We start from the raw sequence: 56,633 nt of genomic DNA on the forward strand, positions 1-56,633 counted from the left end.
CCCAATGCAAAGACCAGCACATATCCCGCCACGACCCATTCGATCTCACTCGACGTCGCCCCCAGGCCCGACTGCAGGCTCGGCAGCGCCACATTGACGATGGTGACATCCAGCAGGTTCATGAAATTCGCCAGCATCATCACGGCAAGCGCCGTCCAGCGCTTCGGATAGGCCTGCGCGGATCCGGCAGCGCCGGGCTTGTCTGATGGGCTCATAAACGTCTCCGGCGGTTCTGCGCATTGCGTATCCTGGATGTACCGCGCGGCGGCAAAAGCGCAAATGTTTTTGCGGGCCTCTCCGCAGGTGCCCCTCATCCGCCCCCTGAGCCTGTCGAAGGGCGGCACCTTCTCCCCGCCTGCGGGGAGAAGGCCACGACGGCCACCGCTTGCGCCTCCCTCTCCCCGCCTGCGGGGAGAGGGTAGGGTGAGGGGCAAAGGGCCAGGTACTCGACGCCAGCGGCGCACCACCTGCCCCATGCGGGGGAGGACGGAAAATCGAAGGCTTAGGCGCGCGCAAGCCGCCTAACTTTCAGATTTTCCAGGAGAGGGGCACAGTTCCGTTGGCTCTCCCCTCACCGAGCCCCCTCTCGCGAAATCTCAAGCTTTGGCCCTGATCGGGCCAATTCATCTCTCAGCCTTCGCGCGGCGTCGCGCTCAGGCCTCCGTTCGCTGAAATCGATTCACTGGATCGATTTCTGGCCTTCTGCCGCCGCTCCGAAGTCTCCCCCACCAAGGGGGGAGATGGAGCCCGAGATTGGCTTGTGTCTGGATCCTCGGGTCAAGCCCGAGGATGACGACCTCTCGGGGAGATAGGGGTATCCTCCGCAGACGTTATCCGCAGACGTATCCGGTGAAGACAGCAGCGGAGGATACCAGTCGCTCGCCCACACTCCGTCATCCTCGGGCTTGACCCGAGGATCCAGACACAAGCCTTCCGAGGCCAGACGGTCACGCCAGACAGCGCCATTTCCCAAAAAAAAGGGGGATGAATTCCGAACATTTCCCAACAAAATCAAACCCCGACACATTTTTTCATCCCCCACCCTTTTTCCTCCCGTAGAATCATCGCCGTCCCGCCCTCGGATACACCTGACGATGCGATGTCAGGCGAGGCGGGGCCGGCGCCGGGGGCGAGTGCTGTCGCAGGCACAAATCCCCGGCCCGCTGCAACGGTCTCCCTCCGGACGAAGGGCTTGACGAGGGTGATGGGGTCGGATGCCCCAAAGCCTGGATACCCTGATCGGAAGGACGTGCCTCAGAGGCACACAGACAAGGCGCCCGCGCTGTCGCGAACATCCAGACAGCGGGGCGGAGAAAACGGCGGGGATGGTGGCCGAGGTCGGAAATGACCAAGGCTCCATCCCCCGGGCGAGGGTCCCGGTCGGAATGGTGCACCATCCGGCGGGAACCTCCCGGGCCACCGGCCAGGCTGACGCGTCACTCTCGTGGTGATGCCACAGCCGGACCCGCGCCCGGTCATTCCTCGGTCCTCGGGTCATCCTCGGGTTAAACCCGAGGACGAGGATGACGAGGACCGTCGCCGCCTTGCCAGAGAGACGCATGCAGCGGGAATAGACGCCGAACGGGGCGCCGGAAGGAGCCACATACATTACTTAGACAGGTTGCTTCTGGCGCCTCGTCCGAGACAAGCATGCCCACACCCGGAGGGAGAGATCCCGACCGGCGGCGAAGCTTGGGTTTTTTGACATTGATACATCACCCCTCATCCTGAGGTGCCCGACACCGTCGGGCCTCGAAGGGCGAGGCCACCCCGCTTCCCTCATCCTGAGGTGCCGGGCTTGCCCGGCCTCGAAGCACGAGGCCACCAGTGCGGGATGCTTCGAGGCCCGCGCTTGACGCGGGCACCTCAGCATGAGGGAGCCGAGACACAAGCGCGGAGCCCATCTCCCCCGCAAAGGGGGGAGATGGGCCTCAACCGACCCTACCGCCGCCCCCATCCCACTCACACCAACACCAGCAACAACACCCCAAGCACGATCAACCCACATCCCGCCACCTCCAGCCGGTTGATCCGCTCCTTGAAGAACAGGACCGACGAGGCAAAGGTGAAGAGCATCTCGACCTGGGCCAGCGCCTTCACCACCGCCACCTGCTGCAGGGTCATGGCGATAAACCAGCCGAAGGAGGCCGTCGCGCCGACGAAGCCGACGAGCGCGCTGATCGTCCAGGCGGCGCGGATGCGGGAAAGTTCCGCCCGATCCCGCCACAGCATCCAGGCGAGCATCGAGATGGTCTGCACAACGATGACCACACAGAGCGTATAACCCGCCTGCATCACCGCATCGGGCGCCGGAAGGGTCGGCGCCAGCGACAGGGACGCCGCCCGATAGGCGGTGCCGGAGAGGCCGAAGAAGAAGCCGGAGGCGAGGCCGATGAGCGCCGTGCGGCTCAAGACCGAGGTCACCAGAGCGGAGGGCGTCAGCGTGGTGCGGGCCACTGAAATCAGCATGACGCCGGCAATCGAGACGAGGATCGCGGCAAAGGTGCCGGCGGTGATCGTTTCGCCGAAGAAGATCAGCGCGATCAGCGCTGCCTGGGCAGGCTCGGTGCGGGAATAGGCGGTGCCGACGGCGAAGTTGCGGAAGGAGAAGAGATGCACCAGCAGAAAGGTCGCGGCGATCTGGGCGAGCGCGCCGATGACCGCCCAGCCGGCAAAGACCAGGCCCGGCACCGGCACCGGCCGGCCGAAGCCCTGATGCAGGATGGCGAGATAGAGGAAGGCGAAGGGCAGGCCGAAGCCGAAGCGCACAAAGGTGGCGCCTGTCGTGCCCATGCGGCTTTTGAGATGTTTCTGCAGGGCGGAGCGCATGTTCTGCAGGAAGGCGCTGCCGATGGTGATGATGGCCCAGAATTCCATGGGGGATCGATCCGGAAAGATGTGCGGGCGGCATGGACGCCGCGACGACGACGAAAGCTTTGGGTGGAGATGGCCCCGACGAGGCCCGGATCAGGCCGGGCGGTGGCGGATCGTGCCGGAGGCGATGGGATGGAAACGGCATGGCAGACGCTTGCGATCCTGGAGGATCACACTGGCCCTGCCGGTCCGGATCGACATCTTCTTTTGCATGCGTTCGCAATAGCACTTCCCGAAGCGCCAACCAATCCTATTTCCTCGATAGCCGTTCAAGCCACGCCGTCATGGCGCCCCGTTGCATCCTCTGAGGCTTCTGCCATAAGGACCCGATGACCAAACCTGCCAAGCTCCCCTCGCCCGATGATTTTGCCCATGTGCGTGACTGGGTCTTCGACCTCGACAACACGCTCTATCCGCATCACATCAACCTCTTCGCGCAGATCGACACGAACATGACCGCCTTCGTGGCGGAGCTGCTGCAGGTCGACGCGGTCGAGGCCAAGGTGCTGCAGAAGCGTTATTACCACGAGCATGGAACGACGCTCGCCGGCCTGATGCTGCATCACAAGGTCGATCCCAATGCCTTTCTCGAAAAGGCGCATGCGATCGACTATTCGATGCTCCTGCCCGACGAGGCGCTGGGCAATGCCATCAAGCGGCTGCCGGGGCGGAAATTCATTTTCACCAATGGCACGGTGGCGCATGCGCAGGATGCGGCGCGCGCACTCGGCATCCTTGACCATTTCGACGACATCTTCGACATCGTGGCGGCCGACTACGTGCCGAAGCCGGCAGGCGCCACCTATGACAAGTTCGCCAGCCTCAACCGCATCGACACGAAACATGCGGCGATGTTCGAGGATCTGCCGCGCAATCTCGAAGTGCCGAAGGCGCTCGGCATGAAGACCGTGCTGCTGGTGCCGCGCAATCTCGAGACGGCGCTGCTCGAAACCTGGGAGCGGGTCGAACATCTCGACGGCGACAATGTCGACTACATGACCGACGATCTCGCCGGCTTTCTCGGCCAGGTGCTGGGAGATGCCGCCTGAATTTAGCGGAAGCTTACGAAAGTTTCATGCGCCTTACGGATCGTTAAGTAGGCCAGCGGGGCGGCAGGCCGTAGAGTTCTTCCATAGACCCAGTCTTTGAAAGGACCACAGATGAACGGCAGAACCATCACCTTGGCCACCCTTGCGGCGTCTCTCCTGGTCGGCACTGCGGCCGGCAGCGCCTTTGCCCAGGATCGCGGCGAGCGGCGCGGTCCGCCGCGCGGCGGCCCCGAAGTCATGTTCGTCCGCATGCTGCAGCAGTTCGACACGAACAAGGACGGCAAGATCGAGAAGGCCGAAGCAACGGCCGGCAGCGAGGCGCTGTTCACGCAGATCGATGCGGACAATGACGGCTCGATCACGCCCGGCGAAATGCGCCAGCATCGCCAGGCGATGCGCGCGGAAATGCTGAAGGCCCGCGCCGAAATGAAGGCCGGCACCGCTGCGAAACCGGGTGACGCAGCCGCTGTTCCCCCTGCCCCGCCGGCGCCGGGCGAAGCGCCCAAGGACATGGCCGATGCCGGTCCCGATGCGATGGCTCCCGACAATATGGCCGGTGGCCCGCGCCATGAGGGCAAACACCACGACGGCAAGCGCCACGGCTGGCACAATGAGCGAGCCGAGCGCGGCGAAGGTCGCCGCGAACACGGCATGGGCGGCCCTGCCCGCATGATGCGGGTGGCCGACAAGGACGAAAACGGCCAGATCAGCAAGGCCGAGGCCATCGCCTTGGGCGACCGGATGTTCGAGCGCATGGACCGCAACAAGGACGGCGTGATCAGCATCGACGACATGCCGAAGCGGCCGGTGATGCTCCGCTAAGCCGGAGCCGACTGGCGAACGACCAGACCGAACACGCGATGGAGCGGCCCTTTACGGGGCCGCTTCTGCGTTCAGGTCGTAGAAGTCGGCGATGATCTGCCAGGCTTCCTCCGCCGTTTCGGCGAAGTGCAGCAATTGCAGATCTTCCGGTGCGATGGTGCCGAAATTGGCGAGCGCTTCGAAGTTGATGATGTCGTGCCAGAAGGCCTTGGAAAAGAGGATGAGCGGGATCGGCGCCATGCGCTTGGTCTGGATCAGCGTCACGGCTTCAAAAAACTCGTCCAGCGTGCCGAAACCGCCGGGGAAGATGGTGATCGCCTTGGCGCGCATCAAAAAATGCATCTTGCGGATGGCGAAATAGTGGAAGTTGAAGCTGAGCTCGGGCGTGACGTAAGGGTTCGGCGCCTGCTCGTGCGGCAAAACGATATTGAGGCCAATCGAGGGGGCGCCGACATCGGCGGCCCCGCGATTGCCCGCTTCCATGACACCTGGGCCACCGCCGGTCACGACGACATATTCGTGATAGTCGCTGCTCTTCGACTGGGTCGAGCAGAGCTGCGCGAAGCGGCGGGCCTGATCGTAATAGATCGAGGCATTCTCGAGATTCTTCTTCTGGATGTCGTTCTTCGCCGCCCAGGCGGCCTCACCCGGCGCCGGGATGCGGGCACCGCCGAACATCACCACCGTCGACTTGATGTTGCGCTCGGTCAGAATCATCTCGGTTTTCAGCAATTCCAGCTGCAGGCGTACCGGGCGCAGCTCCTCGCGGCAGAGGAATTCATCGTCGACATAGGCGAGCGTGTAGGACGAAGACGCGGATTGCGGCGTGCGCGGAATGACCTGCGCGGTCTGGCGATCGGTGGATGAATCCTTCAACGGATCCCAGGAGCCGTCCTTGCGCCGATGTTTGCCGTTTTTCAGTCTCGCCATGCTTGTTCCTTTCCGACGCGCAAGGCCGCCAGACGCTGTTTTCATGCAGCGACTTATGCGCTAGAGCTTTGCGCGAATTTTCGATCAGACCCTGATCGCTTCCATCCCCAAGGTTAGACAACGAAGTTTAAGGAATTCAGATGAGCGCCTCCGATCTCACTCAGCTCGAACACGTCATCGAAGCGGCCTTCGAAAACCGCGACACGGTCTCGACCGCCACCAAGGGCGAGATCCGCGATGCCGTCGAGGCCGCGCTCGACCTGCTCGACAGCGGCAAGGCGCGTGTTGCGACCCGTGGCGAAGACGGGGCCTGGACCGTGCATCAGTGGCTGAAGAAGGCCGTGCTTCTCTCCTTCCGCCTGAACGACATGGAAGTGGTCAAGGGCGGCCCCGGCGCCTCGACCTGGTGGGACAAGGTGCCGTCGAAGTTCGAAGGCTGGGGTGAGAACCAGTTCCGCGCGGCCGGCTTCCGCGCCGTGCCGAATGCTGTCGTGCGCCGCTCGGCCTATATCGCGCCGAATGCCATCCTGATGCCCTCCTTCGTTAACCTCGGCGCCTACGTCGGCGAAGGTACCATGGTCGATACCTGGGCGACCGTCGGTTCCTGCGCACAGATCGGCAAACACGTGCATCTCTCCGGCGGCGTCGGCATTGGCGGCGTGCTGGAGCCGATGCAGGCGGGACCGACGATCATCGAGGACAACTGCTTCATCGGCGCCCGTTCGGAAGTCGTCGAAGGCTGCATCATCCGCGAAGGCTCGGTGCTCGGCATGGGCGTGTTCATCGGCAAATCGACCAAGATCGTCGACCGCGCAACGGGCGAAGTGACCTATGGCGAAGTGCCGCCCTATTCCGTCGTCGTCGCCGGCTCGATGGGCAGTGGCAACGTCATGCCGAATGGAGTGCCCGCTCCGAACCTCTACTGCGCCGTCATCGTCAAGCGCGTCGACGCGAAGACCCGCTCGAAGACCGGCATCAACGAGCTGCTGCGCGACTGATTGCATGCGAGGGCGCCGGTTCCGGCCGGCGCCCTTCTCCACCGGTCCGGCTGTGCGACACTTCTGTCGCTGCACACGAGATGACACCGCCGTAGCCTTCGGCTAAGTCTCGGCAAGGACCCGTTTTCTCACCGATGCACAGCCCAGATAGACCGCCATGAACGCCACCAGCCCTGTCGATGTTCTCCAAGCCCTGATCCGCTGCCCCTCGGTCACGCCGGCCGAAGGCGGTGCGCTTTCGGTGCTGGAGGACCTGTTGAAGCCGCTCGGCTTTGCCGTCGACCGGATGGTCGAGCGCGATGTGGATACGCCCGACATCGAAAACCTTTATGCCAGGGCTGGCTCGGATGGGCCTCACCTGATGTTTGCCGGACACAGCGACGTGGTGCCTGTCGGCGACGAGGCGGACTGGTCGGCCGGGCCGTTTTCCGGCGAGGTTCGCGACGGCATGCTGTTTGGCCGTGGCGCCGTCGACATGAAGGGCGGGATTGCCTGCTTCATCGCGGCTTATGCGCGGCTGGTGGATGCCGGCAAGGTGCCGCAGGGTTCCGTTTCGCTGCTGATCACCGGCGATGAAGAGGGACCGGCGGTCAATGGCACGGTGAAGCTTCTGCAATGGGCGGCCGCACGCGGCGAGCGCTGGGATGCCTGCCTCGTGGGTGAGCCGACCAATCCCGACACGCTGGGTGACATGATCAAGATCGGCCGACGCGGCTCGGTTTCCGGCACGGTCACCGTGCGTGGCGTGCAGGGCCATGCGGCCTATCCGCATCTCGCCGACAGCCCCGTGCGCGGCGCGCTTTCGCTGGCGAAAAGCCTGATGTTCCCGGCCTTCGATGAGGGCACGGAGAATTTCCAGCCGTCGAACCTCGAAGTGACCTCGATCGACGTCGGCAATGCCGCGACGAACGTCATTCCGGCGACCGCCCGCTTCAAGTTCAACATCCGCTTCAACGACCATTGGGATGCCGAGAGCGTGCAGGCCGAGATCCTGCGCCGGCTCGATGCGGCAGCGGTCGATCCAGAGCTTCGGCCGGGTCGCGCGGCGATTGCCTATGAAATCGTGTGGTCGGAACGGCCGAGCCATGTTTTCCTGACGCGCAGCAACAGCCTGATTTCGTCGCTATCGGGTGCCATCGAAACGGTCACAGGCCGGACGCCGAAGCTTTCGACCACGGGCGGCACGTCGGATGCGCGCTTCATCAAGGATTATTGCCCTGTCGTGGAATTCGGCCTGGTGGGGCAGACCATGCATATGGTCGACGAGCGGGTTGCGGTTGCCGACCTGGAAACCCTGACGGTGATCTACCAGACCTTCATCGAGCAGTGGTTCGCCCATGCCCACGCTTAAGGAGATCGAGATTTACCTGAAGGGCCTGTGGCTGCTGGTGAAGCAGGACCCGGCAGGCTTTGCCCATCTCGATTTCAGCGACCGGGGAGCCGCGCGCTCGTTCTGGTCGATCGCCTGGGCGTTGCCGGCGATTCTGCTCTCCTTTGCCTGGTGGCGTGTGCTGTTTCTCGAGGGCCAGCCGACAGGCACGGCAACCGGGCTCTTGTTCTTCTTCCGGCTGACCCTGGTGGAAGCGGCGAACTGGCTGGTGCCGGTCATTCTGCTGGGCGTGTTGTGCTGGATGGTGGGGCTCGGCGAAAAATTCGCCGCGCTTGTGGTGGTGACGAACTGGCTGGCATTGCCGGCCTCTTACGCCTATGGCCTGTTGGTGCTGATCATGATGCTGCTGCCCAGCCTCAGCGGACTGGTGGCGCTTCTCTGGTTCCTGCTGATGGTGACGCTGATTGCCATCCTGTTCCGGATCGTCCGAATGATCATCGGCGATCACCTGCTGACGGTGTCGACGATCATCATGGTGGTACTGGTGCCCTCAATGATCCTCGCCGAAGTGCTGGAACGCTATCTCGGCGTTTATCCGGGCTGAGGCCCGTGTTCTACACGCAATTCCGGACGCAAAACCGCTTCACTCTTTTGCTGGACTTGCTCATATTTTGTTTGCGCAAGTCCGGACGCAAAACCGCCGTGCACTTTTGCTGGAATTGCTCAGATATCCGGCTGCGGCTCGTCGCCGGGATAATCCACCCGCATGAAATAGAGCCCTTCCGGGGGTGCCACCGGACCGCAGGCGGCACGGTCGCGGGCGTCGAGCGCTGCGCGCACATCCGAAGGCGTCATCTTGCCCTCGCCGGCCAGTTTCAGCGTTCCTGCAAAGGATCGGATCTGATTGTGCAGAAAACTCTGGGCGCTGGCGCGGATCTCGATCAGATCACCATGCCTGGAGACATCGAGCCGGTCGAGCGTGCGCACCGGGCTTGCCGCCTGGCAATGGGCGGAGCGGAAGGTGGTGAAATCGTGGTGGCCGACGAGCTGCTGGGCGGCCTCATGCATGGCCTCGTGATCGAGCGGCTTCGGCACCCACCAGGCGCGGTTCGCCTCCAGCGCGAGGCGCGCGGGGCGGGTGATGATGCGGTAGAGGTAATGGCGACGCAGTGCCGAGAAGCGCGCGTCGAAATCATCGGGCGCGGCCGCGACATCAACGATCGAGACCTGTTCGCCGGCCTGGGCCAGGTGGGCGTTGAGCGCGTTGCGCAGCTTGTAGGGCACCCAGGCGCGGGAGAGATCGGCATGGATGACCTGGCCCTTGGCATGCACGCCGGAATCGGTGCGGCCGGCGCCTCTGATGACGACGGTTTCGCCCGACAGCGCCAGAATGGCATTCTCGATGGCCGACTGCACGGCATGGCCATTGTCCTGGCGCTGCCAGCCGACATAGGCGGTGCCGTCATATTCGACGATCATGCGGAAGCGCGGCATCAGGCGATCACCGTGCCCTTGGCAAGCGGCGTGCCGCGCAGGAAATCCTGCGCATCGAGCGGCTTGCCGCCGGCCTTTTGCAGGCGCACGAGGCTGACGGCGCCGGTGCCGCAGGCAACGGTCAGGTGATCGTCAAGTAGTGTGCCCGGAGCGCCGCGTTGGCCGTCTGCTTCGGCCAGATGGGATGCGAGCAGCTTGACGCGCTCGGGCTTGCCGCCGACCTCGATTTCAGTCCAGGCGCCGGGAAAGGGGGCGAGACCCCGGATATGGTCGTGAACCTCGCGGGCGGGACGGGCGAAGTCGACGCGGGTTTCGGCCTTGTCGATCTTGGCGGCGTAGAGCACGCCCTCTTCCGGCTGCGCGACGGTTTCGAGCGCTCCTTTTTCCAGGAGCGCCATGGCGTCGACCATGGCCTCGGCGCCGACGACGCTTAGCGCATCATGCAGTTCGCCGCCGGTCATGTCGGGGGCAATCGCGACCTTGCGGGTGAGTGCCACGGGGCCGGTGTCGAGGCCCTTGTCCATTTTCATCACCATCATGCCGGTCTCGGCATCGCCGGCCATGATCGCCCGCTGAATGGGGGCGGCACCCCGCCAGCGCGGCAGGAGCGAGGCGTGGCCGTTGTAGCAGCCAAGCCGCGTGCCATCGAGGATGGCCTGCGGCAGCAGCAGGCCATAGGCGACGACGACGGCGACATCGGCTTGCAAGGCGGCGAAGGCTTCGCGGTCTGCGGGCTCGCGAAAATTGAGCGGGTGGCGGACCTCGATGCCGAGGGTTTCGGCAGCCTGATGGACCGGGGATTTCTGCAAGTCCAGGCCACGGCGGCCACCCGGACGGGGCGGCTGGGAATAGGCGGCGACAATCTGATGGCCGGCGGCGTGAAGCGCCTTGAGGGTGGCGACGGAGAAGGCCGGCGTCCCCATAAAAATGATGCGCAATGCCATAATCGGTCTCGCCTTCAAGAGCGGAGGGTCGCGCAAAGCTGCGCGGCCTCGATCAAATCTTCTGACGGGCTGCCTTGGTGAAGCGCTTGATGACCATCTCGCGCTTCAGACGGGAGATATGGTCGATGAACAGCACGCCGTCGAGATGGTCGATCTCGTGCTGCAGGCAGGTGGCGAGCAGGCCGTCGGCTTCGGTGGTCACTTCCTTGCCAGTGCGATCGAGCGAGGTGACGGTGATCGTCGCCGGGCGTTCGACTTCTGCGTAATAATCCGGGATCGACAGGCAGCCTTCCTCATAGACCGAGCACTCATCGGAGGAGCGGATGATCTTGGGATTGATGAAGACGAGCGGCTTGGGATCTTCGCCTTCCTTGGCGAGATCGATGACGAGCAGGCGGCGCGGCACGCCGACCTGGATCGCGGCGAGCCCGATGCCGGGGGCCTCGTACATGGTCTCGAGCATGTCATCGACAAGCTGGTTCAGCTCGGAATCCACGCGCTCCACAGGTTCGGAGACCTGGCGCAGCAGCGGATCGGGCAGGATTATGAGTGGCTTGATGGTCATGAGCCTCCCTTAGCGCAAGTTCGAAAGGGAGGAAATCGAAAAAAGCATCGAATTCCTCCCGTATCCGATGTTGCGATCAGGCGGCAGTGCGGCGCTGGCCGTGGCCGGTGTTCTCGGTGCGGGTGCGGATATGGCTCATCAGTTCGACGAGGCCGGCGACTTCGGCGCGCAGGCGGCGGGTTTCTTCCGAGGTCTGCTCGACCATGCCGCTGTTTTCATGGGTCAGGAGATCCATGTTGCGGGTCGCCTGGTTGACTTCGTTGAGGCCGGTCGCCTGGTCCTTGGCGGCGGTCGCGATATCCGAGACGAAGCTGTCGATGGCATCGATACGGGCGATGATGTCGCCCAGGACCTCACCGGTGCCGGTGACGAGTTCGACGCCCTGCTTGACCTGGCCTGAGCTCTGGGAAATCAGCTGCTTGATTTCCTTGGCGGCATCGGCCGAGCGCTGGGCGAGCTGGCGAACCTCTTGTGCCACGACGGCAAATCCCTTGCCGGCATCGCCAGCACGGGCCGCTTCGACACCGGCGTTCAGGGCGAGAAGGTTCGTCTGGAAGGCAATTTCGTCGATGACGCCGATGATCTTGGAGATCTCGGTGGACGATTTCTCGATCGCATCCATGGCGTTGACGGCACGCGACACGACCGTGCCGGAGGTCTGGGCCTGTTGCTGCGTCTCGCGCACGGCCGCAGACGCGCGTTCGGCATTGGCCGCGGTCTGGCTGACGCTGACGGAGAGCTGCTGGAGCGCGGTCGAGCTCTGCTGGACACCGGCGGCCTGGCGGGTGGTGCGGCTCGCAAGTTCGCTCGACGCATGGGCAATGGCATCGGTGCCGCCGAGGATTTCTTCCGAAGCGCGGCGGATGGCAGCGAAGGACACGTTCAGCTTGTCGACCGTGTCGTTGTAATAGCCGGCCATCTCCTTGAAGTTTTGCGGCAGGTCGGTGGTCATGTGGCTTTCGAAATCGCTGCGGGCGAGCGATTCCAGACCACGGCGCAGGTGCTCCATGGCAATCGCCTGGTCGGCCTCGAAGCGGGCCCGTTCTTCTTCCAGCGCCTTGCGCTTGGTTTCCAGCTCATCGAGATAGACCGAGATGGCATAATCCATGTCGAGCATGGCGGCCTTGACCACCGCCCTCATCTTATTCGCCAGGGTTTCTGCATGGCGCTTGCCGAAGGGGAAGGGCCAATGCTTGACCAGAATGCCGGAGAGCAGTTCACCGACCAGCATGGAATAGCCGCCGATATACCAGCGCGGCTCAAGCCCGATGCGGGCATGGGCCTTGCCGACGGCGGTGACGCCGCGCACGTAATCCTCGTCGAAGCTGCCCTTGGCGACCTTGTCCCAATGGCCGATCTGCGCGTTCTTGGCACCGCTCATATGGGCGCCGTCGCGGAAGAAACCTGCCGTCTTGGCGGTCTTGGCGACCTTGGCGTAGAACTTGTCCAGCGCCGGTCCCATGACATCACCGATCGTCGGACGGAGCTCTCCCAGGGTGTCGCGCGTCTTCTGGTCGATTTCCAGGAAGTCGAGGCGTTCGGACAGATCGGTGTTCGATTTCTGATGCATGGTTCCAACGCGGGGTTATGTGATTGACAGTCGTCAAGCAGACCTGTCACGGTTTTCTAAACAGAAGCTAAACACCACCGAACCTTAACCCTTCATTTCAAGTCGGGGGCCATTTCTATCCCGCCATGCGCCGGACGGGTGTCGAGCGCTGCCGGGGCTGGGCGTGACCATCATGGATGCGGAAACCCTGAAGGGCTGCCAGCAGACGTTCGGCTTCTTCGCCGAGCGTTGCGGTCTGGGCGGAGGTTTCCTCGACCATGGCGGCGTTGCGCTGGGTGATCTGGTCCATGGAGGCGATCGAGGTGTTGACCTCGCGCAGGCCGCCGGACTGGTCGGCGGCGGCGGCCGCGATGGTGCCGACGATCTCGTTGATTTCGCCGATGCGGACGATGATCTGTTTCAGGGCGTCGCCGGCATTGTTGACGAGGCCGACGCCGGAATTGACCTGGGTGGAGCTTTGGGAGATCAGGCTCTTGATCTCGCGCGCCGCATTGGCGCAGCGCTGGGCAAGTTCTCGGACTTCCTGGGCGACGACCGCGAAACCACGTCCGGCTTCGCCTGCACGGGCGGCCTCGACGCCGGCATTGAGCGCGAGCAGGTTGGTCTGGAAGGCAATTTCATCGATGACGCCGATGATCTTGGAGATGGCATCGGAGGATTTCTCGATGGCGCCCATGGCATCGACAGCGCGGGAGACGACCGCTTCGGACACACGCGCCTCGTCGAGCGCCACGCCGACGACCTGGGCGGCTTTCTGGGCGCCATCGGCGGTGAGCGTGACGTTCTGGGTGAGTTCGTGCAGGGCGGCCGTGCTTTCCTCGAGGCCGGCTGCCTGCTGTTCGGTGCGCTGGGCGAGATCGTCGGTCGCCTCCGCGATGGCCGACGTCGACTTGAAGATCTCGTCGGCGGAGCTGCGGACCGTGCCGATGGTGGAGCGGAGGGCATTCACCGAGGCGTTGTAGTCCCGTGCCATTTCGACGAAATTGGCCGGCAGATCATCCGGCAGACGCGCTTCGAGATCGCCGGCGGCGAGTTTTGTCAGGACCCCGCGCAATGCGGCCAGCGCCGTCGCCTGTTCGGCCTCGGCGCGCAGGCGGGTGTCCTCGGCCTTCTGGCGCTCGGCGGCGAGGATGTCGAGATAGACGGTGATGGAATAATCCATGTCGAGCATGGCGGCTTTCATCACCACCGAAATCTCGTCGGCCAGTTGCGGCGCCTTCTGGCGGCCAAAGCGGCTTGGCCAGCGGTCGCGGGCCACGGCATGGATCAACTGTTCGAGGACCAGCGCGTAGCCACCGATATACCAGCGTGGCTCGAGGCCGATGCGGGCATGGGCCTTGCCGACCTTGGTGACGCCATCGACATAGCTTTCGGTGTAGTCGCCCGTGCCGACGATGCCCCAATGTTCTTCCTGACGGCCCTTGGCACCGCGAATATGATCCTCGCCACGGAAGAACGCCGCAGTTTCGGGGACCTTGCGGATCTTGTCGTAGAAGATGTCGAGCGCAGCGCCGATATTGGCCCGGATCAGGGGACCCATGCGCCGAAGGGTCTCTCGCCCCTTGTCGTCCAAGCCGAGAAAGCGAAGGCGGTTTTTCAGATCGGCATTGTCACTCTGCGACACCATCGTAATTCTACTATCCATTGCAAGACTGCGGCAAAATCGCCGAACCGTTTCATAAGCAGACCCTGAAATGGTAAATCTATGGTTTCTAAAATGCGAAGCTTTCCCCCCTATTTATGAAGGGTATAGCGTTGGTGACCACTTATCGGCCCTGCCCTTGTCTTTTATCAGTTATGCCCGCACAAAAAGTCTCATGTCCGCCAGGCCAAAACAGCAGGGCCTGGAAACGTTCACTCTTTGATCTGTTTCGGCGGGGCGAATCGCGTATAGTCTTGTGATGAACATCCAAGACATTCCCGCCATCACCATCGGCTCCGTCACGCTCGGCCCCGGCATTCTGCTGGCGCTCGCCGCAGGAGTGGTTCTCCTCCCCATTCTTGCCCTGTTCCTGGGCTCGATGCGCGCCGCGCGCATCCGGGCTCAGATGATGGAGGATACGCTGCGACGCGACGAGGCGGCCGAGGCAAGGCTTGCCGAACTGCTGAAAGCGCAGGCCGAGATGCAGGGGCGGCTCGCGACCATGGCCGAGGTCTTCGGCAGCCGACAGGCGGAACTGAACCAGTCAATCAGCCAACGGCTTGATGGCATGACGCACCGGCTGGGAACGACGATCACCGAGCAGACGAAATCGACCCACGACAACCTGCGCACGCTGCAGGAGCGGCTGGCGGTGATCGATGCGGCGCAGAACAACATCCAGTCGCTGGCCAAGGATGTCGTCGGGTTGCAGGCGATCCTCTCCAACAAGCAGACGCGCGGGGCCTTTGGCCAGTCGCGGATGGAGACGATCGTTGCCGACGGGCTGCCGATGGGTGCCTATGAATTCCAGACGACGCTGTCGAACGGATCGCGGCCCGACTGCACGATCCGCATGCCGAACAATTCCCCGCCGCTGGTGGTCGATGCGAAGTTTCCGCTGGAGGCGTGGAATGCGATCCGTGACGGGGAGACGCCGGAGCACAAGAAGATCGCCAGCCAGCAGTTTCGCCGCGACATCGAGGTGCATATCAAGGATATCGCCGACAAATATCTTCTGCCGGGCGAGACGCAGGAAATGGCTTTCCTGTTCGTGCCGTCGGAATCGATCTTTGCGGAGATCCACGAGAATTTCGAAGGCGTGGTGCAGAAGGCGCATCGCCAGCGGGTGGTCATCGTTTCGCCATCCCTGCTGATGCTCTCGATCCAGGTCATCCAGGCCGTTCTGAAGGATCAGCGCATGCGCGAGCAGGCGCATCTGATCCAGGGCGAAGTGATCCGGCTGATGGAGGACCTCAGCCGCCTGGACGACCGGACACGCAAGCTGCAGAGCCATTTTCTGGCCGCGCAGAAGGATGTCGAACAGATCATCACCTCCTCGGACAAGCTGGCCAAGCGCGGCGCCAAGATCGAGGCGATGGAGTTCGAGGTGCCCGGCGGTGCCGCCGATGCCGGAGACGGCGCGTCCCGGGCCGTGGAAAGCCGCACGGGCCTGCTCAAGCTCAGGGTTGTTGACGAAGACTGACGGGCTGGTCCACAAGAGCGCCACACCCCAGACCATGTCCGGCGACCTCCGTGGCGCCTTCCATGGTCTGATGTCTTGTTTTCTCGCAATTGCGGACGCAAAACCGGTTCCGACTTTTGCTGGGAATTGCTTCAGGGAGGCCCGCGCGCTCATGATCACCGTATTCGGCTCCATCAACATGGATCTCGTCGCCACGACGCCACGCCTGCCGGTTCCCGGCGAGACGGTGGCCGGCACGAGCTTTGCCACGGCGGCCGGCGGCAAGGGCGCCAATCAGGCACTGGCCGCACGGCGGGCGGGGGCCGACGTGCGGATGGTGAGCGCCGTGGGTCGCGACGAATTCGCGGCGCCTGCGGTCGCATTGCTGGACGCGGCGGGAACCGATCTCTCCGGCGTGAAGACGGTCGACGGTCCGACGGGTACGGCTCTCATCCTGGTCGGCGGCGACGGGGAGAACATGATTGCCGTGGTTGCCGGGGCAAACGGCACGGTCGACGCCGGGCAGGCGGAAGCGGCCGTTTCGGCACTGAAGGCCGGCGATACGCTGATGCTGCAGCTGGAGGTGCCGGCCAAGGCCGTGGAAGCGGCGCTCAAGGCCGCCAAGGGCGCCAACGTGCGGACGATCCTCAATCTGGCACCGCTGACGGCGGAAGCCGCGACCCTGGCAAAACTCGCGGATGTGGTGATTGCCAACGAAACCGAATTCGAGCTCCTCGCCGGACGCCAGGGATTGACGGCCGCCGAACGGGAAGAGACCGCCCTTTCCATGCATCGCGAGACGGGCCAGGTTCTGATCATCACGCTCGGCGCTGCTGGCGTGATCGCCGCCGAAGGCGGCGTGCTGCACAAGGCGCAAGGGCTGAAGATCGAGCCGGTCGACACCGTCGGCGCCGGGGACACGTTCTGCGGCTATTTTGCCGCAAGCCTGGATGCGGGTCTCGGCTTCGACGCGGCGCTTCGACGCGCGGCAGTCGCGGGGTCTCTGGCCTGCCTCAAGGCTGGCGCGCAGCCATCGATCCCCATGGCGGGTGACGTCGCGGGCAGGCTATAAAACGTCTTCCTGACCAAACTCTTGATATATTAGCAAAAAATCAATCGCCTCAGGCGGTTTGAGGGCGTTTGCCTTCAAGCATTTTTTACGAATGAACCTTCATCTTCCGGTGCAAGGCCGCCCGACCTTTCCGGGCGGCTCCCTGCCCCCGTGCTTCCATGATGGAGCATGTTCCAGCATTGCGAACGCATCACGTGTCTCCAATGTCATCGTTTTTCATGTGAGCATGAGGAAGCAATGTCCATTTTCAAGATGAAGTCATTGGCAGCGAAACTGATCGTCGTGACCGGCGCCGCCATTGCCGTCGTTCTATTCGTATCGAACCTCTTTCTTATCCTTCAGACACGCGAGCGGGTCCAGACCCTGACGATGGATCAGGCCAATGCCGAAGCGAAGGCCATTGCGACGGATGTCGCAGGCTCGGTCGGAGAATTGGCCGGTGCGGCCCGATCGATGGCCGGCGTCATCGGACGCGCGCAGGAGGGCAAATACCTCGATCGCAAATCCGTCGTCGACGTACTGAAAGCCAATCTCGAGCAGAACGCCTTTGCCTTTGGCAGCTGGTTTGGCGAGGAACCCAACGCCTTTGATGGCCAGTCCCCCAGCATGGCCGGGAAGACGGAGACCGGATCGGCCAAGGACGGCGCCTTCAACCCCTATTGGACAAAGAGCAAGGACGGGGGCTTCACCTTCTCGACCTTCAATTCCAATTTCGAGGCCGAGTGGTATGGACTTGCCGCGAAGAGCCGGAAGGGCGCGATTACCCAGCCCTATGCCGAACAGACCACGGGCGAGCACACCGCAATGACGTCGATCGCCTATCCGGTGATTGCCGGCGGCAAGCTGATCGGCGTGAGCGGCGTCGACATTTCGCTGAAGGCGATGACCGACAAGCTGAACAAGCTGCATCCCTTCGAGACGGGCCGCGTGACCCTGCTTTCGCAAAGCGGAAAATGGATCGTGGGGCCGACACCGGACCTTCAGATGAAGCCCTATGAGGAAACCGGGGCGGATCTCATAAAATCTGCCCTTTCTTCGCTGAGCGGCGGCGTGATCAAGGATCTCGGCGAAGCAGACAATCGGTTCGACCGGGTGGTCTATCCCTTCCAGCTGCCCGACGTGAATGCCAACTGGGTTATCCTAGTCGACGTTCCGCATGCGGCGATCAGCGCTCCAGTCGAAGCCCAGACCTATATGATGATCATCGGCGGCGTGATCGTGCTTGTCGCCGTGATGGCGGCTCTTTACCTGGCCGTCGGCAGCTTCGTGCGGAAGCCGCTTGCCGGGTTGGTCGGCAGTGTGACCGTGCTGAGCACCGGCAAATATGACGACACCGTGCCGAACCAGGATCGTGACGACGAAATCGGCATGGTCGCCAAGGCTCTGGACGGCTTCCGCCATCGTCTGGCCGAAAGCCGCGTTCTCGCCGCCGAAGCCGATGTACAGCGCCAGGAAGCCGAAGGCGAGCGGCGTCGCAATGAACAGGAGCGCAGCGCCTCCTCCGCGACACAGCAGCACGTGGTCGCAGCCCTCGGCAACGGATTGTCCGAACTTTCGCGCGGCAACCTCACCTTCCGGATCGCCGAGGATTTCCCTGGCGAATATGGCGCCCTGAAGCGGGACTTCAACGAAGCCCTGGCAACCCTCGAACAGGCGATTGCCTCGGTGAACACAGGCGTGGTCAATATCAGCGCCGGTACGGGTGAAATCTCGGAAAGTGCTGCAGACCTTGCCAAGCGCACCGAGCAGCAGGCTGCGAGCCTCGAAGAGACGGCGGCGGCGCTGAACGAGCTGACCGAACAGGTCAATTCGAGCGCCGACAATGCCGGGATCGCCGCCAATACCGTGAGCATCGCGGTGAAGGATGCGGAAAAATCGGGCGAGGTTGTGCAAAAAGCGGTTGCCTCGATGCAGGGCATCGAACAGTCCTCGCAGGAGATCTCGCGGATCATCGGCGTCATTGACGAGATCGCGTTTCAGACCAACCTGCTGGCGCTCAACGCGGGTGTCGAAGCGGCTCGTGCGGGCGAAGCCGGCAAGGGCTTTGCCGTCGTTGCCCAGGAAGTGCGCGAACTGGCGCAGCGGTCTGCCAATGCGGCAAAGGAAATCAAATCGCTGATCAATGCATCGGGTGCGCAGGTGAAGGATGGCGTGCAGCTCGTCGGCCAGGCCGGCGAGACGCTGCACAAGATCTCCGAACAGGTTCTGCAGATCAACGGCCTCATCCGACAGATCTCGGCCTCGGCCAGCGAGCAGGCATCCGGACTGAAGGAAGTCAATTCCGCCATGCACCAGATGGACCAGGTGACGCAGCAGAATGCAGCGATGGTGGAGGAAACCACGGCCGCCAGCATGGCGCTGCGCAACGAGTCCGATACGCTGAAGGACCTCGTGGCGCGGTTTCAGGTAAGCGGCGGCGGACAGTCTACGGCAATGTTGCGGACAACCGCGCAGGCCATGCGCCAGCCCACAGGCGCGGCGCCAGCCTCTTCTACGCCACGGGCGCCCGCTTACCATCCGGCACCCCGGAAGGTCGCCGCATCCGCCGGACGGGCACCCGCAGCCGGCGGCGACAACTGGGAAGAGTTCTGAGCCGAACCGACGTTTCGGCTTGAACAAAGAAGGGCCGCCGGAAAACCGGCGGCCCTTCTTTCAGGTGGAGATCACGTCCGAAGTCCAGCCTACGGCGTCAGAGTCGGGCGAAGCGCTCGATGAGCAGGTCGAAGAAGCCGTCGGCATCGACGTTGCGCATGACCTGGACATTCGGCTTGCGACCGGAGACACGCCACCAGTCGACGACGGTCATGCCGACCGTGAGTTCGGACTGCAGCTCGATCTCAACATTGCAGTGGCGACCGCCGAACAGTTCCGGCTTCAGAAGGTAAGCAATGACTGTCGGATCGTGCAGCGGGCCGCCGTCAGAGCCATATTTCTCCTCGTCGAAGCGCTCGAAGAACTGCAGCCACTCGACCATGGTTGCGGCCGGCTTGGTGCCGATTTCGGCGATGCGGGCGACGCGGGCCTTGGTGGTCATCAGCTGGTGGGTGACATCGAGCGGCATCATGGTGACCGGGATGCCGGAACCGACGACGGCGGCGGCCGCATGGGGATCGACGTAGATGTTGAATTCGGCTGCTGGCGTGATGTTACCGCCTTCGAAAAAGCCACCACCCATCATTACCAGTTCGCGGACGCGGGGTGCGATATCCGGGGCTTTCTGGAGGGCGAGGCCGATATTGGTGAGCGGGCCGAGCGTGCAGAGCGTGACTGTGCCTTCCGGCTCGCGGCGGATGGTGTCGATGATGAAATCGACGGCGTGCTGAGGCTGCACCTTCATGGTCGGCTCGGGAAGGACTGCGCCATCGAGGCCAGTCTTGCCGTGCACATGCTCGGCGGTGACGAGATCGCGCACCATCGGTCGATCCGCGCCTTCATAGACCGCGCGGGCCTGCTGGCCGCAGAGTTCGCAGACGATGCGGGCGTTGCGGCTGGTATAGGAGAGCGGCACATTGCCGGCGACCGTGGTGATGCCGAGAAGGTTCAGTTCGTCCGGGCTTGCGAAGGCGAGCATGAGGGCCGCGGCATCGTCCTGGCCGGGATCCGTATCAATGATGATCTTGCGGGGGTCTGTCATGGGGCGTCCTGATATCGAAAGCGCGAGGCTTGGCGCTGCGGATGGCGTTTGTCAAGCAGTCGACCGCTTGTCGTGCCGCGCGTCAGTCCCCATATTTGGGTGGATACAGGACCGGCGTCGACTGGTGACGCAAACAGGGAATCGCATGAGCCGAAACCGCCTTCCCGCCGAGGGGTTGATCATCACGTTCAGTCTTGCCGAGGGCGTTCCGCTGCGGCGGCCGCGCGGGAGCGACGGCTATCCGCCCTATGACATCGAGCGACTGCCAGCTGACAAGGGGCAGGATCGGCTGCGAATCACCCTTGCGGTGGCAGGCTTTGCCGAAGAGGAACTGGACGTGACGATCGAGGGCGGGCAGCTTTCGATCACCGGCAGACAGGCCGAGCGGGAGGAGCAGGATTTCCTCTTCCGCGGCATCGCAGCCCGCCAATTCCAAAGGGTTTTCGCCCTGGAGGAGGGTATGGAAGTGACCGGGGCCAGCTTGCGCAACGGATTGCTTTCAATCGAAATCATCCGCATGGCACCGATGCATCTGGTAAGGAAAATTAACATCTCCGCCGCACAATGACGGTTGCGGCATGCTTTGCCGCCTCTCCCCCAATGTGGAGGCTCGGAATGTTACTAAAAGAAGCTTCAGCCCGCCTGACGCAATCCGAACTGGCTCATCTCGGAGCCGGCGAAGTGGGTTATATTCGCAAGATGAAGTCCGACGAAGTGTCGCGCTGTTTTCCGGAAGCGCCGGAAATCGATCCGACGCTGGATCTCTGGGCGCTGTTTGCCGCAGACGGCACGCCGATCCTTTTGACCGACAATCGCTCGAGCACCTTCTTCAAGGCGGCCGAAGACGATCTGAAGACCGTGTCTCTGCACTGAGCGGGACAATGGAATGGAAGAGCGTCAGCGCAGGCTGACGCTTGTTCAGCGGCGGATGAAGGTGAGATAGGCCGAGGAACGGCCTTCGCGGCGGGCCTTGGCCTCGTAGCGGGTGCCCGGCCAGCCGTCATACGGCGTGAGCCAGTCACTGGCATTGCGCGCCGTCCATTCGAAGCCGCCGTGAGCGCGGCAATGCTGCAGCGTCCAGTTGACATAGGTGTCGATGTCGGAGGCGAAGCAGAAGATGCCTTCGGGCTTCAAGACCTTGTGGAAACGCTCGAGATTGACCTGCGAGACAAAACGGCGCTTCCAGTGGCGCTTCTTCGGCCAGGGATCGGCGTAGAGAAGGTCGATCTGGTCGATCTGGCCTTCCGGCAGCCAATCCAGAAGCTGCACGGCATCATCGTCATAGACGCGAATGTTCTTCAAGCCCTCGGCCTCCACCACGGCCAGGAGCTTCGCCATGGAATTGACGAAGGGTTCGACGCCGATGAAGCCGGTCGAGGGATTGGTGCGGGCGCGGTGGACGAGATGTTCACCACCACCGAAGCCGATTTCGAGCCGGATCTTGTCGATGGGCACGGGGAACAGCGATTTCAGGTCTGCCGGGACGGGCGATGCGAGATCGACCTTGAGCTCGGGCAGGATGGTTTCCATGCGCCCGACCTGCTGCTCGCGCAACGGCTTGCCCTTGCGTCGACCGAAAAAGGCTTCGGTCGACCTCGTCTTGCGTTCCGCGTCCGTCATTTCACCTTCAAGCCTTGAGAGCGTCCTTGAGCGGCTTGACCAGATCGAGCTTCTCCCAGGAGAAGGAACCGTCGCGGCCAGCCTTGCGGCCGAAATGGCCATAAGCGGACGTCTTAGCATAGATCGGCTTGTTCAGGTCAAGATGGCGACGGATGCCCGATGGGGACAAGTCCATGACCTTGCGGATCGCGGCCTCGACCTCGTCCTCGGTGACCTTGCCGGTGCCGTGCAGATCGACATAGATCGACAGCGGCTGGGCAATGCCGATGGCATAGGAGATCTGGATGGTGCAGCGATCGGCGAGACCGGCGGCCACGACGTTCTTGGCGAGGTAACGGGCGGCGTAGGCGGCCGAACGGTCGACCTTGGTCGTGTCCTTGCCGGAGAAGGCGCCGCCGCCATGGGGGGCTGCACCGCCATAGGTGTCGACGATGATCTTGCGGCCGGTGAGGCCTGCGTCACCATCCGGGCCGCCGATGACGAACTTGCCGGTCGGGTTGATGTACCAGGCGCAATCGGCGGCGATCTTCAACTCGCCGAGTGCTTCCTTGATGAAGGGCTCGACGACCTGACGGACCTTCTTCGAATCCCAGTTCTCGTCGAGATGCTGGGTGGACAGAACGATCGAGGCCACTTCAGCAGGCTTGCCGTCGACGTAGCGGACGGTGACCTGGCTCTTGGCATCGGGGCCGAGCTTGCCGACATCCCCCTCGCCCTTCTTGCGGGCGGCGGAGAGGAGCTGCAGGATCTTGTGGGAGTAGTAGATCGGGGCCGGCATCAGGTCCGGCGTTTCCTTGCAGGCGTAACCGAACATGATGCCCTGGTCGCCGGCGCCTTCGCTGTTGGACGAGTCGGCAGCCTTGTCGACGCCCTGGGCGATGTGGGCGGACTGGGAATGCAGGAGCACGTCGATCTTGGCGGTCTTCCAGTGGAAGCCGTCCTGCTCGTAGCCGATGTCGCGGATCGCCTTGCGGGCGGCGGACTTGAACTTGGCGGGGTTGATGACCTCGTTGCCGTTCTTGTCGGTCTTCATCAAGCTCGGCGGCAGGCGGACTTCACCGGCGATGACGACGCGGTTGGTGGTGGCAAGGGTCTCGCAGGCGATGCGCACGGTCCAGGGATCCACCCCGGTCTTGGCCGCTTCCCGGTATACGAGATCGACGATTTCGTCGGAGATGCGGTCACAGACCTTGTCCGGATGACCTTCAGATACGGATTCACTGGTGAAGAGATAGTTGGCGCGCATCGGGATTCCCCTCAAAGTATGGATGGCGGCATCGTTACCCAGTTCAAGTTTCAATGACAAGAACACAACCACATAAATATATCTTTATGTGAGTAAACTTTTTCCCTACAGGACAAAAAAAAAGCGGCCCGGGGGGACCGCTTTTTTTTGTCAGACCAGGGTGCCGATCACTCGGCGTCCGCTTCCGCGCCCAAAGCCTTGACCAGATCGACGATCTTGCGGCGAACCTTCGGATCGGCAATTTTGACGAATGCACGATTGAGCTGCAGCCCCTCGGACGAGGACAGGAAGTCCACGACATAGTTGGAGCTGGACGCTTCGGCCATGCCCGCCGATCCCGACGACTGCTCGCCCGGCGCATCTTCGAAGAAGAAAGAAACGGGAACCGTCAGAATATTGGAGATATTCTGAAGCCGGCTTGCACCGACGCGGTTGGTGCCCTTTTCATACTTCTGAATTTGCTGAAATGTGATACCTAGGCTTTCACCAAGCTTCTCTTGGCTCATGCCAAGCATCGTTCGACGAAGGCGAATCCGACTACCGACATGGATGTCAATCGGGTTCGGCTTCTTCTTGTTCTCGATCATTAATGTCGTCCTGACAAATGTGTTGGCGTTTTGACCATAACCCCATGCCCGCCCAACCATTACGATACGTTGTACTCGTCGTCGATGATCTTTTAGCATACTTGCAGACTCACGGTCGGAGCCACTATGCAATTTTAGGGGTTTTTGGTCAATTCATCCGTCTAATAAAACCCAAACGAGAAATGCTTGCGACGAAACCAAGGACTCCCAGGACCAACCAAAAGTTTAGGTTGTGGTCGAAACTGTTTCGTTTCGGCACAGTTGGCATGCCTATGGTTGCATCGATAGCGCCCGATATGTTCAGTGCCAGACCATCAACGACCTGACCATAGCTATCCGTCACAGCAGATATACCATTGTTGGCGTCCCGAATGAGGGGAACGCCACGCTCGACTGCACGCAAACGGGACTGAAGGAAGTGCTGGTAAGGGCCGGGTGTTGCGCCGAACCAGGCGTCATTTGTGATATTAATGATTGCATTGGCGCCCGCCAGATCCGGCGCCAGTTCGCCCGGAAAAATCGCCTCGTAGCAGATCAACGGATAGAAGGAGAGGCCGGAGGGAAGCGTGAGGGGTGAGCGACTGGCGGCCGGAGAGAAGCCACCCGGCAGGCTGATCAGTTCCTCGATGCCGAAGCGGCGCAGGAGATCCTCGAACGGCAGATACTCGCCGAAAGGTGTCAGATGCACCTTGTCGCTGGCCGCCAGGATCTGTCCCTTGTCGTCGATCAGGTAGATCGAATTGTAATAGCGCGGCGGCAGGCCCGCGCCGCGCTCCTCCGCCCTGACGGCACCGGTGATCAGCACCTGACCATCCTGCAGGACATCACCGATGCGAACCAGCGCATCCGGATTTTCCGTCAGGATGAAGGGAACGGAGGTTTCCGGCCAGACGATGACGTCCGGCCTCTGGTGGCCGGCGGCGGGCGCGGCCGAAGTGAGGGCCAGGTGTTTTTCGAAAACACCGACACGATCGGCGTTTTCCATCTTCTGCGCCTGGTCGATGTTCGGCTGGACGAGGCGGATGCTGACCTGCCGCTCCTCGCCGATCTCCGGCGGAGCGAGATGGAGGCGCCAGGCGCCATAGCCGAAATGCGCTGCGGACAAGAGCACCGCGAGCGTGAGCCCGGGCACGGCGCCCCGGCGGGTGCCGAGCAGGGCCGGAGCGGCAAAAACGAAGACGGACAGCGCGGTCACACCAAAAAGGCCGAGCACATAACTCGACTGCATCATCAGCGGCACGGGCATGGCGGCATAACCGATGGCATTCCAGGGAAAGCCGGTGGCGATCGTTGCGCGCAGCCACTCAGTGAGGCCGAAGCCGAGCGCGAGTGCTGCGATGCGGCCCATGCCATCGGACCAGACGAGGCGGGCAAACATGGCGGCGACCCCATAGAAGATCGCCAAAAGGGCCGGCAGACCGAGCACCGCAAGCGGGATCGCCCAGGCAAAGCCGCTGGCATCGACCAGCAGCGCATTGCCGAGCCACCAGAGGCCGGCGACGAAATAACCGAGGCCGAAGAGCCAGCCGGTCAGGAAGGCGGCGCGCAGATTGAGCGTGCCCGAGCGCTCGGGATTGCCGGTAAGCCCGTCGAGGAGCCAGACCAGCAGGGTGAAGGAGACGAACATGGCGGCGAAGACGCCGAAAGGCGGCATGGCGAGCGCGCCGATGGCGCCCGCAAGGACTGCCAAGCCCGATCGACGCCATCCTCCGAGCAGCAAGATCCTGCCGGCCAGTCGTTCCATGCACACCCCTCCGCTACCGCGAATCAACCGCCCGGCAGTGTTTCAAACTTCCGGGCGGATGTCGCGGACTTCACCACTGGCGGCGGTCAGGCGCCGGAAACAGAGTTGCCGGCATCACCGACGGCGACAGGGGCGGTCGCGGCTGCGGGTTCCGCCTCGTTGCCGACTGTTGGCGCCTTGACGCCGTTGGTCGCAGCCGGCTTGCTGCGGCGGGGCTTCGGCTCCGCCCTGGTGGCACGAGGCTTGGCCTCCGTTGCCACCGGCGCCGGGGCCTTGGTCGCTGTGGAGACCTTCTCGGTCTCGTGCTCATCCACACGGCTTTCCGGCTCGCCCTTGGCAGAGCGGCGGCGGACGGCCGCGCGCTTGCGCGTGACGCGCACGCGCTTGATGCGGCGCGGGTCGGCATCGAGAATGTGGAATTCGAAGCCTGGCAGCGCCTGGACGACTTCGCCACGGGCCGGAATGCGGCCAAGTGCGGAGAAGATCAGACCGCCCAGCGTATCGACGTCTTCCAGACGATCCTTGATGTCGAAATCGGGACCGATCGCTTCCGCGATCTCTTCGAGTTCGACGCGGGCATCGGCCACCAGAACATCGTCTGACACCCGGCTGAACATGACTTCCTCGTCGTCATGTTCGTCATCGATATCACCGATGACCATTTCGACGATGTCTTCATGGCTGACCAGCCCGTCGGTGCCGCCATATTCGTCGATGACGAGCGCCATCTGGGTGCGGGCGGCCTGCATGCGGCTCATCAGGTCTGAGGCAAGCATGGAGGGCGGCACGAAGAGGATGGAGCGGATGATGCCGGCATCGGCGACGGTCTTGGACAAATCGATGCGAGAGAGATCGAAGTCGATCTTCGGCTTGGCAGCCTTCTCTGTCTTCTCAACCTTTTCGGCGCCGTTTGCGGCGGCGCGGGCCGGCGCACGGCGGCGGCTGCGCGCCTGCTTGGTCACGTAGGAGAGAAGGTCGCGGATGTGGACCATGCCACGCGGATCATCCAGCGTTTCGGCATAAACCGGCATGCGCGAACGACCGGATACCTCGAAGATGGTCATCAGCTCGCCGATCGTGACGCTCTGGTCGACCGCCTCGATATCGACGCGCGGCACCATGATGTCTTCGACGCGGACTTCGCGGAAGCGGAGGATGTTGTGCAGCATCGCCCGCTCTTCGGGCGTGAAGGCTTCGCCAAGGCTGGCATCCGCCTTCAGCGCGTCGGTCAGATCCTCGCGCAGGCTCGTCGAGGACGACGGCTTCAGGATGCGGGCGAGGCGTGCCCAGAAAGAGGTTGAGTTTCGGTTCGAGCTTTCCGCTCGCGAAGGACTACTGCCCTCGTCGGACGACGGGCCTTCCGGTCCGTCACTGGCCTCGGGGGCCGTTCTTGTTACAAAGTCGCTCATTGGTCCAAACTATCAGATGGGGTCCTGCCCCGCATAGGGGTCAGATAGGCCAAGTTCCGCCAGAATGCGAGTCTCCAGCGCTTCCATTTCCTCGGCGTCGTCGTTTTCGATGTGGTCATAACCGAAAAGATGGAGAAATCCGTGCACCATCAGGTGTGTCAGATGATCGTCAAAACTCTTGTCGAGTTCGACGGCTTCCCGCTCCACCGTCTCCCTCGCGATGACGATATCGCCGAGCATGGGGCCCGGCATCTTGCCGGGCGTGAGCGGAAAGGCGGGGAAAGACAGGACGTTGGTCGGCTTGTCCTTGCCGCGCCATTCCGAATTGATTTCGCGGATTGTTTCATCGTCGGCGAAGACGAGGGAGAGTTCGGTCGGCTGGGCCGGGAAGGGCTGACCTTCTTGTGTCTGCAAAAAGGTCTCTGCCGCGCCGAGCACGCGGGAGGCCAATGCCTCCAACGCGTCCTCGTCTGCCCAACCGTCTGCCTCGACGGCGATCTGTATGTCCAAGTGCGTCATGTCGGGTCTGAACGGGCCGTCAGTGATCGGCCTGCTCGCTTTCATCCTGTACCTTGTACTTGGCGTCATAGGCCTGAACGATGCGGCCGACCAGCGGGTGACGGACGACATCGGTGTCCTTGAAACGGACGACCGAGACGCCTTCGACGCCTTTGAGCACCTGCAGGGCCTCGACGAGGCCGGAGGTCACGCCGCGTGGCAGGTCGACCTGGCTCGGGTCGCCGGTGATGATCATGCGGCCGTTCTCGCCAAGGCGGGTCAGGAACATCTTCATCTGCATCGACGTGGTGTTCTGCGCCTCATCGAGAATGATCGCGGCATTGGCGAGCGTGCGGCCGCGCATGAAGGCGAGCGGCGCGATCTCGATGACGCCGGCGGTGATCGCGCGTTCGACCTTGTCGCCCGGGATCATGTCGTAGAGCGCATCATAAAGCGGGCGCAGATAGGGATCGACCTTGTCCTTCATGTCGCCAGGCAGGAAGCCGAGGCGCTCGCCCGCTTCGACAGCGGGGCGCGACAGGATGATCTTGTCGACGACGCCGCGCTCGAGCAGCTGGGCTGCATGGGCAACCGCGAGATAGGTCTTGCCGGTGCCGGCGGGGCCGACGCCGAAGACGAGCTCGGCACGCTCCAGCGCCCGCATATAGGCGTCCTGGGTCGGCGTGCGGGCGGCGATGGTCTTCTTGCGGGTGGAGATCTGCGCCATCGACAGCCGGGCCTTGCGCTCCAGCGTCGGCAGGGTCAGCTGATCATCGGCTGCGACCGCCATGCGGATCGCACCTTCGACATCGGAGGCTTCGACCGAACCGCCGCTCTGCAGGCGGGCATAGAGGAAATCGAGCGCGCGGCGGGCCTGGTTGGTCGCCAGAAGTTCGCCGGTGATGGCCACGGAATTGCCGCGGGCATGAGCCTCGATATGCAGACGCTGTTCGAGCAGCTTCAGATGCTGGTCGAACTGACCGAAGAGCTCGCTGGCCAGCCTGTTGTTCTCGAACGTCAAGATGAAGTGATTGGCGTCGGTCGCAGCGGTTTTGATGTTGCGCGAAGGTGAGGAAATCACTTCTGTGGCGTTCAAGCGATCAGGCTCCTGTTGGATCAGGTTCAGGCCCTCACTCTAACCCTCTGCCACCTCGGCAAACAAGCTGTTTGGGCCGGCTGCGGTGATTCGTACCTGTATAATGTCACCGATTTGCGATGACTTTGCATTAAGATTCACAGACTGCAGCCAAGGGGAGCGTCCAATCAGCTGTCCGGGCATGCGGCCGGGCTTCTCAAGGAGCACATCCATCTGCTGTCCGACCAGGGATTCCATGAAGGCCTGCTGTTGCTTCAGCAGCAATTCTTGCAGTCGCGCCAGGCGTTCGGTCTTCACGTCTTCGGCCACCTGATCGGGCAGATCGGCGCCGGGGGTTCCGGGTCGGGTCGAATACTTAAACGAATAAGCCTGGGCATAGTTCACTGTGCGCACAAGATTCATCGTGTCTTCGAAATCCTGGTCCGTCTCGCCGGGGAAGCCGACAATGAAATCGCCCGAGAGCGCGATGTCGGGACGGACCGCACGGATGCGTTCGATGAGGGCGATATATTCGGAGGCCTTGTGGCGGCGGTTCATGGCCTTGAGGATACGGTCGGAGCCCGACTGCACCGGCAGATGCAGATAGGGCATCAGCATCCTCAAATCGCGATGCGCCTCGATGAGGCGGTCGTCCATGTCGCGCGGATGGCTTGTCGTGTAGCGCAGGCGGGCGAGACCTGGGATTTCGGCGAGCTTGTAGAGAAGGTCGCCGAGGCCGATCGCCCTGCCCTTCTCATCCTCGCCGTGCCAGGCGTTGACGTTCTGACCGAGCAGGGTCAGTTCACGCACGCCGCTGTCGACCAGACGACGGGCTTCGGTCAGAAGCTGGGAGAGCGGGCGGGAGACTTCAGAGCCACGGGTATAGGGCACCACGCAGAAGGTGCAGAACTTGTCGCAGCCTTCCTGGACGGTGAGGAAGGCGGTGACCGAGCGGGGCTTGCCGATGACCTTGGTCGGATCGGGCAGATGCTCGAACTTGTCTTCCAGCGCATATTCGGTATCGACCACGCGCTCGCCGGCACGGGCCTTCTGGAGCGCCTGCGGCAGGCGGTGATAGGTCTGGGGACCGAGGACGACATCGACTGCGGGCTCGCGGCGGGAGATTTCCTCGCCTTCGGCCTGGGCGACACAGCCGGCGACGCCGATCATGAATTCCTTGCCTTCGGCGGCGCGGGCCTTCTTGTGCTCACGCAGGCGACCGAGCGCGGAGTAAACCTTCTCGGCTGCCTTTTCGCGGATATGACAGGTGTTGAGGACGACCAGATCGGCCTCTTCCATGACGTCTGTCGGGGCATAACCATCCGCCGCCAGGGCGTCGGCCATGCGGCCGCTGTCATAGACGTTCATCTGGCAGCCATAGGTCTTGATGAAGACCTTGCGCGTGTTGGCGCCCGGCGCCTGTTCGGTTGGCAAGTCGAGGATGTCCTGGGTCATGCCGGCTATTTAGTGGTTTTCGGCGCGCGGTTAAACCTAAAAAATTGAAGGCCGCGCTCAGCGGCGGTGGCGGCCGCGCAGATGGGCGAGCAGCATGTCCCGCAGGCGGCTCTCGACATGGGTGGCGAGGGTCTTGCGGTTGTCGCCCTGGCGGAAGTCGACCGTGTCGCCAAAGGTGACATCGACATCCAGCGCGCCGGCACGCAAGACACCCATCAGATGGGACACCATGCCGACATCGCCGGGCCAGCCGGCGATCGGGCGATGGTAGCGGCCCATGGGCATGCCCTGGATGCGGGTATAGGCGATGGCGACCGGCTGGACGTGGACGACGGCGTTTTCCTGATCCTTCGGGAGGGCCGCGGCGGCGGCGCCGAAGAGGGACGATTTGACCGAGAGGACGCGGTTGCCGTCGGAAGTGGTGCCTTCGGGGAAGAGGACGACGATTTCGCCATCGGCCATGCGGCCGGCGATTTCATTGACCTGATCGCCGGTGCGGCGCTTTTCCTCGCGCACGACGAAGATCGTCTTCTGCAGGCGGGCAAGCGTGCCGAAAATTGGCCAGGACGCGACTTCGGTCTTGGCGATGAAGACGACATCGGCGAGCGAGCCGAGGACGAGGATGTCCTTCCAGGAGGCGTGATTGGCGGCGATCATCAGGGGGCGGCGCGGATCGAGGCTGCCATGGGTGTGGACCCGGATGCCGAGGCAATAGAGGGCGACCTTGTGCCAGGTGCGCGGCAGGCGGCGGCGCAGGCGCCAGTCGAAGCGCAGGGCGAGCAGTTGCAGGGGGATGAGGACAGCGGAGAAAAGGCCGAGGACAACGGCCATGATGCCGATCCGCAGGCCGTTGACCAGGCCGAACCTGCCCGCCTCGGGTTGCATGGGTTACTTCTCGTCCTTCGAGAGCGGAATGCCGTAAAGTTCCAGCCGATGGCCGACGAGACGGAAGCCGTGTTCGCGGGCGATGCGCTCCTGCAGCGCCTCGATTTCCGGCGAGTGGAACTCGACGACGGTCCCGGTCTTCAGGTCGATCAGGTGATCGTGGTGTTCTTCCGGAACCGTCTCGTACCGCGAGCGGCCGTCGCGGAAATCGTGACGCTCGATGATGCCGGCATCTTCGAAGAGTTTGACGGTGCGGTAGACGGTGGAGATCGAAATCTTGGCGTCGATCTTGGAGGAGCGGCGATAAAGCTCCTCGACGTCGGGATGATCGTCGGACTCTTCCAGGATGCGGGCGATGACACGACGCTGCTCGGTCATGCGCATGCCGCGTTCGGCACAGAGCGCTTCCAGCGATTTCAGGGCGTCGTTCATGAATTCAGCATATCCGCAGATGATCGGTTGGTGCAATCGCCGGGTTAGCGAAGATCGCGGCGCATGACAAGCGCGGAGGTCCGGCGGCCGTTTTCGTCGGTGTAATAGGCCGGGCGTTCGCCGGCCTTTTCGAAACCGAGCTTGCGGTAGAGGCCGAGTGCCGGCGCATTGCCGTCGTCGACCTCCAGGAAGATCGCCTCGCCGCCCCTGCTTTTCGCCTGGCGCATCGCCGCCTGCATCAGGCGCCAGCCGAGGCCGAAACGACCAACCTTGTCGCTGACGGCAATCGTCAGGATCTCGGCTTCACCGGCCACTTCGCGGGCGAGCACGAAGCCGCTCAAAGGCGCCTTGAAGATCAGCGTGTTGGTCTGCCAGGCGGCAAAACCGAAAGTGTTGGGCTGGAGAAGCAGGCTGAGGAATTCGCCATCCCCCCAGGCGCGTGGAAAACGCTGGGCATGCAGTTCGGCGACGGCCCGGCAGTGATCCGGGACCATCTCCACGATTTCGAATTCGGGCTGGCGGTAGAAAAGGCTGTCGCGCATGTCAGGCTCTCGATACGGCAAAACCCGTCTGCGGTTTTGCATCGGGTCCCCGCAGATAGAGCGGTTTGGCCTTGCCCTGAGCTTTCGTCGTCGCTGAAATGCGGGCGACGATGTCGATCGGGTAGTGATCGGGTTCTGTCGGGGCTTCCGGATCGGCGATCAGGGCGGACGCCGAACCGGTGACCTTGGTTCCGGCAACAGCGGCGCGGGAGAGGAAATCCTCCAGCGTCACCAGAGCCGGTTCTTCAAGCGCGGCACCGTTCTGGAAGGCCTGGACATAGACTTCTTCACGATGAGCGTTGATGGCGGCGAGCACGGGCGCATCCGTCTCCGGCACGGTGCGGGCGAGGACTTCGAGCGTGCAGACACCGACGCATTCGATGCCCAGCGCCAGCGCCAGGCCACGGGCGGCAGCGACGCCGACACGGATGCCGGTAAACGAGCCGGGGCCGACGGTGACGCCGATCTTCTCGATATCAGCGAGGCTGAGGCCGGATGTCGTCACGGCCTCCTCGATCATCGCCATCAGCCGTTCGGCATGGCCGCGACCGATGGTTTCGCTGACGCGTGCAAGCACTGTGTCGGTGGATGAATCATAAACGGCGGCTGCGCAATCCACACCCGCCGTATCGATCGCAAGAACGATCATCGTATCCCCAGACCGGCCCAATCAGACCGCTTCGACTTCCTGAACTTCCGGCACGAAGTGGCGCAGCAGGTTCTGCACGCCATGCTTCAGAGTGGCGGTCGAAGACGGGCAACCGGCGCAGGAGCCCTTCATGTTGAGGAAGACCTTGCCGTCCTTGAAGCCGCGGAAGGTGATGTCGCCGCCATCCTGGGCGACGGCCGGGCGGACGCGGGTTTCGAGCAGTTCCTTGATGGTGGCAACGATCGTCTCGTCGCCGGCCTCGAAGAATTCTTCGTCGCTATCAACCTGCGCGGATGTCGAGGCCGTGCCCATGACCGGGGCGCCGCTCATGAAATGCTCCATGATCGTGCCGAGGATGGCGGGCTTCAGATGCTGCCATTCCGGGCCATCCTTGGAGACGGTGACGAAATCATAACCGAAGAAGACGCCGGTGACGCCCGGGATGGCGAAGATACGGGTGGCGAGCGGCGAGGCTGCCGCCGTCTCAGCATCACGGAATTCCGCCGTGCCCGTCTGCATCACCACCTTGCCGGGCAGGAACTTCAGGGTGGCGGGGTTCGGCGTGGCTTCGGTCTGGATGAACATGGCGGTCTCCGCGCGGTGCTCTCACCGCTCAAATTTAGAATTCTTCAAAAGTTAAGACTTCCGGCCCGGCAGTTCAAGACATGATCGACCGGGAGGGGATAAATGGCTAGAGCTTCTCCGCTTTTCTTCGAATCGCGAAAATGCCCTAGCTCTTTGTTTACACGCAATTCCGAACGCAAAACCGCTGCGCACTTTTGCTGGAATTACTTTAGCAAAGTGCGTCGATTTCCTCGTCGGTCAGCGAGTCCGGCAGGACCGTGACGGGGATCGGGAAGGCCGCACCCCGGCCGGCGATCATCGAGACGAGCGGACCTGGACCATCCTTGGTGGAGCCTGCGGCCAGAACGAGGATCGCGATGTCGCGGTCTTCTTCGATCAGGCTGTTGATCTCCGGATAGGCGCTGCCCTCGCGGATGACGAGTTCCGGCTCGATGCCGATCGATTCACGCACCGTCTGGGCGGCCTTGGCCATCACGGCCTCGGCTTCCTCGCGCGCCTCTGCGCGCATGATCTCCTCGACGCCCAGCCATTGCTGGAAGTCACCGTCCGGGATCACGTAGATCAGCACGAGCCCGCCATTGGAATTCTTGGCGCGACGGCCTGCGTAGTGGACGGCGCGGGAGCATTCCGGGGTATTGTCGATGACCGCCATGAACTTGCGGCGGTGACCTTCAAGACGTGACAGACGCGTTGAAACCATGGAAAACCCCGCCGGCTGAAGGTGTGTCGATGTCGATCGCGGGCTTGGAGCAATCCCGCGATCGAGGGGAGCTTATCGCACGAATCCGATGATGTCGCGGACTTCGTTCATGGTCTTTTCGGCGCGGGCACGGGCGCGGGCACCGCCGTCGCGCAGGACCGCATCGATATGACCCGGATCTTCCATCAGGCGGCGCATTTCGGCGTTGATCGGCGCCAGCACCTCGACAGCGAGATCGATCAGAGCCGGCTTGAAGACCGAGAACTGCTGGCCCCCGAACTCTGTCAGAACGTCCGCCTTCGACTTGTCGGCCAGAGCCGCGAAGATGCCGACGAGGTTGTCAGCTTCGGGGCGACCTTTCAGGCCTTCCGTCTCGCTCGGCAGGGCATCCGGATCGGTCTTCGCCTTGCGGATCTTCTTGGAGATCGCGTCCTGGTCGTCCATCAGGTTGATGCGCGAGAGATCCGACGGGTCCGACTTCGACATCTTCTTCGAGCCGTCCTTCAGGCTCATGACGCGCGGCGCCGGACCATCGATCAGCGGCTCGACCATGGGGAAGTAGGCATGCACCGGCTCTTCACCGACCTTGATGTCGATGCCGAGACCCGTCGGCACGATCTTGTCGTGGAAGTCGAGGTTGAACTTCATGGCGATGTCGCGGGCGAGTTCCAGATGCTGCTTCTGGTCATCACCGACGGGCACATGGGTTGCGCGGTAGACGAGGATGTCGGCGGCCATCAGGCTCGGATAGGCGTAAAGACCGAGCGAGGCCTGCTCGCGGTCCTTGCCTGCCTTGTCCTTGAACTGGGTCATCCGGTTCATCCAGCCGATGCGGGCGACGCAGTTGAAGATCCAGGCGAGTTCCGCATGCTGCGGCACCTGGGACTGGTTGAAGACGATGTGCTTTTCCGGATCGATGCCGGCGGCGAGGAAGGCGGCGGTGATCGAGCGGATCTGGGTCGGCATGTCCTCGTGGACCAGCTGGGCGGTCAGCGCGTGCATGTCGACGACGCAATAGATGCAGTCGTTGTTTTCCTGCAGCGCGACGAACTTTCTGATGGCGCCGAGATAGTTGCCGAGATGGAGGTTGCCGGTGGGCTGAACGCCGGAGAAAACCAGCGGCTTGAACTCAGTCATTGTAATCCTCAACAGGCTGGTGGAGGGCCCGATCTACTGATCGTGTCGGTCTGGGCTTATGCACGGCGGGCGGGATGCAATCAAGCGCTCACTTTTGAGGTGAGGGCTGTGCCCGCTCGATCAGATCCCAGAGGTTTCCGTAGAGATCGGCAAAGACGGCGACCGTGCCATAGGGCTCGTGGCGTGGCTCCTCCTGGAAGACGACGCCAGCTTTCACGAAACGCCGATGGTCGCGGGCGAAATCATCGGTTTCGAGGAAGAAGCCGACGCGGCCGCCGGTCTGGTTGCCGATCGCGGCACGCTGGGCATCGTCCGTGGCTTCGGCCAGCAAGAGGGCCGCGCCCTGCCCGCCCGTTGGGCGAACCACCAGCCAGCGCTTGCCCTCGGGCTGAACCGTGTCTTCCACGCAGGTGAAACCGAGGCCATCGCAATAGAAGGCCTTGGCGCGATCGTAGCTGTCGACGACCAGACTGACGAGGAAGAGGCTGTTTCTGCTCATGAATAAGGTCTTTCTGTTCGGGCTGTGACACAACGCCCGCTGATGTCACGATCGAGGCGATTTCCTCCCCAAATCGAGGGGGTTAGGAGGCGGTTTCGTGTGTAACCGCATCGTGATTCAGCGACCCGGACGAGCCCCGCCCCGAAGAATTGAGCAAAGCGCACCAAATTCGCCACATTCTCCGGAATAAAAAACCCCAGCAAGCGATCTTGATCGCTTAAGGCAACAAATTCATTCCAGAAGGTCACTCATGCGCACATTGTTTCGCGTCGCGCTCGGCTGCGTGCTTTCCATCGGTTTTCTCTCTCCCGTGGAGGCCGTCGAGACCAAGAAGCGTCACTTCTTCATGAAGCATGACACCACGGTTGCCTATACCCTGCAACGGGTGAGCGTGAGGGCCAGCTGTTTTCCGGACGAACTGAAGGGCATCCTTGCCCATATCGCCAAGAAGACCGGCAAGAAGCCGATCGTCACCTCCGGCCATCGGCCACGTTCGGGCAAATCGCAACACAGCCACTGTTACGCCGCCGATATCCGCGTTCCCGGCGTCTCCGAGAAGAAGATCGTGGCGGCAGCAGCGAGCGCGCCGGGGATCGGCGGCATCGGCCGCTATTGCAACGGCATCGTGCATGTCGATATCGGGCCGAAGCGCCGCTGGACCTATTGCTGATCGCCTTCGCCGGTGACCGTATCCTTGGCGGCCGCTGACTTCGGCTTGCGCTTCAGATTGCGCCTGATCATCCCGAGATCGGCGCCGCCGATGGCAAAGGCGATACCGAAATAGACGGGCATGGCAATCGCGATCAGGCCACCCAAAGCGAGCAACTGGTCGAACAGCGGGCTCTGCGGCGAGAGCCAGGCGGACCAACGGGCGGAAAGATAGACCAACAGAGCGGCCATGATCGCCGAGGCGACCATCAAGCGCAAAGTGCGGGTGATCAACGACCGTTCGAACACCAGATGGCCACGCCAGAGCAGCACGGAGAAGAGCAGGATCGTATTGGTCCAGCCGGCGGCGGCTTCGGCAATCGCGATGCCGCTTTCCTCGAAAATCGGAAACAGCGTGACCGCAAGGCCGGTGTTGAGCGCCACCGAGACCATGGTGAAGCGCATCGGCGTCTTGGTGTCTTCGCGGGCGTAATAGCCCGGCTGAAGAGCCTTGATCAGCACGAAACCGGGCAGGCCCAGGCCATAAATCGCAAGGATCGAGGCGACGACGGCCGTGTTCTGCTCGGTGAATGCGCCGCGTTCATAGAGGACGCGGATGATCTCATCGGAGAGGACCCAGATGCCGGCCGCGGCTGGCAGCGTGAGAAACAGCACAAATTCGATGGCGCGGTTCTGGAGATTGCCGGCCTCTTTCATGTGACCGCTTTTCAGCGCCCGCGCCAGTTCCGGCAGGAGGACGACCGCGACCGCGACACCGACGACGCCGAGCGGTAGCTGGTAGATGCGGTCGGCATATTGCAGGGCGGCGATGGCGCCCTCCTTGCCGGATGCGATGGCCTGGCCGATCAGCTGGTTGATCTGGGTGATGCCGCCGGTGACGGCAGCGGGAATGGCCAGCACGAGCAGCCGCTTCACATTGGGAGTGAAGCGCGGACGCCTGAAACCGATCCGGATGCCGGCATGGCGCACGCCGAGATAGACGACGGCCATCTGCAACAGGCCGGCGCCGAGCACCGACCACGAGAGCGCCCAGGCGGTGGCGGCGGGATCAGCACCCGTCCACAATGCCCAGCCGAGGGCGCCGATCATCAGGACATTGAGGAAGACAGGCGCAATCGCGGCGGCGAAGAAGTGGTGCAGCGAATTCAGCATGCCGCTCAGCATGGCCGTCAGCGACATGCACATCAGATAGGGGAACATGACGGTGGCGAGGCGCACCGTCAGGTCGAACTTCTCCTGATCTCCGACAAAGCCGGGTGCGATGATCCATTCGACGATCAGGGGCATCGCAAGCTGCATGCCGATGGTGAGGATCATCAGGACCGAGAAGAGGACGCCGAAGACTTCTTCCGAAAAGCGCTTGGCGCCATCCAGCCCGTTTGCCTCGATCTCCTTGGCAAAGAGCGGCACGAAGGCGGCGTTGAAGGCGCCCTCGGCGAAGAGACGGCGGAAGAGATTGGGGAAGCGGAAGGCAGCGTAGAAGACGTCGGCAACCGGGCCCGTGCCGAGTGCGGCTGCCATCAGGGTTTCGCGGGCGAAGCCGAAAACGCGGCTGCCAAGCGTCGCGCCACCGACGGTCATGAATTTCTTGACGAGGCTCATTTCAGGCCCGTGCCTTCTTCGGTGCCGGCGTGGCGCGCTGTGGTTGGGCTATGATGCCGGATGGCATGTTGTCCTTCAGCTCGTCCGGCTGCTCCGCCATCACCAGTTTCAAGCGGTTGGCGATATTGACCTGGCGGTTCTCGTTGGTGACCTTCTGGCCGACGAGATCGGTGACGTAGAAGGTATCGATGACCTTTTCGCCGAAGGTGGTGATGCGGGCCGAATGGATGTCGAGCGAAAGATCGGACAACACGGCGGTGATTTCGGCCAGGAGACCGATTCGGTCGAGGCATTCGATCTCGATGACCGTGAACTTGTTCGACAGTGCATTCGACAGGCGCACATCCGGCTGAACGGGGAAGGTCTTGTTCTTCTTCTTGCCCTTGGTGCGCGTGGCGATGACCTCAGGCAGGCGCTTGCGGCCGGAGAGAACGTCCTCGATCATCTTGGAGATGGTGGCGGCGCGGCGCATCTCGTCCTCGTCGATCGGAAATTCGCGGTTGATCAGGATCGTGTCCAGAGCGCGGCCATCCGAGGTCGTGAAGATCTGGGCATCGGCGATGTTGGCACCGGCTGCGGCGCAGGCACCGGCGATGATCGACAAGAGACGCGGATGGTCAGGCGAGAGTACCGTGATTTCGGTGATCGCGTGGAACTGGTGGGTGCGCACCATCGTGGCGAGCGCCTTGCCCGCCTTGTCCGACTCGCGAATGAAATGGGCGTGGCGGACCTGGTCTTCGAGATCGACCGAGAGCAGATAGGGCTCGTAATGCAGCTTGGTGTAGGTGCGCTGGTCCTTCTGGCTCCAGCCCTCAAGCGCCTGGGTGAGCTGCTCGGCGGCGTGCTTGGCGCGCTCTTTCCGCGAGACCTGGGAGAAGCCGCCTGACAGCAGCAGCTCGGTCTCGTAATAGAGCGTGCGCAGAAGCTGGCCTTTCCAGCCGTTCCAGACACCGGGGCCGACCGCGCGGATATCGCAGATGGTCAGGACCAGCAGCATCTTCAACCGGTCGAGCGACTGCACCTTTTCGGCAAAATCGGTGATGGTCTTGCGGTCGTGCAGGTCACGGGTCTGGGCGACCATGGACATCAGCAGATGCTGATCGATCAACCAGACGACCATTTCGGTCTGCTTGGGCGACAGACCGAGACGCGGGCAGAGCTTGCGGGCGACCTTGGCGCCGGCGACGGAGTGATCCTCCTGACGGCCCTTGGCGATGTCGTGGAGAAGGACCGCCACATAGAGCGTCTGGCGGTCCTCGATCTCCGGCATGATCTTGTTGGCGAGCGGATGGATCTCCTCCGCCTTACCCTTATCGATCTCGGAGAGCACCTCGACGGTGCGGATCAGGTGCTCGTCGACGGTGTAGTGATGATACATGTTGAACTGCATCATCGAGACGATCTTGCCGAATTCCGGCATGAAACGGCCGAGCACGCCGGCCTCGTTCATGCGGCGCAGGATGAAGCCCGGATCCTTGCGCGAGGTGAGAATCGACAGGAAGAGGCGATTGGCTTCCTCACTTTCCCGGAAATCATGGTCGATCAGAGAGAGCGAGCGGGTGACGGCTTTCAGCGCATCGGGATGGAACTCCAGCCCGTTCAGATCCGCCACATGGAAGAGGCGCATGATCGACATCGGGTCTTTCTTGAAGACGCCGGGATCGGCGAGCGCAATGCGGCCGCGATCGTCGATGAACTCGCTGGCGCCGGGGATCTTGCGCGGGCGGTTGGCAAAGCGGCCGAGCATGCCGCCAATGCCGGGCGCGGCCTTGGCCTGCTGGTCTTCAAGTGCTGCGGCGAAGATGCGGGTGAGGTCGCCGACATCCTTGGCCACCAGAAAGTAGTGTTTCATGAAGCGCTCGACGGCGGAGAGGCCGGGGCGCGGCTGATAGCCGAGGCTTTTCGCAATCTCCGGCTGGATGTCGAAATAGAGCCGCTCTTCCGGCTTGCCGGTCAGGTAATGCATGTGGCAACGGACGGCCCACAGGAAATCGTCTGCCTTCTGGAAGAGACGCCATTCGTGGCGGGAGAGCACGCCGAGACGGACCAGTTCGTCGGTGTCGCGGACATGGTAATTGTATTTCGCAATCCAGAAGAGGGTCTGGAGATCGCGCAGACCGCCCTTGCCTTCCTTGACGTTCGGCTCGACCAGATAACGGCTGTCGCCGGCCTTGCGATGGCGTTCGTCGCGTTCGGCAAGCTTGGCGGCGATGAATTCCGGCGCGGTGCCGGTCGTCACTTCCTGGTCGAAACGGTGCTGGAGCTCGGTCACCAGCGCCTCATCGCCGCAGATGTGGCGGGTTTCGAGGATGGCGGTCCGGATCGTCATGTCCGACTTCGACAGACGGATGCATTCCTCGACCGTGCGGGTGGCGTGGCCGACCTTGAAGCCGACATCCCAGAGCAGATAGAGGATGAACTCGACCGCCTTGTGCATGCCCGGCCCGGCCTTCGCCGGCAGCAGGAAGAGAAGGTCGATGTCGGAGCCGGGTGCGAGCGTGCCGCGACCGTAACCACCGACGGCAGCGACTGACAGACCTTCCGTGTCCTTCGGATAGACATGGGTGCGGGCAAAATCGAAGATGACCGAAATCAGCTGGTCCTGGATCCAGGAGATGCGGTTGGCGCAGTTCATGCCGCTGCCATCCTCGAAGAGCTTCAGCCGCGCCTGTTCGCGCGCATCGGCCGAGGCCTTTTTCAGGATGGGCAGGAGCTTCGAGCGGGTCTCCAGCATGTTGCCGCAGCCGGCTTCCGCGACCGTCTTGCAGGACGCCAGCAGCGCGTCGGTGTCGAGGAGGTCGTCGAAGGCAAGCTCTGCTTTGGCCATGGGGGCTGCATCATCTCTTGGGAACCCGGGAATCGGCCGGGATTGGTGGCGCTATAGCGCTTTTCGGGCGCGATTGACAGGCACTCTACCGGTCAAGGCTTGCCAAGTTGTTTCTTGAGATCATAGAGCGCATCCAGCGCCTGGCGAGGCGTCAGGTCGTCAAGATCGAGTGAGCGGAGCGCTTCCTCGACCTTGGAGGGGCCGGCCTTGGCGATCTCCTCGCGGCGGACGGCGACCTGAAAGAGCGGCAGGTCGTCGATCAGCTGGGCGGCCGGGTTCTTGCGGTCGCTGTCTTCGAGGCGGGTCAGCACCTCGCGAGCGCGGGCGACCACGGCGGCCGGCAGACCGGCGAGACGGGCGACCTGGATGCCGTAGGAGCGATCGGCGGAACCGGGGCCGACCTCATGCAGGAAGATGACGTCGCCGTCCCATTCCTTGACGCGCATCGTCACATTCGACATGCGGGCGAGCTTTTCCGACAGGGCCGTCAGCTCATGGAAATGGGTGGCGAAGAGCGAGCGGCAGCGATTGGCCTCGTGCAAGTGTTCGACGGCGGCCCAGGCGATGGAGAGACCGTCGAAGGTGGCGGTGCCACGGCCGATTTCGTCCAATATGACCAGCGAGCGGTCGGTTGCCTGGTTGAGGATGGCGGCGGTCTCGACCATCTCGACCATGAAGGTGGAGCGGCCACGGGCCAGATCATCGGAGGCGCCGACGCGGGAGAAGAGGCGATCGACCACGCCGATATGAGCGGCACCGGCGGGCACGAAGGAGCCCATCTGGGCGAGGATGGCGATCAGCGCGTTCTGGCGCAGAAAGGTCGATTTACCGCCCATGTTGGGGCCGGTCAGCAGCCAGATGGCGCCGGGACCCTTGGTGTCATGGGGGGAGAGATCGCAATCATTGGCGATGAAGGGGCTGGCGGCCTGGCGGCGCAGGGCCTGTTCGACCACGGGGTGGCGGCCGGCGGTGATCGAAAACATTCTCGAGTCATCGACCAGCGGGCGGCAATAGCCCTGCTCTTCCGCCAAGGCCGCGAGGCCGGATGCGACATCAATGGTGGCGAGCGCACGAGCGGCGGCCTTGATCGGTTCTGCGGCCGCGACGACTTCTGCCACCATGCGATCGAAGGCGGCGAGTTCCAGCGACAGCGCCTGGCCGGCGGCGTTGGCGATGCGGCTTTCGAGATCTGCAAGCTCCGTCGTGGTGAAGCGCATGGCGTTTGCCATGGTCTGACGATGGATGAAGCGGGATTTCGCCTCGTCGCCCTCGGTCATCGGGCCGGCATTGCCCGCAGTCACCTCGATGAAATAACCGAGCACGTTGTTGTGCTTGATCTTCAGCGACTTGATGCCGGTTTCCTCGGCATATTGCAGCTGCAGGCCGGCGATGACGCGGCGGGACTGGTCGCGCAGCGCAAGCAGTTCGTCGAGTTCCCGGATCGCGCCATCGCGCAGGAAGCCGCCGTCGCGCTTGAGGAGCGGCAGTTCGTCAGCGAGCATCGAAGCCAGGCTTGGTGCCAGATCGGCGGGCAGTGCTGCGAGATCGGAGAGCGCTTCGGCGAGTTCCTTGGGCAGCGTCGAGGGATCGAGCAGGCGGCCGACTTCGGCCGATGCCAGGAGACCGGCGACGATGGCGCCGAGGTCACGCGGGCCGCCGCGATCGAGGGCCAGGCGGGAGAGCGCGCGCGGCATGTCGGGCACGCGCTTCAATGCATCACGCAGACGGTCGATGAGCAGACCGTCGGCGAGAAGATGGGCGATGGAGTCCTGGCGGTCGGAGATCGCGTCCGGGTCTGTGAGCGGCGACATCAGGCGCTCCGCCAACAGTCGGGCGCCGCCGCCGGTGACGGTGCGGTCGATCGCTTTCAGAAGCGAGCCGTTGCGCTCGCCCGAGAGCGTCTTCACCAGTTCGAGATTGGCGCGGGTGGCGGGATCGATGAAGAGGGTGGAGGCAGCATTCTGGCGTTCGGGCAGGCCAAGCGGGGGGCGCTCGGAGATCTGGGTCTTTTCGACATAAGCGACGGCAGCTGCGGCCGCTGCAATCTCGGCGCGGGAGAAGGCGCCGAAGCCATCCAGCGTGCCGACGCCGAAATAGCGGGCAATGCGGCCTTCGGCGCTGGCGCTATCAAAGAGGATGCCGGGCTGGGGCACGACGACACGACCGAGCACATCGAAGGCGGGCTTCAGCTCTTCGTCGTGGAAGAGTGTGTCGGGCACGATCAGTTCGCGCGGCTCGATGCGCAGGATATCGGCCAGCAGGCGCGTCTCGGTGGTTTCGGCCAGACGGAAGATGCCGGTGGAGATATCGATCCAGGCGAGCGCCAGCTGAGGGGCGGCGCCGCCCCGGATGCGGGCGAGCGCCATCAGATAATTCGATTCGAAGGGCGAGAGGAGCTTGTCCTCGGTGATCGTGCCCGGCGTAACGAGGCGCACCACGTCGCGCTTGACGACCGATTTCGAGCCGCGTTTCTTCGCTTCCGCCGGGTCTTCGACCTGTTCGCAGACCGCGACGCGGAAGCCGAGCGAGATCAGTTTCTGCAGGTAATCATCGGCAGCATGCACCGGCACGCCGCACATGGGGATGTCCTGGCCGAGATGCTGGCCGCGCCTTGTGAGCGTGATGCCGAGGGCGCGGGAGGCATCGACCGCATCCTCGAAGAACAGCTCGTAGAAATCGCCCATGCGATAAAAGAGCAGGCTGCCGGGGTTGGCGGCCTTGATCTCGATATACTGTTCCATCATCGGGGTCGCCGTCGCGCGGCTCTCCTCCGAGGTCAGCTCGGCGACGTTCAGGACATCACTCGGAGTGGCTTGATATAGCGTCACGGGCTCAATGTTTTCTTGAAAAGGAAGTCGCGTGACACTAACGACTTAAGACGAGGAAACACAACAAGGATGGGCCGGCGTTCGCCCGCTGCCCACAACATGGTGAGGGGACGCATGGCAAACGAGAAGACGACCGGCCGGACGAAAGTCTCGGTGACGGAACAGGAAGCGCTGGACTTTCACTCGCAGGGGCGGCCGGGCAAGCTGGAAATTACCCCGACCAAGCCGATGGCGACGCAGCGCGACCTGTCGCTTGCCTATTCCCCCGGTGTCGCCGTGCCCGTGAAGGCGATCGCTGCCGATCCGGCGACGGCCTATGATTATACGACACGCGGCAATATGGTCGCCGTCATTTCTAATGGCACCGCCATCCTTGGCCTCGGCAATCTCGGGGCGCTGGCTTCCAAGCCGGTCATGGAAGGCAAGTCGGTCCTCTTCAAGCGCTTTGCCGATGTCGATTCCATCGATCTTGAGGTCGATACCGAAAATGTCGACGAATTCATCAACTGCGTGCGCTACCTCGGCCCCTCCTTCGGTGGGATCAATCTCGAAGACATCAAGGCGCCAGACTGCTTCATCATCGAAAGCCGGTTGCGCGAGCTGATGGACATTCCGGTCTTCCACGACGACCAGCACGGGACGGCGATCATTGCGGCTGCCGGGTTGATCAATGCGCTGGAGCTGACGGGGCGCGACTTCAAGACGACCAAGCTTGTGTGCAATGGCGCGGGGGCTGCGGCGATCGCCTGTATCGAGCTCATCAAGGCCATGGGTTTCAACGGTGAGAACATCATTCTCTGCGACACCAAGGGCGTGATCTACCAAGGCCGCACCGAGGGCATGAACCAGTGGAAATCTGCTCATGCGGTGAAGACTGACCGTCGATCGCTGAAGGAAGCCATGGTCGGCGCCGATGTTGTGTTCGGGCTTTCGCAAAAGGGTGCACTGTCTTCCGACATGATCGCCTCGATGGCACCGAACCCGATCATCTTCGCCATGGCCAATCCGGACCCGGAAATCACACCGGAGGAAGTGGCTGCGATCCGCGACGATGCGATCATGGCGACCGGGCGTTCGGACTATCCGAACCAGGTGAACAATGTTCTCGGCTTCCCCTATATTTTCCGTGGTGCGCTTGATGTGCGGGCGAGCCAGATCAATGATGCGATGAAAATTGCGGCTGTCAGGGCGCTCGCGGATCTCGCGCGCGAAGACGTGCCGGACGATGTGGCGGCTGCCTATCAGGGCGAGCGGCCGCGCTTTGGGCCGCAATACATCATTCCCGTGCCTTTTGACCCGCGTCTGATCTCGGCCATTCCGGTGGCCGTTGCGAGGGCCGCGATGGAGAGCGGCGTGGCGCGCAAGGCGATCGAGGATCTCGGTGCCTATGCGCATGAGCTGTCGGCCCGGCGCGACCCGATCGCGGCGGCCACCCAGCGGATCTACGAACACGTGCGCAGCCATCCCAAACGTGTCGTCTTTGCCGAGGGCGAAGAGGAGCAGGTGATGCGGGCGGCAATCGCCTTCGTCAACCAGGGGCTCGGCACCGCCATCCTGCTCGGCCGCGACGAACCCTTGAAGGCAACGGCAGAGCGGGCGGGGATCGATCTCGACCGTCCCGGCATCGAGGTGGTCAATGCGCGGCTGTCGACCCGGGTCGAGGCCTATACCGAATATCTCTACGCCCGGCTGCAGCGGAAGGGATACCTGCACCGCGATGCGCAGCGGCTGATCAACACCGACCGCAACCACTTTGCCGCCTGCATGGTGGCACTCGGGGATGCCGATGCCATGGTGACCGGTACGACGCGCAATTATTCGACCGCACTCGAAGACGTGCGCCGCTGCATCGACACGGCGCCCGGTCACCGGGTGATCGGGGTGTCGCTGGCGCTGGCGCGTGGGCGTACGATCGTGGTGGCTGATACCGCCGTGCACGACATGCCGACGGCAGAGGAGCTGGCGGATATCGCGGAAGAAGCGGCGGGTGTTGCGCATCGGCTGGGGCTGGAGCCGCGCGTGGCGCTGCTCGCCTATTCCACCTTCGGCCATCCGACCGGCGAACGTTCGGAGCGGGTGCGCGAGGCGGTGAAGGTGCTCGACCGGCGCGGCGTTTCCTTTGAATATGATGGCGAGATGGGCGCAGATATCGCGCTCAACAGCCACCGGATGGAGCAGTATCCGTTCTGCCGTCTCTCGGGCACGGCAAACGTTCTGGTCATGCCGGCGATCCATTCGGCGGCGATCTCGACCAAGATGCTGCAGGAACTGGGCGGGTTGACCGTGATGGGGCCACTGCTGATCGGGCTTGAGAAGTCGGTGCAGATTGCGCAGATGGGCGCGAAGGACAGCGACATCGTCAATATGGCGGCGATTGCGGCCTATAATGCGGCGGGCTGATTAAGACGCATTTCCGGACGCAAAGACCGGAGCGGCTTTCGCGAGCCGCTCCATATCCTCGTCAAGCTCGCGCTTGAGCCAGCGCTTGAATTTGTCGACCTTGTCGGAGCGCTTTGCATTCTCGGGGACGACGAAGTAGTGGCCGAAGCCGGTCTTCACCGCCGGGCCGAAGGGCGCGACCAGCTGGCCGTGTTGCAGCTGGTGCGAGGCGAGCGTTTGCCAGGCGAGCATCACCCCCTGACCGGCGATTGCCGCATCAAGACACAGCGAGGCTTCGCTGAAACTGTGGCGCGCCTTGATCTCCGCGCCGGCCAAACCCACGGCTGAGAGCCAGACATCCCAGGTGAACATGGCGCGGCTGTCGATGATCTTGGGAAGATCCAGGATGTCGGCGGGCTGCTTCAGCCGCTCCGCCATTAAAGGTGTGCAAACGGGCGCCACCCGTTGCTCCAGGATCAGCTCGGCCTTGAAGCAGGGCCACTGGCCGCGACCGACCCGGATCCTCAGATCGACATCCGCCTGGCTGGCGTCGGTCAGCCGGTCATTGGCGTCGATCCTGAGACCGATATGGGGATAGAGCGCCGAGAAGGCGGCGATGCGGTGAACGAGCCAGCGGGCGGCAAAGACCGGGGCGACGGAGATCGTCAGCAGGCTGTCATCGGTCTTCTGTGCCAGGGCGACGGCACCGGACAACAGCCGGAAGCCATCCAGCAGACGCGAGAGAACGCCGGCCGCCGTCTCGATCGGGACCATGCCGCGGCTGGTGCGCTCGAAGAGCGTCCGGCCGAGCTGCTGCTCGGTCTTGATCACCTGCTGGCTGACGGCGCCGACCGACACGCCAAGTTCGTCTGCTGCGGCATGGAGCGATCCCAAGCGGGCGACGGCTTCGACGGCGCGCAGGCCGTTCAGATGCACCTGGTTCAGGTTTTTCATATAGGAAAACTATAGCCGGCCGGGGCAAAACTCAATTGAAAAGCATCAAGGGGAAGCAGAGGATCAAGGCCTGTTCAAACCGATTTCGCGTCCATCAGGCGCGCGGAAGGCAAGGCCATGTTCAAGATTTTCTGGAAGACGCTGTTTCAGCAGAACAGTTACGCCGAGCCGGACTGGCGGCTTGATCCGTCGGGGCACCCGGAGCTGCTTACCATGAGCCTGAGAGAACTTGCCGACCTGCCCATGGTGGCGGAAGTGGCAGTGCGGGTGGGCAAGGTGGAGGTGGTCGATGGTTGCCGGAGCGGCGTAGGCGGAGATATTCCCGCCGGATGCATCGTTTCGCGGTGATTGGTGAAACCTGAGGGTTTGTGGTTCGGCTGCGCCGCCCCCCTCATCCCCGGTGCAACGCGTTGCACCTGAACCCTTCGGGCTGACTTCTCCCCGCAAGCGGGGAGACGAGGATCAGCTGGCGCTGGCGAAGCGGCCGGCGTCGGCGCCGTAATAGTTGACGTAGCGGCCGGAGATGCTGGAGATCGGCAGGATGATCAGCACGTCTGTCGTGTTGAAGGCCTGATCGACGACCGCGCCATTGCCGACCATGGCGCCGAGGCGGAGATAACCCTTGATCAGCGGCGGCATGGAGAAGAGGGCGCGGCGCGGGTTGACCGCTTCCGAGGGCATCAGGTCCATCTCGCGGTAGAGATGAGGCAGTGCATCGACGGCCCATTCGCCCTTGGCGACGGCATTCTGATGCAGGAAGGACAGCGCCAGCGCATGCTCTTCCGGCTGCACACCGGGGAAGGAGCCGCAGCCGAACATGGCGTCGATGCGGTGATGGAGCGCATAGGCCCAGCAACCCTGCCAGAGCAGTTCGACCGTGCGCTTGGTGCGGTATTGCGGCAGCACGCAGGAGCGGCCGAGCTCCATGAAGCGCTTGCCCGGATGGCGGGCGACCAGCGCGTTCACAGCGAATTCGGAGCCGGAATAGAAACCGCCATGGGCAACAGCCACTTCGTGGCGCAGCAGGCGGTAAGTGCCGACGATCTGGTCTTCGGCGTCGCCATCGATCGAGCGATCGAGCACCAGGAGATGGTCACAGATGCTGTCCCAGCTGTCGATTTCACGGCCACGGCGGGCATCTTCAGCGGAGACCTGGGCCTTCATCTCGTCGACGAAGACGCGGTAACGCACGGCCTGTGCCGCATCGATCTCGCGTTCTGTGCGGGCGATGCGGGTTTCGAGATTGCCGATGCGGCCGAGCAGATCGCGCGTGCCGGATACGGCCAGCGGCGGCGCCACGGGGGCAAGATCCGGCATCAATCCACGGTCGATCAGGTCCACGCTCATCAGCTTCGTCCAGCGTTCAAGTCACGGGGGTTTAAACACTTTACTGCAACAGGAAAGTGACAAAATTGGGCATGCCCGTCAGTCGGCTTCCGGCTTGGGCTTCCGGTGCTGGATAATCTCGTCGATGACGATGCAAGCCGCGCCGAGCGTGATGAAACTGTCGGCCAGGTTGAAGACGGCGAAGGACCAGGTCTGCGTGTAGAACAGGATGTAATCCACGACATAGCCATAGGTGCAGCGGTCGATCAGGTTTCCAAGGGCGCCGGCGATGATCATGGAAAAGCCGAGATGGGCCCAGTGCTGCTCAGGGCCGGTCTTGCGCCAGAGCCAGAGCACGAAGGCGACGATGACCAGGCGGAGCGCCACGATGAACCAGGCGTCGAGATGGGACAGCATCGAGAAGGCGACGCCGAGATTATGGGTGCGGTAAAGCGCCCAGAAGGGCAGAACCGGGATCAGCTCCTGCATGGGCAGATAGATCTCGACCGCATATTTGATCGCCTGATCAAGCAGCAGGGCGGCGATGATGAAGGCGATGACCGGCAGCGGCCGATTGAAAGCTGACAGCATCGGTCACTTGCCTCCGTCGAGCGCGAGCAGGTGGCGGCGCACCTCGAAGAGCATGACACCGGTTGCGACCGCCAGATTGAGGCTGTCGGCCATGCCGACCTGGGGAATGCGGGCGAGCTTGTCGGCCGCCTCTGCCAGCTCATCCGGCAGACCTGATTGTTCGTTGCCCATCATCAGGATAACCGGCTTCGAACGGTAATCGATGGTGCGGTAGTCGACGGCGCCGGCAAGATGCGTGGCGACGAGGCGTGCATCGACCGATTTCTTCCATTTGAGGAAATCGGCGGGCGTCGTCTTGACCAGCGGCAGGGCGAACATCGAACCCATGGTGGCGCGCACGGTTTCCATCGAGAAGGGATCGGTGCAATCACCGACGAGGATGACGCCCGAGGCGCCGGCCGCATCAGCGGTGCGGATGATCGTGCCGAGATTGCCGGGATCGCGGACGCGGTCGAGCGCGATCCAGGTTTCGGTGCCCTGCGGCCTGATATCCTTGAGCGACGTCCAGCGCTGTTCGAAGACGGCGGCGACCATTTGCGGGTTTTCCCGCCGGGTGATCGAGGACATGACCTTTTCGCTGACTTCCAGCACCAGGCCGCCTGCAGCAACGGTGCGGGCGGCGACCTTTTCGACCAGGGGCTTGCCCTTGCCAGCCTTGGCATAGACGAGGGTGCGGATGGTCCAGCCGCGATCCAGCGCATCAATGACGAGCTTCAGGCCTTCGGCCAAAAAGTTGCGGCTTTCGTCGCGGCTCTTCTTCTGCGAGAGCGCCTTGATGTCCTTTATGATGGGATTGGCGAGGCTGGTGACTTCCTTGACCTGGCCGACGCGGCGCGGCCCCTCATGGCGATAGTCGTCGGTCATTTCGGCACCCAGCGGCTGAAGAGAGAGGTGGAGAGCGCGCGCCCCGGCGTCTTGCCGTCAAGGCCGGCCTCGCGGATGACGAGTTCGCCCGATTCGACCAGACCGCCCTTGCCGCGCATGGTTTCGCGCATCAGTTCGTGGATCGAGTAGAAGCTCGCGCGGATCGAATAGGCCGTCAGCACAAGACCGACGGCCTTGGGTGCCAGCAGTTCGCGGCAGACATCGAGCATCAGCGGCAGGTGGTCGAAGAGTTGCCAGACTTCGCCATTCGGACCACGGCCGAACTTCGGCGGGTCGGTGAGGATGATGTCGTAGCGGTGGCCGCGGCGCTCCTCGCGCAGGATGAACTTCATCGCATCTTCGCAGATCCAGCGGATCGGGGCTTTATCGAGGCGGCTCAGAGACTGGTTCTCGCGCGCCCAGCCGATCGCCTTCTTGGACGCATCGACATGGGTGACTTCGGCGCCGGCAGCTGCGGCCACCAGCGAGGCGACACCGGTATAGCCGAAGAGGTTCAGGACCTTCAGAGGCCGATCGGCGGCCTCGATCTTCTCTTTCATCCAGCTCCAGTGAGCGATCTGCTCGGGGAAGACGCCGACATGGCGGAAGGCGGTGAAGCGGCCGTGGAAATCGATTCCGAGCAAAGACAGCGGCCAGGTTTCGCCGAGCGCCTCGCGCTGGAAACGCCAGCGGCCCATGCCGTCTTCGTCGGTGTCTCCGGTAAAGACCGCGTCGGCCTTGTCCCAGACATGGGTGGGCAGCGCCTTCGGCCAGAGCGCCTGAGCTTCGGGCCGGACGATGCGATAGGGGCCGTACTGCTCGAGCTTTACCCCGTCGCCGCTGTCGATCAGGTGGAAATCACCGGCGCCGGAGGATTCGAGGATGAGGGGTACACGCTCGGCCGGGCGGTCGCCGGTGCGGACGGTGAGTGCACGGGCCGGTTCTGGTGCCGTATCAGCCGGGCTTGCGACCTTGCCGTCCTCTGCGGGGCTGCGACGCACGGGGCGAGAACTGCTGCGCTCCGGCTTGCCGGCCGCAGGCCCTGATGCCGGGCCTGTCGACGGCCGGTTGGGCTTGCCAGCGAAATCGCCGCCCTTCGGGGGACGCGGGCGGCCAGCATCGCCATTGGCTTTTGGCTTCGCTCCCGGGAATGGCTTGGCGCCGGGGCGACGTTCCTTGTTCTTCACGTCAATGATCCGTGGCTCGGTGCTAATCTCGGCCAGCCCTTAGCATTCCGGACAGGGCGCGGAAAGAAAATTTGCCGCGAGCTTATTTGGCGGCGAGTTGCGGGGCTGCCTGAGGCAGGGTTGCGCCGGCGATCTGCTCGGCGCGGGTTTTCTGGCGATCGGCTTCGGCCTGCCACTGCTGTGCCGCGCGCGACTGGCTGCGCGCCTTCTTGCGATGCTTGCCCTGGGAGAACCAGGTGACGACGGCGCCGAGCAGCACGCCGAGCATGACCGCGAGGATGAGCAGCACGAAGAGCGGGGCTGAGACGGAGAGCGCCTGGTCGGCGGGATTGAAAGGATTGAGCGCGAGGCTCACGGCGTGGCGATTGGCGACGGCGAGAACGATCAGGAGGATCGCCAGCGGAAGAAGCACCACGAGGCTCACGATTTTCCGGACCATCTTGCAACTCCCTGCAGTTCCGCTCTCGGGACCGAGCGGTATGTCACCACGGCCAAGGTAAGGCCAGGCGCCGAATTTTCAATGCGACACGATGTTATTCGTCGTCTTCGTCGCCCATGCCGGGGTTCAGGCGCTCGCGCAATTCCTTGCCGGTCTTGAAGAAGGGCACCCACTTTTCCTCGACGAAGACAGTTTCACCTGTGCGCGGATTGCGGCCGGAGCGCGAGGGGCGATTCTTGACCGAAAAAGCGCCGAAGCCACGCAGCTCGACACGATTGCCGGCGGCCAGCGCATCCGTGATCTCGTCGAGCACGGCGTTGACGATGTTTTCGACATCGCGATGATAGAGATGCGGATTACGGGCCGCGACAATCTGCACCAATTCCGACTTGATCACGCCGACCCCCTGCATTTTTCTGTTGTGACTTGAGCGGCGCCAACGTTGCCAAAGCGAAAAAGCCCAGTCAAGGAACAACTTAACCATAAAGCGACCGCCTTGCGAAGCCAATGACCAATGTCACAATCATTTGGAAGGGTCTTGGCCTCACTTTCTCCGCATGACAGTCGCAAGACACGGTCAAGCTCGCCTTGCTCTTGTAGCTGACGGCCGACAATCCATATGGGCCATATTGGCAAGCGCCAAGAGACATGCGAAACGACGAATTGCTGCGGGCCGATCGACGGATAAGGTCGCCCGCCATCAGATTGGATTCCGACACATGCTGCAAACACCCTCCGATATCGGGCAGACGAAGGGGATCGCCTCAGACGCGGCAGCCTATCGCCGCGCGGTGGGCCATTCGGCGCGCGTGCGGCGTCTGCGCGTGCTTTTGCCTGTCGGCGCGCTCGTCGTGTCGCTGATCTTCATCGGCGTTTCGGCCGTGCGCAGCATGATGCCTGAAGAGCTGCAGATCGAATCGGCGAAGATTGAAAACGGCAAGATCGTGATGGAGAAGCCGGCGATCGCGGGCCGCAATTCCGAAGGGGTCAACTATTCCATGCGGGCCGATCGCGCCCTGCAGGACGTCAAGAATCCCAATCTCATTACACTTGAAACCATCACTGCGGCAGTTCCGGTCAGCGACAATGTGGTGGCCCGAATCGTGGCCCAGGGCGGGTTGTTCGATCGCGGCGCCAATTTCCTCGATCTGGACAAGCCCTTCACCCTCAATCTGTCCAGTGGAATCGACGCGCAGTTCAATTCGGCGCGGCTCAATATTGCGGGTGGCTCGATGGAGACGAAAGACCCTGTCGCCATTCAAACCAAGGGCGCCTCGATTGTTGCGAACTCCCTCAATATGAAGGATAAGGGTCGAACAATGATATTTTCCGGGGATGTCAGGCTGAACCTCGAGCCTTCGTCCCTGCGCAGCAATCGGTCAATGGAAACGATCCAGCCATGAAACAACGCCGCCTTTCCTCGCTCATGATCGCTGGTCTCGTCGTAACGACGGGTTGCGCCGCCTTTGCCGCTTCGGCAGCGCTGGCGCAGACGAAAACCAGCCAGATGGCTGGGATGAAGCTGTCGAACGACCAGCCGATCCAGATCGAAAGCGATGCGCTGGAGATCCGGGAGCAGGAAAAGAAGGCTTTCTTCACCGGCAACGTCAAGGTCGTGCAGGGCACGACCACGCTGCAGGCGGGCGCCATGACGGTTCTTTATCGCGGCGAAGGCACCACCGTCACGCAGGGCAATGCGGACATCGAAAAGATCGATGTGACGGACAAGGTCTTCCTGCAGTCGGAGACGCAGCAGGCGACGGCCGACAAGGGCTACTTCGACATGTCGAAGCAGGTTTTCGTCCTTGAGGGCGACAAGGTGGTGTTGTCGGAAGGCCAGAATGTCTTCGTCGGCTGTAAGCTGACGGTCCATATGGAAACAGGACAGGCCAAGCTCGACAGTTGCGGGCGTCGCGTGCAGATCCAGCTCGACCCCAAATCGCAGAAGCAATAACGGATCGGCTCGTGCAAATGCCCTTTTTCTCCAAGACCAAGCAGGCCGGCGCGGCAGCTGCACCGGCGGGCTTGCCCGGCGACAAGGCGCGCTACGAAGGCACGCTGATCGCGCATGGCCTGACCAAGGCCTATAATTCCCGCCGTGTCGTCAACGGCGCTTCGCTGGTCGTGCGGCGGGGCGAAGCCGTCGGCCTGCTCGGCCCGAACGGCGCGGGCAAGACCACGTGCTTCTACATGATTACCGGCCTCGTGCCTGTGGATGCCGGTACGATCTCGATCAACGGCAACGACGTCACGTCCATGCCGATGTATCGCCGGGCGCGGCTGGGCGTCGGCTACCTGCCGCAGGAAGCCTCGATCTTTCGGGGCTTGAGCGTGGAAGACAATATCCGCGCCGTGCTGGAAGTGCATGTTTCGGACAAGAAGAAGCGCGAGGCGAAGCTCGACGAGCTACTGCACGAATTTCATATCGAAAAGCTGCGCAAGTCGCCGTCGGTCGCGCTGTCGGGCGGTGAGCGCCGGCGCCTGGAAATTGCGCGCGCGCTCGCGACCGACCCGACCTTCATGCTGCTCGACGAACCCTTTGCGGGTGTCGATCCGATCTCGGTGTCGGATATCCAGAACCTCGTCCGCCACTTGACCGCACGCGGCATCGGCGTTCTGATCACCGACCATAACGTGCGGGAAACACTCGGACTCATCGACCGGGCCTATATCATCCATGCCGGCGAAGTCTTGACCCACGGCCGGGCCAACGACGTCGTCAACAATGCGGATGTCCGCCGTTTGTATCTGGGTGACAAGTTCAGCCTGTGATCGGGACAATAAAAGCCCGCCGCCATCTCCCTGCGGCTTGACCAAACCAAAATAAAAAGCAATTTTTGGGCCAATTGGAATTCACCCGTCAGAACCTGTGGTTCTGCGGGGGGATGCAGGGGAGTTAAGCGTCCGCCATGGCCTTATCCGCGAATCTGTTCCTGAAACAGAGCCAATCGCTGGTGATGACACCGCAGTTGATGCAGTCGATCCAACTGCTGCAGATGACTCACTTCGAACTCATGCAATTCATCGCGCAGGAAGTGGAACGCAATCCACTGCTCGAATTGAATGCAGATGACGGAGATTTGGGCGGGGAATCGGCCGACACTTCCGACCTCCATGGCGGCGGCGCCAATGCGGGACAATCCACCGATGACACGGCCGGAAGCCCCTCGCTCGACAGCGACTGGTATGAAGGCAGCGGCAGCGAACGCCTCAACGACCGGCTCGACACCAATTTCGACACGGCCTTTGCCGACGAGGGCTCCAGCGTGCGGCCAGACGCGCCGGAACTGCTGGGACAATGGAAATCCATGCCGGGCCATGCCGGCGAAACCGGTGAGGGCGTCGATCTCGACGATTTCGTGGCCGGACAGGTCAGCCTGCGCGACCATCTCAACCAACAGATCCCTTTCGCCCTGCCCGCGCCCGCCGATCAGCTGATCGCGGCAATCATGGTCGACCATCTCGACGAATGCGGTTATCTGCGGCTCGATCTCGACGAACTTGCGGATCGCCTCGGCCGCGCGCGCGACCAGATCGAAGCCGTCCTGCAGACCCTGCAAACTCTGGAACCATCCGGCGTTTTCGCCCGCTCGCTCAGCGAATGCCTGGCGATCCAGCTGCGTCAGCGCGACCGGTATGATCCGGCGATGGCCATGCTGATCGACAATCTGGAACTGCTCGCGAAGCGGGATTTTGCCACGCTGAAGCGGCTCTGCGCCGTCGACGAGGAAGACCTGCTCGACATGCTGGCGGAGATCCGCAAGCTCAATCCGAAGCCGGGCGGCAGCTTCGAGCACACGCTGTCGGAATCCGTGACACCTGACGTGGTGGTGCGCTCGGACAACAATGGCGGCTGGCAGGTGGAGCTCAATCCCGACGCCCTGCCCCGGGTACTGGTCAATCACAGCTATATGGTGGCCGTCGGCCGGCAAGGCGGGGCGAAGGACAGCCCCGACCAGGCCTTCATGTCGGAGTGCATGCAGAATGCCAACTGGCTGACGCGAAGCCTCGACCAGAGAGCCCGGACGATCAGCCGGGTGGCGGCCGAGATCGTGCGCCAGCAATCGGCCTTCCTCGACCACGGCGTCGATCACCTGCGGCCGCTGAACCTGAAGACGGTCGCCGATGCCATCAAGATGCACGAATCCACCGTCAGCCGCGTAACCACCAACAAATACATGATGACGCCGCGCGGGCTGTTCGAACTCAAATATTTCTTCACGGTGTCGATCGCCTCCGCGGAGGGCGGCGACAGCCATTCAGCCGAGGCAGTTCGTCACAGGATCCGGGCGTTGATCGAGAAGGAAAGTCCCGAGGCCGTGTTGTCGGATGACGACATCGTCGACACGCTGAAGGCGGGTGGTGTCGAGCTGGCACGACGGACCGTGGCCAAATATCGCGAGTCGATGAACATCCCCTCGTCCGTGCAGAGACGCCGGGAAAAGCGGGCGATGGCGAAGATTTCGGCTCATTGACGGCCGCCCGAAATTCCGAAAATTGACCGGTCATTGACTTTTGAAAGGATGGCGGCTAGAAGCGCGCCGCAATCGACAGCGCACACTGTTGGCCCCGGAGACAATTGGCCGGATCACGCCCGACAAACGAAGGTACAGACTGCCCGCCCCTCTCGAAAAGCTTGGACGCGGGCGTCGCTTGGCGTAAAATGGGCACGTAACCAATCATAAGAAGGGAAACTCCATGAGTGTGCGTGTATCCGGCAAGCAGATGGAAATCGGTGAAACTTTCCGCCAGCGGATCGAAGACCGAATCCAGGATGCGGTTACCAAATACTTCGACGGAGGGTATTCCGGGCAAGTGGTCGTAGCAAAATCGCAATCGCGATTTTCGGCCGATTGCCTGGTGCATCTCGATACCGGCGCGAACCTGCATGCCGCAGGCGAGGCCAATGATCCGCAAGTGGCCTTCGACACCGCCTTCGAGCGCGTCGAGAAGCGCCTGCGCCGCTACAAGCGCAAGCTGAAGGATCATCACGCCGGCGAAGCATCGAACCCGCCGATCGAGGTGGCCTATGCGGTCATGGATTCCTTGGACGACGACCACGAGGAACTGCCGGAAGACTATGCACCGACGATCGTGGCCGAGAGCACGAAGAAATTGCGGACCATGACGGTTGCTTCGGCAGTCATGGCCCTCGACATGACGGACGAACCGGTTCTCCTGTTCAGAAGCCCGGGAAAAGAACAATTGAATATCGTTTATCGTCGCAATGACGGTAATATCGGGTGGATCGATTCCGCCAACATCAAAGGCTGACGAGACTGGCGCGGGCGAACGCAAAACGTTCGCCCGCCACCGGCTCAGACGCATGAAGGAAATTGATATGGCCTTGGCAGATTTGCTGCATCAGGACGCTGTCGTACCGGCACTCAGGGTGAACTCTAAGAAGCAGTTGCTTCAGGAACTCGCGGCCAAGGCTTCCAAGCTCACCAATATCCCCGAGCGTGAAATCTTCGACGTCATTCTACAGCGCGAACGTCTGGGTTCGACCGGTGTGGGC

General features: G+C 62.7%; 54 protein-coding genes (2 of these 54 cut by a window edge). 19 read left to right on the top strand and 35 right to left on the bottom strand.

Going from position 1 to position 56,633, the window contains the following annotated elements; genetic code table 11:
- A protein-coding gene (locus DFO46_RS16000; protein ID WP_120277964.1) for a DHA2 family efflux MFS transporter permease subunit crosses the window boundary here: on the bottom strand, positions 1–215 show its 5' end (the start). It extends 1,270 nt beyond the left edge of the window; the window shows 215 of its 1,485 coding nt (coding positions 1–215); the start codon lies at positions 213–215; its stop codon lies off the left edge, out of view.
- 1,747 nt (positions 216–1,962) lie between these two features.
- A complete protein-coding gene (locus DFO46_RS16005) occupies positions 1,963–2,877 on the bottom strand; it encodes an EamA family transporter (protein ID WP_120277965.1) in 915 nt (304 codons plus the stop codon).
- 326 nt (positions 2,878–3,203) lie between these two features.
- On the opposite strand from DFO46_RS16005, the gene DFO46_RS16010 reads away from it, so the two are divergent.
- Positions 3,204–3,923 (top strand): pyrimidine 5'-nucleotidase, encoded by a 720-nt coding sequence (locus DFO46_RS16010; protein WP_120277966.1) that lies wholly within the window; start codon positions 3,204–3,206, stop codon positions 3,921–3,923.
- Positions 3,924–4,034: 111 nt separating this feature from the next.
- Positions 4,035–4,745: a calcium-binding protein gene (locus DFO46_RS16015; protein WP_120277967.1), complete on the top strand. Its 711-nt coding sequence runs from the start codon at positions 4,035–4,037 to the stop codon at positions 4,743–4,745.
- 51 nt (positions 4,746–4,796) lie between these two features.
- Here the strand turns inward: DFO46_RS16015 and DFO46_RS16020 are convergent, their stop codons facing one another.
- A complete protein-coding gene (locus DFO46_RS16020) occupies positions 4,797–5,675 on the bottom strand; it encodes an LOG family protein (RefSeq protein ID WP_183041911.1) in 879 nt (292 codons plus the stop codon).
- A 140-nt stretch (positions 5,676–5,815) separates the two neighbouring features.
- Here DFO46_RS16020 and dapD point away from each other — a divergent pair, with 140 nt between their 5' ends.
- From dapD to DFO46_RS16035, 3 genes are all read left to right on the top strand, one after another.
- The gene (dapD, locus tag DFO46_RS16025) at positions 5,816–6,673 is read left to right on the top strand and encodes a 2,3,4,5-tetrahydropyridine-2,6-dicarboxylate N-succinyltransferase (RefSeq protein ID WP_120277969.1); all 858 of its coding nucleotides are present in this window, start codon (positions 5,816–5,818) and stop codon (positions 6,671–6,673) included.
- Positions 6,674–6,830: 157 nt separating this feature from the next.
- Positions 6,831–8,024, top strand: a complete 1,194-nt coding sequence (dapE, locus tag DFO46_RS16030) for a succinyl-diaminopimelate desuccinylase (protein ID WP_120277970.1) — start codon at positions 6,831–6,833, stop codon at positions 8,022–8,024.
- Entirely contained in the window at positions 8,011–8,607 is a 597-nt protein-coding gene (locus DFO46_RS16035; RefSeq protein WP_110790161.1) for a hypothetical protein, read from the top strand. Before dapE ends, DFO46_RS16035 begins: the two co-directional genes overlap by 14 nt.
- 119 nt (positions 8,608–8,726) lie before the next feature.
- Here DFO46_RS16035 and truA read toward each other — a convergent pair whose 3' ends face one another.
- The 5 genes from truA to DFO46_RS16060 form a co-directional block, all read right to left on the bottom strand.
- Positions 8,727–9,497 (bottom strand): tRNA pseudouridine(38-40) synthase TruA, encoded by a 771-nt coding sequence (gene truA / locus DFO46_RS16040; protein WP_110790164.1) that lies wholly within the window; start codon positions 9,495–9,497, stop codon positions 8,727–8,729.
- Entirely contained in the window at positions 9,497–10,441 is a 945-nt protein-coding gene (gene fmt / locus DFO46_RS16045; RefSeq protein WP_120277971.1) for a methionyl-tRNA formyltransferase, read from the bottom strand. Before fmt ends, truA begins: the two co-directional genes overlap by 1 nt.
- Before the next feature lie 52 nt (positions 10,442–10,493).
- Entirely contained in the window at positions 10,494–11,006 is a 513-nt protein-coding gene (def, locus tag DFO46_RS16050) for a peptide deformylase (RefSeq protein ID WP_120277972.1), read from the bottom strand.
- A 76-nt stretch (positions 11,007–11,082) separates the two neighbouring features.
- Positions 11,083–12,576 (bottom strand): globin-coupled sensor protein, encoded by a 1,494-nt coding sequence (locus DFO46_RS16055; protein WP_110790167.1) that lies wholly within the window; start codon positions 12,574–12,576, stop codon positions 11,083–11,085.
- A 115-nt stretch (positions 12,577–12,691) separates the two neighbouring features.
- A complete protein-coding gene (locus tag DFO46_RS16060) occupies positions 12,692–14,203 on the bottom strand; it encodes a globin-coupled sensor protein (protein ID WP_120277973.1) in 1,512 nt (503 codons plus the stop codon).
- A 274-nt stretch (positions 14,204–14,477) separates the two neighbouring features.
- Between DFO46_RS16060 and DFO46_RS16065 the strand changes: the two genes are divergently transcribed.
- From DFO46_RS16065 to DFO46_RS16075, 3 genes are all read left to right on the top strand, one after another.
- Positions 14,478–15,701 (top strand): DNA recombination protein RmuC, encoded by a 1,224-nt coding sequence (locus tag DFO46_RS16065; RefSeq protein WP_120277974.1) that lies wholly within the window; start codon positions 14,478–14,480, stop codon positions 15,699–15,701.
- A 151-nt stretch (positions 15,702–15,852) separates the two neighbouring features.
- Positions 15,853–16,752 carry a ribokinase gene (locus DFO46_RS16070; protein WP_120278288.1) on the top strand — a complete coding sequence of 300 codons (900 nt, stop codon included), beginning with the start codon at positions 15,853–15,855 and terminating at the stop codon, positions 16,750–16,752.
- 237 nt (positions 16,753–16,989) lie between these two features.
- Positions 16,990–19,344, top strand: a complete 2,355-nt coding sequence (locus DFO46_RS16075) for a methyl-accepting chemotaxis protein (RefSeq protein WP_120277975.1) — start codon at positions 16,990–16,992, stop codon at positions 19,342–19,344.
- Positions 19,345–19,441: 97 nt separating this feature from the next.
- Here DFO46_RS16075 and DFO46_RS16080 read toward each other — a convergent pair whose 3' ends face one another.
- On the bottom strand, positions 19,442–20,386 hold the full coding sequence (locus tag DFO46_RS16080; protein WP_110790172.1) for a nucleoside hydrolase: 945 nt from the start codon (positions 20,384–20,386) through the stop codon (positions 19,442–19,444).
- Between the two features lie 145 nt (positions 20,387–20,531).
- Here DFO46_RS16080 and DFO46_RS16085 point away from each other — a divergent pair, with 145 nt between their 5' ends.
- Entirely contained in the window at positions 20,532–20,954 is a 423-nt protein-coding gene (locus tag DFO46_RS16085; protein WP_110790173.1) for an Hsp20 family protein, read from the top strand.
- 47 nt (positions 20,955–21,001) lie between these two features.
- Entirely contained in the window at positions 21,002–21,259 is a 258-nt protein-coding gene (locus DFO46_RS16090) for a DUF1150 family protein (protein WP_110790174.1), read from the top strand.
- Positions 21,260–21,304: 45 nt separating this feature from the next.
- Here the strand turns inward: DFO46_RS16090 and trmB are convergent, their stop codons facing one another.
- From trmB to DFO46_RS16170, 16 genes are all read right to left on the bottom strand, one after another.
- Positions 21,305–22,006, bottom strand: coding sequence for a tRNA (guanosine(46)-N7)-methyltransferase TrmB (gene trmB, locus DFO46_RS16095; protein ID WP_120277976.1), 702 nt, complete (start codon positions 22,004–22,006; stop codon positions 21,305–21,307).
- Between the two features lie 7 nt (positions 22,007–22,013).
- A complete protein-coding gene (metK, locus tag DFO46_RS16100; RefSeq protein WP_110790176.1) occupies positions 22,014–23,252 on the bottom strand; it encodes a methionine adenosyltransferase in 1,239 nt (412 codons plus the stop codon).
- Positions 23,253–23,419: 167 nt separating this feature from the next.
- Positions 23,420–23,839 (bottom strand): helix-turn-helix domain-containing protein, encoded by a 420-nt coding sequence (locus DFO46_RS16105; protein WP_110790177.1) that lies wholly within the window; start codon positions 23,837–23,839, stop codon positions 23,420–23,422.
- A 148-nt stretch (positions 23,840–23,987) separates the two neighbouring features.
- Complete coding sequence (gene lnt / locus DFO46_RS16110; RefSeq protein ID WP_120277977.1) at positions 23,988–25,583, bottom strand: apolipoprotein N-acyltransferase; 1,596 nt, start codon at positions 25,581–25,583, stop codon at positions 23,988–23,990.
- A gap of 86 nt (positions 25,584–25,669) precedes the next feature.
- Positions 25,670–26,992 carry a hemolysin family protein gene (locus tag DFO46_RS16115; RefSeq protein ID WP_120277978.1) on the bottom strand — a complete coding sequence of 441 codons (1,323 nt, stop codon included), beginning with the start codon at positions 26,990–26,992 and terminating at the stop codon, positions 25,670–25,672.
- 12 nt (positions 26,993–27,004) lie between these two features.
- Positions 27,005–27,511, bottom strand: coding sequence for an rRNA maturation RNase YbeY (gene ybeY / locus DFO46_RS16120; protein WP_120277979.1), 507 nt, complete (start codon positions 27,509–27,511; stop codon positions 27,005–27,007).
- Positions 27,512–27,530: 19 nt separating this feature from the next.
- A complete protein-coding gene (locus DFO46_RS16125) occupies positions 27,531–28,586 on the bottom strand; it encodes a PhoH family protein (protein ID WP_110790181.1) in 1,056 nt (351 codons plus the stop codon).
- Positions 28,587–28,625: 39 nt separating this feature from the next.
- Positions 28,626–30,020 carry a tRNA (N6-isopentenyl adenosine(37)-C2)-methylthiotransferase MiaB gene (miaB, locus tag DFO46_RS16130; protein ID WP_120277980.1) on the bottom strand — a complete coding sequence of 465 codons (1,395 nt, stop codon included), beginning with the start codon at positions 30,018–30,020 and terminating at the stop codon, positions 28,626–28,628.
- 57 nt (positions 30,021–30,077) lie between these two features.
- Entirely contained in the window at positions 30,078–30,878 is an 801-nt protein-coding gene (locus DFO46_RS16135; protein WP_120278289.1) for a 1-acyl-sn-glycerol-3-phosphate acyltransferase, read from the bottom strand.
- Between the two features lie 30 nt (positions 30,879–30,908).
- The gene (locus tag DFO46_RS16140; RefSeq protein WP_006728031.1) at positions 30,909–31,337 is read right to left on the bottom strand and encodes a Fur family transcriptional regulator; all 429 of its coding nucleotides are present in this window, start codon (positions 31,335–31,337) and stop codon (positions 30,909–30,911) included.
- A gap of 44 nt (positions 31,338–31,381) precedes the next feature.
- On the bottom strand, positions 31,382–31,879 hold the full coding sequence (locus DFO46_RS16145) for an N-acetyltransferase (RefSeq protein ID WP_120277981.1): 498 nt from the start codon (positions 31,877–31,879) through the stop codon (positions 31,382–31,384).
- A 1-nt stretch (position 31,880) separates the two neighbouring features.
- Positions 31,881–32,528 carry a tRNA (adenosine(37)-N6)-threonylcarbamoyltransferase complex dimerization subunit type 1 TsaB gene (gene tsaB, locus DFO46_RS16150; RefSeq protein WP_120277982.1) on the bottom strand — a complete coding sequence of 216 codons (648 nt, stop codon included), beginning with the start codon at positions 32,526–32,528 and terminating at the stop codon, positions 31,881–31,883.
- Between the two features lie 21 nt (positions 32,529–32,549).
- The gene (locus tag DFO46_RS16155; protein ID WP_110790185.1) at positions 32,550–33,113 is read right to left on the bottom strand and encodes a NifU family protein; all 564 of its coding nucleotides are present in this window, start codon (positions 33,111–33,113) and stop codon (positions 32,550–32,552) included.
- Positions 33,114–33,321: 208 nt separating this feature from the next.
- The gene (locus DFO46_RS16160) at positions 33,322–33,813 is read right to left on the bottom strand and encodes a universal stress protein (protein WP_110790186.1); all 492 of its coding nucleotides are present in this window, start codon (positions 33,811–33,813) and stop codon (positions 33,322–33,324) included.
- A gap of 72 nt (positions 33,814–33,885) precedes the next feature.
- Positions 33,886–34,950, bottom strand: a complete 1,065-nt coding sequence (trpS, locus tag DFO46_RS16165) for a tryptophan--tRNA ligase (protein ID WP_110790187.1) — start codon at positions 34,948–34,950, stop codon at positions 33,886–33,888.
- A gap of 88 nt (positions 34,951–35,038) precedes the next feature.
- On the bottom strand, positions 35,039–35,449 hold the full coding sequence (locus tag DFO46_RS16170; RefSeq protein ID WP_120277983.1) for a VOC family protein: 411 nt from the start codon (positions 35,447–35,449) through the stop codon (positions 35,039–35,041).
- Between the two features lie 250 nt (positions 35,450–35,699).
- On the opposite strand from DFO46_RS16170, the gene DFO46_RS16175 reads away from it, so the two are divergent.
- Entirely contained in the window at positions 35,700–36,119 is a 420-nt protein-coding gene (locus tag DFO46_RS16175; RefSeq protein ID WP_110790189.1) for a DUF882 domain-containing protein, read from the top strand.
- On the opposite strand, the gene murJ is transcribed toward DFO46_RS16175, so the two are convergent.
- From murJ to mutS, 3 genes are all read right to left on the bottom strand, one after another.
- Positions 36,110–37,720, bottom strand: a complete 1,611-nt coding sequence (gene murJ / locus DFO46_RS16180; protein ID WP_120277984.1) for a murein biosynthesis integral membrane protein MurJ — start codon at positions 37,718–37,720, stop codon at positions 36,110–36,112. The genes DFO46_RS16175 and murJ overlap by 10 nt on opposite strands.
- A 1-nt stretch (position 37,721) precedes the next feature.
- Positions 37,722–40,547, bottom strand: coding sequence for a [protein-PII] uridylyltransferase (locus DFO46_RS16185; protein ID WP_165826143.1), 2,826 nt, complete (start codon positions 40,545–40,547; stop codon positions 37,722–37,724).
- Positions 40,548–40,639: 92 nt separating this feature from the next.
- Positions 40,640–43,291 carry a DNA mismatch repair protein MutS gene (gene mutS, locus DFO46_RS16190; protein ID WP_245422622.1) on the bottom strand — a complete coding sequence of 884 codons (2,652 nt, stop codon included), beginning with the start codon at positions 43,289–43,291 and terminating at the stop codon, positions 40,640–40,642.
- A gap of 198 nt (positions 43,292–43,489) precedes the next feature.
- Here mutS and DFO46_RS16195 point away from each other — a divergent pair, with 198 nt between their 5' ends.
- Positions 43,490–45,775 (top strand): NADP-dependent malic enzyme, encoded by a 2,286-nt coding sequence (locus DFO46_RS16195; protein ID WP_120278290.1) that lies wholly within the window; start codon positions 43,490–43,492, stop codon positions 45,773–45,775.
- On the opposite strand, the gene DFO46_RS16200 is transcribed toward DFO46_RS16195, so the two are convergent.
- Complete coding sequence (locus DFO46_RS16200; RefSeq protein WP_120277986.1) at positions 45,776–46,708, bottom strand: LysR substrate-binding domain-containing protein; 933 nt, start codon at positions 46,706–46,708, stop codon at positions 45,776–45,778.
- A 117-nt stretch (positions 46,709–46,825) separates the two neighbouring features.
- Between DFO46_RS16200 and DFO46_RS16205 the strand changes: the two genes are divergently transcribed.
- On the top strand, positions 46,826–47,056 hold the full coding sequence (locus DFO46_RS16205; RefSeq protein WP_120277987.1) for a hypothetical protein: 231 nt from the start codon (positions 46,826–46,828) through the stop codon (positions 47,054–47,056).
- A gap of 114 nt (positions 47,057–47,170) precedes the next feature.
- Here the strand turns inward: DFO46_RS16205 and DFO46_RS16210 are convergent, their stop codons facing one another.
- The 6 genes from DFO46_RS16210 to DFO46_RS16235 form a co-directional block, all read right to left on the bottom strand.
- Positions 47,171–48,055 (bottom strand): GNAT family N-acetyltransferase, encoded by an 885-nt coding sequence (locus DFO46_RS16210; protein ID WP_120277988.1) that lies wholly within the window; start codon positions 48,053–48,055, stop codon positions 47,171–47,173.
- A 78-nt stretch (positions 48,056–48,133) separates the two neighbouring features.
- Positions 48,134–48,625, bottom strand: a complete 492-nt coding sequence (gene lspA / locus DFO46_RS16215) for a signal peptidase II (RefSeq protein ID WP_120277989.1) — start codon at positions 48,623–48,625, stop codon at positions 48,134–48,136.
- Between the two features lie 3 nt (positions 48,626–48,628).
- The gene (locus tag DFO46_RS16220) at positions 48,629–49,489 is read right to left on the bottom strand and encodes an RNA methyltransferase (RefSeq protein WP_120277990.1); all 861 of its coding nucleotides are present in this window, start codon (positions 49,487–49,489) and stop codon (positions 48,629–48,631) included.
- Entirely contained in the window at positions 49,486–50,676 is a 1,191-nt protein-coding gene (locus DFO46_RS16225; protein ID WP_120277991.1) for a class I SAM-dependent methyltransferase, read from the bottom strand. The genes DFO46_RS16220 and DFO46_RS16225 overlap by 4 nt, the downstream gene beginning before the upstream one ends.
- An 82-nt stretch (positions 50,677–50,758) precedes the next feature.
- The gene (locus DFO46_RS16230) at positions 50,759–51,115 is read right to left on the bottom strand and encodes a LapA family protein (protein WP_110790199.1); all 357 of its coding nucleotides are present in this window, start codon (positions 51,113–51,115) and stop codon (positions 50,759–50,761) included.
- A 94-nt stretch (positions 51,116–51,209) separates the two neighbouring features.
- Complete coding sequence (locus tag DFO46_RS16235; protein WP_054149157.1) at positions 51,210–51,512, bottom strand: integration host factor subunit beta; 303 nt, start codon at positions 51,510–51,512, stop codon at positions 51,210–51,212.
- Between the two features lie 322 nt (positions 51,513–51,834).
- Between DFO46_RS16235 and lptC the strand changes: the two genes are divergently transcribed.
- The 6 genes from lptC to ptsN all read left to right on the top strand — a co-directional run.
- Positions 51,835–52,518, top strand: coding sequence for an LPS export ABC transporter periplasmic protein LptC (lptC, locus tag DFO46_RS16240; RefSeq protein ID WP_110790200.1), 684 nt, complete (start codon positions 51,835–51,837; stop codon positions 52,516–52,518).
- 23 nt (positions 52,519–52,541) lie between these two features.
- Positions 52,542–53,069 carry an LptA/OstA family protein gene (locus DFO46_RS16245; protein WP_245422623.1) on the top strand — a complete coding sequence of 176 codons (528 nt, stop codon included), beginning with the start codon at positions 52,542–52,544 and terminating at the stop codon, positions 53,067–53,069.
- A gap of 11 nt (positions 53,070–53,080) precedes the next feature.
- Positions 53,081–53,887, top strand: coding sequence for an LPS export ABC transporter ATP-binding protein (gene lptB, locus DFO46_RS16250; RefSeq protein WP_183041912.1), 807 nt, complete (start codon positions 53,081–53,083; stop codon positions 53,885–53,887).
- A gap of 137 nt (positions 53,888–54,024) precedes the next feature.
- Positions 54,025–55,590, top strand: coding sequence for an RNA polymerase factor sigma-54 (gene rpoN, locus DFO46_RS16255; protein WP_110790203.1), 1,566 nt, complete (start codon positions 54,025–54,027; stop codon positions 55,588–55,590).
- A gap of 223 nt (positions 55,591–55,813) precedes the next feature.
- A complete protein-coding gene (raiA, locus tag DFO46_RS16260) occupies positions 55,814–56,389 on the top strand; it encodes a ribosome-associated translation inhibitor RaiA (RefSeq protein WP_110790204.1) in 576 nt (191 codons plus the stop codon).
- A 67-nt stretch (positions 56,390–56,456) separates the two neighbouring features.
- Positions 56,457–56,633, top strand: the start of a protein-coding gene (gene ptsN / locus DFO46_RS16265; RefSeq protein WP_110790205.1) for a PTS IIA-like nitrogen regulatory protein PtsN. The gene runs 288 nt beyond the window's last position; only the first 177 of its 465 coding nucleotides appear in the window; the start codon lies at positions 56,457–56,459; its stop codon lies off the right edge, out of view.

The sequence above is a fragment of the Rhizobium sp. AG855 genome (assembly GCF_003610655.1).
Lineage (GTDB): Bacteria > Pseudomonadota > Alphaproteobacteria > Rhizobiales > Rhizobiaceae > Allorhizobium > Allorhizobium wuzhouense.

What these genes read in the sequence shown, in the direction of transcription:
- DFO46_RS16245 (WP_245422623.1), top strand. Translation starts at nt 52,542, where the DNA reads ATGATCGCTGGTCTCGTCGTAACGACGGGTTGCGCCGCCTTTGCCGCT.
- DFO46_RS16140 (WP_006728031.1), bottom strand. Translation starts at nt 31,337, where the DNA reads ATGAACGACGCCCTGAAATCGCTGGAAGCGCTCTGTGCCGAACGCGGC.
- DFO46_RS16170 (WP_120277983.1), bottom strand. Translation starts at nt 35,449, where the DNA reads ATGAGCAGAAACAGCCTCTTCCTCGTCAGTCTGGTCGTCGACAGCTAC.
- metK (WP_110790176.1), bottom strand. Translation starts at nt 23,252, where the DNA reads ATGCGCGCCAACTATCTCTTCACCAGTGAATCCGTATCTGAAGGTCAT.
- ybeY (WP_120277979.1), bottom strand. Translation starts at nt 27,511, where the DNA reads ATGACGCACTTGGACATACAGATCGCCGTCGAGGCAGACGGTTGGGCA.
- tsaB (WP_120277982.1), bottom strand. Translation starts at nt 32,528, where the DNA reads ATGATCGTTCTTGCGATCGATACGGCGGGTGTGGATTGCGCAGCCGCC.
- DFO46_RS16115 (WP_120277978.1), bottom strand. Translation starts at nt 26,992, where the DNA reads ATGAGCGACTTTGTAACAAGAACGGCCCCCGAGGCCAGTGACGGACCG.
- lptC (WP_110790200.1), top strand. Translation starts at nt 51,835, where the DNA reads ATGCTGCAAACACCCTCCGATATCGGGCAGACGAAGGGGATCGCCTCA.
- DFO46_RS16090 (WP_110790174.1), top strand. Translation starts at nt 21,002, where the DNA reads ATGTTACTAAAAGAAGCTTCAGCCCGCCTGACGCAATCCGAACTGGCT.
- DFO46_RS16080 (WP_110790172.1), bottom strand. Translation starts at nt 20,386, where the DNA reads ATGACAGACCCCCGCAAGATCATCATTGATACGGATCCCGGCCAGGAC.
- lspA (WP_120277989.1), bottom strand. Translation starts at nt 48,625, where the DNA reads ATGCTGTCAGCTTTCAATCGGCCGCTGCCGGTCATCGCCTTCATCATC.
- DFO46_RS16005 (WP_120277965.1), bottom strand. Translation starts at nt 2,877, where the DNA reads ATGGAATTCTGGGCCATCATCACCATCGGCAGCGCCTTCCTGCAGAAC.
- DFO46_RS16185 (WP_165826143.1), bottom strand. Translation starts at nt 40,547, where the DNA reads ATGGCCAAAGCAGAGCTTGCCTTCGACGACCTCCTCGACACCGACGCG.
- def (WP_120277972.1), bottom strand. Translation starts at nt 11,006, where the DNA reads ATGACCATCAAGCCACTCATAATCCTGCCCGATCCGCTGCTGCGCCAG.
- fmt (WP_120277971.1), bottom strand. Translation starts at nt 10,441, where the DNA reads ATGGCATTGCGCATCATTTTTATGGGGACGCCGGCCTTCTCCGTCGCC.
- DFO46_RS16205 (WP_120277987.1), top strand. Translation starts at nt 46,826, where the DNA reads ATGTTCAAGATTTTCTGGAAGACGCTGTTTCAGCAGAACAGTTACGCC.
- dapE (WP_120277970.1), top strand. Translation starts at nt 6,831, where the DNA reads ATGAACGCCACCAGCCCTGTCGATGTTCTCCAAGCCCTGATCCGCTGC.
- DFO46_RS16145 (WP_120277981.1), bottom strand. Translation starts at nt 31,879, where the DNA reads ATGCGCGACAGCCTTTTCTACCGCCAGCCCGAATTCGAAATCGTGGAG.
- DFO46_RS16105 (WP_110790177.1), bottom strand. Translation starts at nt 23,839, where the DNA reads ATGATCGAGAACAAGAAGAAGCCGAACCCGATTGACATCCATGTCGGT.
- DFO46_RS16055 (WP_110790167.1), bottom strand. Translation starts at nt 12,576, where the DNA reads ATGCATCAGAAATCGAACACCGATCTGTCCGAACGCCTCGACTTCCTG.
- truA (WP_110790164.1), bottom strand. Translation starts at nt 9,497, where the DNA reads ATGCCGCGCTTCCGCATGATCGTCGAATATGACGGCACCGCCTATGTC.
- rpoN (WP_110790203.1), top strand. Translation starts at nt 54,025, where the DNA reads ATGGCCTTATCCGCGAATCTGTTCCTGAAACAGAGCCAATCGCTGGTG.
- lnt (WP_120277977.1), bottom strand. Translation starts at nt 25,583, where the DNA reads ATGGAACGACTGGCCGGCAGGATCTTGCTGCTCGGAGGATGGCGTCGA.
- DFO46_RS16210 (WP_120277988.1), bottom strand. Translation starts at nt 48,055, where the DNA reads ATGAGCGTGGACCTGATCGACCGTGGATTGATGCCGGATCTTGCCCCC.
- DFO46_RS16035 (WP_110790161.1), top strand. Translation starts at nt 8,011, where the DNA reads ATGCCCACGCTTAAGGAGATCGAGATTTACCTGAAGGGCCTGTGGCTG.
- DFO46_RS16200 (WP_120277986.1), bottom strand. Translation starts at nt 46,708, where the DNA reads ATGAAAAACCTGAACCAGGTGCATCTGAACGGCCTGCGCGCCGTCGAA.
- DFO46_RS16220 (WP_120277990.1), bottom strand. Translation starts at nt 49,489, where the DNA reads ATGACCGACGACTATCGCCATGAGGGGCCGCGCCGCGTCGGCCAGGTC.
- trpS (WP_110790187.1), bottom strand. Translation starts at nt 34,950, where the DNA reads ATGACTGAGTTCAAGCCGCTGGTTTTCTCCGGCGTTCAGCCCACCGGC.
- DFO46_RS16195 (WP_120278290.1), top strand. Translation starts at nt 43,490, where the DNA reads ATGGCAAACGAGAAGACGACCGGCCGGACGAAAGTCTCGGTGACGGAA.
- raiA (WP_110790204.1), top strand. Translation starts at nt 55,814, where the DNA reads ATGAGTGTGCGTGTATCCGGCAAGCAGATGGAAATCGGTGAAACTTTC.
- DFO46_RS16010 (WP_120277966.1), top strand. Translation starts at nt 3,204, where the DNA reads ATGACCAAACCTGCCAAGCTCCCCTCGCCCGATGATTTTGCCCATGTG.
- DFO46_RS16015 (WP_120277967.1), top strand. Translation starts at nt 4,035, where the DNA reads ATGAACGGCAGAACCATCACCTTGGCCACCCTTGCGGCGTCTCTCCTG.
- DFO46_RS16155 (WP_110790185.1), bottom strand. Translation starts at nt 33,113, where the DNA reads ATGTTCATCCAGACCGAAGCCACGCCGAACCCCGCCACCCTGAAGTTC.
- dapD (WP_120277969.1), top strand. Translation starts at nt 5,816, where the DNA reads ATGAGCGCCTCCGATCTCACTCAGCTCGAACACGTCATCGAAGCGGCC.
- DFO46_RS16175 (WP_110790189.1), top strand. Translation starts at nt 35,700, where the DNA reads ATGCGCACATTGTTTCGCGTCGCGCTCGGCTGCGTGCTTTCCATCGGT.
- miaB (WP_120277980.1), bottom strand. Translation starts at nt 30,020, where the DNA reads ATGACCCAGGACATCCTCGACTTGCCAACCGAACAGGCGCCGGGCGCC.
- DFO46_RS16070 (WP_120278288.1), top strand. Translation starts at nt 15,853, where the DNA reads ATGATCACCGTATTCGGCTCCATCAACATGGATCTCGTCGCCACGACG.
- DFO46_RS16075 (WP_120277975.1), top strand. Translation starts at nt 16,990, where the DNA reads ATGTCCATTTTCAAGATGAAGTCATTGGCAGCGAAACTGATCGTCGTG.
- trmB (WP_120277976.1), bottom strand. Translation starts at nt 22,006, where the DNA reads ATGACGGACGCGGAACGCAAGACGAGGTCGACCGAAGCCTTTTTCGGT.
- DFO46_RS16065 (WP_120277974.1), top strand. Translation starts at nt 14,478, where the DNA reads ATGAACATCCAAGACATTCCCGCCATCACCATCGGCTCCGTCACGCTC.
- DFO46_RS16160 (WP_110790186.1), bottom strand. Translation starts at nt 33,813, where the DNA reads ATGGTTTCAACGCGTCTGTCACGTCTTGAAGGTCACCGCCGCAAGTTC.
- DFO46_RS16230 (WP_110790199.1), bottom strand. Translation starts at nt 51,115, where the DNA reads ATGGTCCGGAAAATCGTGAGCCTCGTGGTGCTTCTTCCGCTGGCGATC.
- DFO46_RS16085 (WP_110790173.1), top strand. Translation starts at nt 20,532, where the DNA reads ATGAGCCGAAACCGCCTTCCCGCCGAGGGGTTGATCATCACGTTCAGT.
- DFO46_RS16020 (WP_183041911.1), bottom strand. Translation starts at nt 5,675, where the DNA reads ATGGCGAGACTGAAAAACGGCAAACATCGGCGCAAGGACGGCTCCTGG.
- mutS (WP_245422622.1), bottom strand. Translation starts at nt 43,291, where the DNA reads ATGATGGAACAGTATATCGAGATCAAGGCCGCCAACCCCGGCAGCCTG.
- DFO46_RS16060 (WP_120277973.1), bottom strand. Translation starts at nt 14,203, where the DNA reads ATGGTGTCGCAGAGTGACAATGCCGATCTGAAAAACCGCCTTCGCTTT.
- murJ (WP_120277984.1), bottom strand. Translation starts at nt 37,720, where the DNA reads ATGAGCCTCGTCAAGAAATTCATGACCGTCGGTGGCGCGACGCTTGGC.